This window comes from Basilea psittacipulmonis DSM 24701 (genome assembly GCF_000743945.1).
In the GTDB taxonomy this organism is placed as follows: Bacteria; Pseudomonadota; Gammaproteobacteria; order Burkholderiales; family Burkholderiaceae_B; genus Basilea; species Basilea psittacipulmonis.
Genome location: NZ_CP009238.1, coordinates 1,383,783 through 1,441,453 on the forward strand (window position 1 = coordinate 1,383,783; position 57,671 = coordinate 1,441,453).

Here is a 57,671-nt window from a genome sequence, read left to right on the forward strand (position 1 = left end):
ACATTTGGCTGTTTTTTAAAATCAGTTGCTTTAATAGATTCAGCTTTGGCACCAATTTCATCTAATAAATTAGATTTTGCACCAAATAAGTCCTCCACCACCACATTCGTCGACGCTGTATAGGCTTTTGATAACTGAATAGAATTTGCATCTGTACCATCAGCTTTCGTTGTAGTATTAAATGTAGCACCTGCATAGACATTCGTACCCATCGCTACCGAATTCTCAGCAACCGCTTTAGCATTATAACCATAGGCAACCGTACCCAAACTAGTAGCCTCAGTATAGTTACCGATTGCTACTGCATTGGCAGCAAATACACGTGCCTCATTACCAACTGCCGTACCACCTGTTGCAGATGCCTCCACAAAAGAACGCAAGCCCAAAGCCGTACCACCCTCAGCAAATGTCATTGCTAATGGACCTACTGCCGTTGATACATTCCCTAAAGCAATAGCACGTCCACCGATCGCAATCGATCCAGTACCACCAGCTACTGCAGGAGACCATCTTCGACGATCTGTACCATCACTACTTGTCCCCATATAACTCGAATCATACTTTGCTGAACTAATATAGTTACTAACCTTAGATTTCAAGGCGGTAATCAACGTGTCTTGCAAATAATCAGCATAGTCATTTGAAACCAAATCATCACTACCAATCACAATCGAAGAGTTACCCGAAGCGTAAACCTCAGCACCAACCGCGACAGATTGATCTGTTGCACCAGAGCTCATTCCCAAAACAACCGCTTGACTACCCTTACTGCTTGCTTGAGCACCAACCACAACTGCACCCTGACCACCAGCAGTACTAATGGTGGCATTTCGCCCAATAACAATACTATCTACCGTATCAGTTACCGCCTTATACCCCATTGCAATCGCACCCGTTGCAGTACCTATTGTTTCTCTATCAGGAGTACTCGTAGCTATTGCTCCATTACCAATAGCAATCCCATAAGTATCAACATTACAAGGAGCTGCTACCCAATTGGTACTTTGTGGATTCAAAAAGATAGCGCGTTTCGATACATTACTGGATACAGTCATGCAATTATTTTGCCCCGCTGCGTGTAGATTCCCTGCATATAACTCGATATCTGCAGCATAGGCATTATTAACACACAATGTTAGTAATGAAAAAGCAAAAAACACCCACTCAAAAAAGCCTTTGCCTTTCGATGTTATTTTTCCTTTACCTTTTACTAGTTCAGATACGACAACAACGCCCTTCTTTTCTTTAGAATACTTTGTTTTATAAATCTTATTCATTTCTCTTTTTAACCACAACTTTATCAGGTAAACTCACAATCAGTTCTTTTTACAACCTATAGTTCCCCTACTAAATGATTTTAACTATCATCAACGATACTAACAATTATATAAAATCCCTGACCATCTTGATTATATACAAAAACAATTTTAGAATAAACAAAATTCACACCTATCCTAGTTAGTAATCATTTAGATCTCTTGAATAAAAAGCTTCCCTGCAAATAAAAAACCTCTTTAGACAATGTCCCTAGAAAATATATAGGATTATTTATCTTGATACAGTTTTAAAAAAATTGTAGTTGGAATAGAACATCAAGCTCCTAAAAACCTTATTGCATAACAGCAACTATCATTAAATATCAAACAATGATGCTCTTATGTATCAAGAGTAGAGAACATTCTTGAACTGGAGAAAACCCCCTTTGGTCAGATAACTTTATTAATGAATAAAGTTATCTGACCAAAAAAAGGGGGAGAGAGAAATGATAATGTGATTAAAAATTACCAAATAAATCCAACACCTGCTCCAGCAGCATATTTACCTCTTGAATCACGGCTAGCATTCGCTTTTAGAATCACTTTACCGTTTTCCATCGTACTAGAAACACCGACTGCAACAGCATTTTGACCTCTGTAAGTTGCTCCTGCAATCGCAAAGACACTCTTACCAGGCGCATATACTTGAGGTAAGCTAGCCACAGCCACTGCATTAGCTACTCCCGCTTTCATATCTTTTTCAAGTCTATTTAAGTTACCACTAATGGTATTAATCGCTTGAGCATTCTGAGCCACTTGCATATTCGTTGCATGTAACTGGCTACCATTAATCGCATCGGTACTGGTGGCACTAATTTCGCCTGCTGCCACATTTTGAATACGGCGTTCAGAACCAGAAGCTCCCACACTAACCGCTCCAGTCGCTGTTGCACCTGCAAAACCAGCATAAGTAATATTACCTACTGTTGCTGAATCTACCGTACCCGTAGTACCCGCTGTTGTCGTGTTTCCAGCATTACCACTACGATCTTTTGCGACTGTTCCTACCTTAGAACCCTCTGTAATGGCAGTTTCCGCTCCCAATGCTACTGAGTTATCAGCAGTCACGGTAACATTATTACCTACTACAAAGGTATTATTAGTAGATACCGTATTGTCATTACCTAGAGCATAACTAGCATCACCTGTCACAGTATTTGGATCACCAATCGCACCTGAATGGTTACCACTGACTACATTACCCGTACCAATTGCCAAAGACTGCGTACCTTTTGCTTGAGAGCCATCACCCAATGCAATGGACTGAGCACCCGTTGCTTGTGCAGATGTACCTATCGCTACCGCATTCTGACCACTTGCTTGTGTTTGGTTACCCAAAGCCACCGAATTTTCGCCTGTCGCATTCGCTTCTGAACCCATCGCTATCGCATTTTTAGCATCGGCTACAGCTTTGTAACCAACGGCTGCCGAATAAGATCCTGATGCACTAGAGTCAATTGTATTTTTATCTGAACCTTGGGTAGATTTCGTACCATCGTTGACATGGAAGAACTTAATACCCTGTTCATTCATACGATAAATCGCAGACATCATGCTATTATCTGTCGTTTCTGTATTGCCTGAAACATCATAAGTCGTCAAGGCTTGTGAAACCGTTAATTTACTACCATCAGCGTTGGTATAAGGCGTTCCATCTGCTTTGGTAATATTACCGTCCTCATCTGTCCCCATCGATTTCTTGATGTCGTCTGCAACCAGTTTCAACTGATCTTCTGTCGCCGCTTGTCCGCTAGTTATATCATCAGCATCCCAAGTGATATTGGTCAAACCAGAAACCGTACCATTCGTACCATCAACCTTCACAGGTTTTCCATCAGTCGAACCGATCGTCACCCTATCAGACAGTTTAATATCCACTGTATTAGTACCACTATCAGAGGTACCAATCAAAAGATTATTATCAGAACTACTGAAATTCAAGGTTTCGCCTAGTTTAACCGTATCTTCGGTAGAATCATCAGTATTACCTTTAACTTTGAAACCTGTGTCTTTTAAATCAGACAGTTGATCGTTAAGTTTCGTGTACACATTTTTCAAATCGCCCACGTTAGCCACGTTGTTCAAAGCATCACCTGTTGCATCGGCAATATCCGTACCATCCAAACCACTGGCCACATTAGTAATTGCATTACCACCGTTATTCAAACCAGAGCTGGTTAGGCTTACTGTTTTTGATGGATCAACGGTACCATCGTCTTTGACTGGCGTAATAGTGATACCATCACCCGTTACCGCTGTGGTGGTGTCATTAGCATCTTTGGTTGTTAAACCATCATTATTCACCGTTGTATTGCCTGCTGTTAAGCTACCATCTTTGCTCAAATCAACGTCTTTAGCCAGTTTAACGGTCAAGGTACCGCTACTATCAGCCACGACACCGATATTATCTTCAGTCAATGCATCCGTATCCGCACCGCCTTTAATCGTTACGGTATTGCCTAAAGCGACTGTTGCATTACCAGAGTCACCTGCAAACGTTAAGCCTTTATTCGTCAAAGAATTAGCTACGTTATTAATCGCATTCACCAAATCGCTACCGGTCACAAAGCTATTATCCGCTGTACCACCATTACCATCAGTGGCTTTAACCGTACCATTGGCATCAGTGGTCAAAGTCGCCTTGTTCACCGCTACTTGAATCGTCGTGACATTATTAGCTGTTGTACTGCTCACTGTCGTGCCGGTACCATTTGCAAAGTTAACCGTTTTATCTTTCGTAATGGTTTGATCATCGCTACCGTTAGTCTGCAAGGTCCATTTACTCGCATCACTAATCGCATCATCCATCTGTTGCTTATTCACAGCATCAGTAGGATTAACCGCCTTGCCTACATTGGTAATCGTATTACCACCGTTATTCAAACCCTTATCCGTTAAGCTTACCACTTTCGAGGTACCATCTGTACCATCAGCTTTTGTCGGTGTAATCGTCATTCCATTGCCATTAATAACGGTATTGGCACCACTTCCTGTAAATGTTGCACTCGTCAAACCGCTCAATGCTTTAGCCAACGCAATGGTAATCACACCCTTAGCATCCACTTGGGTCATAATATTTTGACCCGCATCAAAATCACCCCAAATCTTATTGCTGTCTGAACCTTTGATCGTGATTTTACTGTTTAATTTTGCTGCATAATCAGTACCGTCATTGGCCGCAAAACTTAACCCATCGTCCAATGTCGCCACGGTATGCGAGGTGCCATTCGCATCTGCATACACCATACGCGTTGTGCTGTTACCATTCACATCTTTGGTACCATCCGCACCGTTAGTCGCATCACTGCCATTCGGACCGACTACGCTCAACGCCGCTTTAGCCGAACCATCCGCACCATTTTGACCATCTTTACCATTCAAGGTCACAGAATTAGCCGTTACATCATCCGAGGTACTAATCATAATCTTACCTTCAGACTGGCTCAAATTAACGTTTTTGCCAGCGATAAAGGTGACGGTATCATCAGCACCAATCTTCTCGGAACTACCTGTTGCAGTACCCTCTGTTTTATCAACCGCCAAAGTCCAAGTCGCATTATTAGCCTTGTTCACTTCCTCTTGAAGCGTGAACAACTGACCACCTGTCACCACGTCTTTACTACCCTTAGCAACCGTACCATCAGCAATATTCGTCAGTTTAGAACCGCCAAGATCTAACCCCTTGCCTGTGTTAGTGAAAGTAGTGGTATTAGCGCCATTACCCACCACTAATTTATCCGTCGCATTCACCGTACCACCGGTCAAGGTACTCGCTGTTACCGTGCCAGAAGCCGTAATGTCTTGCAATCCAGTCAAGGATTTAGCTAGTTTCACGATTAGGCTGCCTGAACCATCTGACACGACACCGATATTACCATCGCTTAGATCAGACTCAGTTGTATTACCACCCTTGATCGTCAAGGTTTCACCTAGTTTTCGGGTAGAAGCTGTACCCGTATCGCCCTCAAACGTAATACCAGCTAAAGCATTTTGCCATGCTGCTTTATTCGCATCCGTTAAGTTAGATGCATCCGCTTTGGCATATTCTGTGGCTAAATTAGTCGTACCAGCAGCCGCTTTCAACTTATCACTATCGATACTTAATGTGTAGCTATTCGCCGTTAGATCGTTACTTTCTGTTTTGTTCAAAGTTAAAATACCTGTGCTATCACTGACATCTACCTTAGTTTTTGCTCCCGTTACCGCATCATAAACCGCTTGAGCAGAAGCTACTTTATTCGTGTTGTTAGCAGTAGTATTATCAATCGCTTCTGCTACATTCACACTAATCGCAAAGTTTTTCGCTGCACCGTTTGAACCACCTGTTGTGGTCACGGTTGTGTAGTTATTGCCATTTGCGGTCACCAACCCTGTGACCACATCTTTACCAGCGTTGTTCAAGTTGCTTAGACTTTGATCTGCAGCATTGTCTAATTTATTTTTCGCAGTCGTATCTAAATCAATCGTAACTGTTTGATTGTTCACTGTGGTAGTAATATAGCCAGAACTACCATTGATCGATAAGGTTTGATTTTTCAGATCGATACTGCCCGTTGTACGGTTATCTCCAACCATATTCAATACCGAACTTAGGGAACCTGTTGCATTAGATACCGCACTATTAATCGCTGTGGCAATATCATTAGCTGTGACAAAAGAGTTGCCTGTATCGCCAGCCGTTACATTAGAACCATTCGTGGTTAATGTCGTGGTATTAATATCGTATTTCACAGTAGAGATACCTTTATTAGCACTCACACTTGCTGTCGTACCCGTACCATTGACAAAATTCACGGTATCGCCTGAAGCGACTTTAGTGCTAGTTCCGCTATTGGCTTGGATATTCCAACCTTTATCTAATTTTTGTTGAATATCGTATAACTGACCGCCTGTTACCGCATCTTTACTACCAGATGTTACTGAACCATTAGCAATATTCGTCAATTTAGAACCACCCAAGTCTAAGCCGTTGCCAGTGCTAGTCAACGTCGTGGCATTATTACCATTACCCACTACTAATTTATCCGTGGCGTTCACGGTACCGCCAGTTAGTGTATCCGCTGTTACCGTGCCTGTAGCAGTGATATCTTGCAAACCTGTTAAAGATTTAGCCAGTTTCACGGTTAGGTTGCCTGCACCATCTGATACCACGCCGATATTATTATCGCTTAAACTTGATGCTCCACCCTTGATCGTTAAGGTTTCGCCCAGTTTTCTGGTAGAAGCTGTACCTGTGTCCCCCTCGAACGTAATGCCTGCTAAAGCATTTTGCCAAGCAGTTTTATTTGCATCCGTTAAGTTAGATGCATCTGCCTTAGCGTATTCAGTGGCTAAATTAGTAGTACCCACGGCTTCTTTTAGCTTGGTGCTATCAATACCTAATGTATAGTTGTTAGCATTTAGATCCGCACTTTCTGTTTTGTTCAAAGTTAAGATACCTGTACTATCACTCACTGATACCTTAGTTTTCGCCCCAGTTACCGCATCATAAACCGCCTGTGCAGAAGCCACTTTATTTGTGTTATTAGCAACGGTATTATCAATCGCTTCCGCTACATTTACGCTAATCGCAAAGTTTTTCGCCACACCGTTTGAACCACCTGTTGTGGTCACCGTTGTGTAACTATCGCCATTTGCAGTGATCAAACCAGTGACCACGTCTTTACCCGCACTAGTTAAATTGCTCAGATTGTTATCCGCTGCATTATCCAGTTTCGTTTTTGCTGTGCTATCTAAATCAATCGTCACCGCCTGACCGCTGGCACTGGTAGTAATATAGCCAGAGGTACCGTTGATGGCGAGTTTTTCAGATTTTAAATTCACACTGCCAGAAGAACTATTATCTCCTGTGATATTCAACACCGAACTTAACGAACTTGTTGCACTATTAATCGCATTAGCAACACTTTCCGCTGTCGCAAAGTAATTACCTGCTTGACCTACTGTTACATTAGAACCATTCGTCGTTAATGTGGTAGTATTCACATCATACTTCACAGTAGAGACACCATTATTAGTACTCACGCTCGAAGTGGTACCGTTACCATTGGCAAAATTCACTTTGCTTGTCGGAGCAACATCGGCTACTTTAGTGCCATTACCCTGAATTTCCCAACCGGTAGTCGCATTATTTAATTTTGTTTGAATATCAGAACTTAATGCAACAGTATAAGTCGTTGCACCATTGTTATCTACTGATGAAGTAACGTTTAAGCCTGTACCCTCTGTTACATTTTCTTTTACCGCAGATGCCATTGTCGTTAAGGCGGTCGCTAAATCAGAAGCGGTCACAAAGGCATTACCTGACATACCAGCTGTAATACTGGTAATACCGCCATTGCTAGTATTAGGCGTAACCGTTAAGTTTGATGTATTCACATTAAAGGAAACATTGGCACCATTCGTTGCAGTCGCTACATTCGCAGTCGTGCCATTACCATCTACAAAATTAACTTGGTTATTTGCTTTAATAGTCGCCACCTCAGTGGAGCTATTATTCCCTACTTTCCAGCCATTGGATAGAGTGTTCACCGTGCTTTGCAAGGTTGAAATATTATTTGCATTCGTTGTAATATTCGCGGTGTTGTTAGCAATATTACCTGCGTTAGTTGAAATATTCGCCGTATTATTAGCGATATTTTGTTTATTGGTCTCAACTTGTTTCAAAGTAGTTTTAACCGAATCCGATAGATCTAATGTGTAATCCGTCGTTTTAACGCCATTAGCATCTGTAGTGGGCGTAGTCGTTAAAGCAAGGTTAGTGGTATTAGCACTGACCGTTGTAGCATTAGCGTGTACAGTATAAATAGCCTGACCTGTGGCTCCTGTTGTTTGTTTAACCACGGTATTTGAGCCAGCTTGAACCTCTGTTTTCGCTGCCGCAATCGCTTCATGAACAGTGGATTTACCTGTATTACCAATATTAGTCATGGTAATCGTACCATCAGCACCCACAGCAGCATTACCGCCTAAGACACCTTTAATACTGCTCACCACATTACCTAAGTTCGTTGCAACCTCATAAAGCTGGCTGCCATTAATGGCATCAGTTGAAGAACTAGAAACACGCCCAGCTGCCACATTGGTAATGGTACGTTCACTACCCGAAGCCCCCACGCTTACCGTTGAGTTAGGGTTAATGCCTGCAAAATTATCATATGTCATTCCACCTACCTCAAAATTTGAGGTACTGACTGTGGCGGCAGTGCTGGAATTTGCGCCTAAGGCAACACTATTTACATTGCTTGCCGTTGCGTTGTAACCTAACGCAAGTGCATTTTCTGCTGAAACATTTGCTACAGCCCCCAATGCCGTAGCATTTACAGCAGAAGCCATACTTCCTGCTCCTAACGCCGTAGAAGAGGTTTCAGTCGCTACTGATCCTGTACCAATCGCTACCGCCATGATACCAGAAACATTAGAATAAATGCCCAAAGCCAAAGATAAGTCTTTTGTAGCTTGAGCGCCCATACCCACAGCAATACTACCTATTGCTGTAGAATTAGTTCCAAGAAAAGAAATCGTTTTTTTAGTATAAGTAGTTAATAAAGAACGAACATCAGCAGAAAGTCCAACTGTATCATTCCTTGCATCACCTATATCATCACCACCAATGGCAATGCTACTATAACCTGTTGCATTAATATTATTTCCTAAAGCTATGGCTTGACTGGCCTTAGCATTTGTAAGACTGCCTAAAGCAAGTGCTTGATCTCCCTCAGCTATAGCATTATTACCTAGGGCCACTGCACTATTAGTAAAACTCCCTGATGCTTTACTTCCCTTTCCAATTGCAATATCCAAATTGCTTCTTGATGCACTACCACCATCTCCTGTATAAGCCAATACCAGATTGCTCGCAAAGCAACTACTCAACACCAATGAAGCTATAACTGTTTTTCTTAGCGATATTTTTTTCTGTAAACTTGTCTGTTTTTCCACGCTAGTGGCTTTTTTCTGTCCCTTCGCCAACTCTGAAGTTACCACAAATTGTCCGGTTACTTTACTCCAAATAATTTTATAAATCTTATTCATTCTTATTTTTCCTTCAAAATTGCCTAAAACAGGCAAAATAAAAACCTCTTAATTTTCTATATCTAAAAAAATGAGAATTATATATAAAAGACGATAAATCTAGCTTTTATCTACCTAATAACGAGGATAATTTATACACTTTGAAACAATTTCGTTGTAAAATAAACACAAAACTAAATATAAAAACAAAATAAACATCAATTTTTTCATTCTTTTATTTAACAATATGATTAAGTTATTTTCTTTTAACCTATCTGGCCACACCCCAAGCACAAAGTGCACCTGAAAATACAATCAGCGACATTCCTAACCAGCTTAACCAGTCAAGCGAATGATCCCAAAGAAAAAAAGCAATCACCGCTGAAAATATAATTGTCGTATATTGCAAGGTAGCTGTTAAAACCGTTGAACCATAACTAAAAGAACGTGTTAAACCAATCTGCCCCAACAAACCAAAAATACCGATTCCTAATAAATATCCTATCGTTTGTATATCTTGCTCGTATTGATCCGCCCAAATTACGCCAAATAAGCCGCTTACCGTTACAGATAATGAAAAGTAAAAGACCGTTCTAAAAACCGGCTCACCCACCTTACCTAAGTTTTTAACCGATAACATCGCCCCCGTTCCCATAACCCCTGCCATCAATCCAATCAAAATTGGGAACCATTGCTGATCTTCAACACTAGGACGTAATACAAACAACACACCACTAAAACCAATCAGAACAGCGATACATTGAATCGGATTTCTGGCCGTCACAGTCGTGATCACTAACCAAGTGGTAATAAATAAAGTCGTGCTATAGTTCAAACTCGTTGCTGTCTCTAATGGTAAATGAGCATAGGCATAAAACCCACACCACATGGACAAAACCCCACAAATACTGCGATGAAGATGCGATTTCATGTAGAGGGTTTTAAAACTTTTTTGTTGGTAAATCGCCCAAACCAAAATAAGAAAAATAGATGGCAATCCTCGAGCAAATATAATCGCACCATGGCTTGCTCCTTCTAAAGCGGAAAGTTTAATAAACGCCGCCATCACGGCAAAACTGGCACTTGCCATAATCATCCAAAGTGATTGTAAAATACCCATTATCATTTCCCCATCATCGAGGCAACATTTTACCGTTTTTAAATATTAAAGACTTCACTTTGCCACAGAAGTAATAATGAAAGAATCTTATCTCTTGTGATTTTCAAGTTTTCACATACACCATCACCTCATCAACACCCTCTACCCCAATAGCTAAGCTTTATTATGAATCTCACCGCATCGATATCATCCTCACTTCACTATCTGCCATGATTACGATTTTCTTTTTTTTAATTTCTAACCTCACCCCCATCTCTTCACTATATATTCATCCCTATTAATTTCTCTACACTCATTCACAAACGATGTGAGTTTATTGCTTCTCATCATAACTTGAACATGCTTGATTTCTTTTACACCACCCCCATCTTCCATTTAGTGACCTAAATAAGCTAAGATATAGGCACATCATAAAATTGGACTCAATTGGAATTTACTTCTCGCAGTCCCATAAATGTCAACAGAATTTAAATAGTGAGCCATAAACCATGACCAGAATTTTTCTTTTTGTAATGACCAATATTGCTGTTGTAGCATTATTAAGCCTAATCATTAATATCCTAGGGCTGAACTACTATCTCGAAGCCAATGGTATTAATTATCTGATGCTTTTAGGCTTTGCCTTAATCTTTGGGTTTGGCGGATCTTTCATCTCCCTATTGATGAGTAAAACCATGGCAAAAGCCAGTGTAGGTGCCAAGGTTATTGACCCCAACAACCCTGCTAATCAAACTGAAAGATGGTTAGTCAGTGTTGTCTATGATTTAGCCGACAAGGCAAAAATCGGACGTCCTGAAGTAGCTATTTATCAAGGAGCACCGAATGCCTTTGCAACAGGTGCTTTTAAAGACAAATCGCTAGTGGCCGTTTCCACTGGATTATTAGAAAGTATGACAAAAGAAGAAGTCACCGCCGTGCTAGGGCATGAGGTCGCTCACGTCGCAAATGGCGATATGGTAACGTCTGCTTTGTTACAAGGGGTTTTAAATACCTTTGTGATTTTCTTATCTCGCGTCATTGCCCAAATCGTTAGTGTCGCACTACAAAGCAAAAATCAACAGAGCGATGAAGAACAAAGTGGCTCATCACTTGGCATGGGAATGAGCTATTACATGGTAAGCATGGTATTAGAAATGGTATTTGGTGTGTTCGCCAGCATCATAGTAGCTTGGTTCTCTCGTTACCGTGAATATCGTGCTGATGCAGGTTCTGCTCATTTATTAGGCAGTACCACACCGATGATTCACGCATTAGAACGATTAGGTGGCATTAGCAGCTCCACTAAAAACACCTTACCTGCTAGCTTAAATGCATTCGGCATTACAGGAGGATTATTATCCAATCTCTTTGCTTCTCACCCACCGATTGCTAAACGTATCGAAGCACTTAAATCTGTTCGTTGATGTTTTAAGGGAAGTGACTGGCTACACGATCGAATTAATGATGGATTAAATTGATAATATCAAGTAACAACAAGCCTGAAGAGACGTTGATTGTGAATACAATTCGATCATCTTTAAATTGATAAACTAAAAAGAGTTGGCTAAATACCAACTCTTTTTTATCGCTCATTCTTTTTAACTTTTACATACTTTAAATGAAGTGACCTAATGTTGCAAGATAGTAAACAAACATCATGACGAGCTTTATCTAAACGTTACCTAAATCCGCCTATCCACCCACATGAACATCCGATTTTTAAAACATCCCATATATCGTTGTTTCAGGCATGTATCCCTTAATGAGCTTGTCCCCAATTATCACCGACACCGACTTCCACCTCTAATGGAACGTTAAATTTAGCAACAGAACACATCAATTCTGGCAATTTTGTTTTCACTAATTCCAACTCTTCTTGAGGCACTTCTAACAATAATTCATCATGCACTTGCAACACTAATTTAGTACGTAAGGATGACTGTTCAAGCCATTGTTGAACGGCCACCATTGCTTTTTTGATTAAATCTGCGGCAGTGCCTTGCATCGGTGCATTGATGGCCACACGTTCTGCCCTGGCACGTACAGCACCGCTAGATGCTAATTCTCTCAACCATAAACGTCGTCCAAACAACGTTTCCACGTATAAATGAGCAACGGCTTCTTGTTTGATACGTTCCATATAACTGGCCACACCAGGATAACGAGCAAAATACAGATCAATATACGTTTTTGCAGCTTCACGTGTAATGCCTAGGTTTTGAGATAAACCAAAGCTACTCATCCCATAAATCAAACCAAAATTAATCGCTTTTGCAGCACGACGTTGATCAGCCGTCACTTCGTCCAATGGCACACCAAAAATTTCAGAGGCCGTCGCTTTGTGAATATCTTGGCCACTTAAAAAAGCCGCTTGTAAATTCGCATCGCCCGAAATTTGAGCCATGATACGCAACTCAATTTGCGAATAATCAGCCGAGACAATTTTGCATCCCGATTGAGCAATAAACGCGTCTCGGACCAATTTACCCTCCGCGGTACGGATCGGAATATTTTGTAGGTTGGGATTAGAAGAAGCCAGACGGCCCGTATAAACAGCGGCTTGAGCAAAATGCGTATGAACACGACGTGTCTGTGCATTCACCATCTCAGGTAATTTATCAGTATAAGTCGATTTCAACTTATTGAGACTACGATAGGCAAGAATAACTTGAGGCAAAGGAAAATCACGAGCCAATTCCGTCAAGGTATCCTCATCTGTAGAGGGCGTTCCTGACTTCGTTTTCTTGATAATCGGCATCCCTAATTTCTCAAAGAAAATCGTCGCCATTTGTTTCGGTGAATTAAGGTTAAATGTCTCACCTGCTAACTCATAAGCTTGTTTTTCCAACTGTTCCAATTCCACACTTAAATGTTGGCTTTGTTGCTTTAACGCTTGGCTATCTAAGGCCACCCCGTTTCGTTCCATTTTAAACAACACATCAGAAACCGCCATCTCAAGCTGATAAATAGGCTCCAAGCCCTTTTGAATCATGGGGTACAAAATCTGATGAATCTGCAACGTGAAATCTGTGTCCTCGCAAGCATATTGGGTAGCGGCCTTAATATCGACCTGATCAAACGTAATTTGTTTTGCCCCTTTACCACACAGTTCTTCATAACTGATGCCTGTTTTACCCAAGTAACGTAAGGCCATTTTTTCCAGAGAAACTGAGGCAGTCGAGTCCAATACATACTCTTGGAGCATGGTATCATGAGCGATACCTCTTAATGTGATGCCTTCATTTGCCAATACATGAGCATCAAACTTCGCATGATGCAGAACTTTCAGATGATCGGCACTTTCTAACCAAGGCTTTAATCGTTCCAGCGTCTCTTGCATCGGCAACTGTTCGATCGTATCTAACAGATGATGAGCCAAAGGTAAATACCACGCTTTACCTGCTTCTGTACAAAAACTAATGCCTACCAGCCTTGAGGTCATATTGTCTAAGCCCACCGTTTCTGTATCGACCGCTGTCAAAGACGCAGATGAAATCTCTTGAATCAACTCATCTAACAATGCTTGACTATTAACCGTGCGATAAAGCTGATGTTCTGGGGCTTTCACGGCAGACGGCTTAAATTCATCAGCAGCATCCATGGCAAATAAACTGCCTTGTGCCGATTGACTCAAACGTTCTTGCGTTTCTTTATACCAAGTTCTAAATTCATATTCTTTAAAAATCTCGGACAAGGTCTTCAAATCAGCTTCTCGAGGCTCTAAACCTTTCCAATTCGTAAAACAATCCGTAAGATCACAATCTGTTTTAATCGTAATCAGCTGTTTGCTGAGATCGAACAATCCTGCTTGAATATGATCTCTTAGTTTCTCACCAATCTTGCCTTTAATCTCTGATGAATGAGCAATCAGATTATCTACCGTATCGTACTGTTCAAGCCATTTAACCGCTGTTTTTTCCCCACATCCATTCACACCAGGAATATTATCGACTGAATCCCCTTTTAACATGAGAAAATCAATGATTTGATCAGGGCGAACACCAAATTTTTTCTGTACCCCCTCAATATTCAAAATCTCATTATTCATGGTGTTGACCAAAGTGACTTGTTCATTCACTAATTGAGCTAAGTCTTTATCACCTGTTGAAATCCATGTCTGAAAACCCTCAGCCGTAGCGAGTTTTGCCATGGTGCCGATCACATCATCGGCCTCCACCCCAGATTTAATCATCAAAGGCCAACCCATTGCTTCCAATGTTTTAAAGATAATCGGAATCTGCGTACTTAAATCCTCTGGCATTGATTGGCGAGTTGCCTTGTAATCCGCGTAAATATCATCGCGAAATGTTTTACCTTTTGCATCAAACACACATGCGATATATTGGGCTGGATAATCTTGCAAAATTCTTCTCATCATATTAACCATGCCGTATATGGCACCTGTCGGCTGACCACTACCATTACGCAAATCTGGCATCGCGTGAAACGCACGATATAAGTAACTCGAACCATCTACAAGTAATAATGTTTTTTCCATCTCTTACTGAACCTATTTATTTTACGTTTGCTTCACGCAGACTATTTCATAAAATGCTTTTTGTCCTTTCTCAAAGGTTTTGTAGCAGGTGTCTGTGAGAATCAAGATTTGGCGGTGTTTAACGACTGATTCCTCTCCGCTTAGACCCGTTGAGAATCAAGATTTCGCGGTGTTTGACGACATCCCTCTTCACCTAACCCCGTTGAGAATCAGGATTTCACAGTGTTTGACGACTGATTCCTCTCATTAAAGCGAAGAAAAAAGCGACCTAAAAAGTGTCGCTTTGATTGTTTTAACAAAACGTTCCATCCACTAAATCATGTATCATGATTCGATATGACGATTTTTCGATATGCAACGTTTTTTCTATCACATCAGACAAAGCGGCCAATAAAGCCTGCTTTAACGCCAACGACCGCCCCTCTTTCAAATTAGTATTCACCAACACTAAAGGTGCCGCCATCTTTCCTGCCACAAAAGTTTGATGTGAAGACAATATATTTAACGTCACCACAATACGTTCAACAGGGGCTGACAAAGACGTTTCTGTCGCCTTTGCCAAACCCTCGATTAAAGCTTCTTGCTGAGCGACATCCAGTGCCAAATTCGTTTGAACTTGTAAAAAAGGCATTAACGTACTCCCAATTTTTCAAGCACCACGGTCAGAATACGACGTTTAGTCAACACATCATCTTCTTTATCTGCCGAAATCGTCACAGATGTTTCATTCGTGGCCAGTTCTTTGAAATTCAAGGTGTAAGGCAATGGTTTGACATTTCCATCCGATCCAAATAAACGCAATATTGCATTACCATCTTTACGTTTTTTACCATTGTCAGTATCCAAATAACGTACCACGATTGCACCTGCTTGTTCATCAGCCGAATCAATGGTAAATCCAGCATTCGTTAAAGCTTGTTTTACCGCTGCAAAACTATCTTTGACATTATGATGTAACACTAATACATCACCATTTAAAGTCGCTTCACTTGGGCTGACCGCATGATTTGTGGCAGACGTTGCAGATTGTTCAGCCGCCTGCATTTTTGCTTTGGCCGCTTCTCTGTTCTCACCCAAATACACCATCAACTGTGTCAATACCTGTGCATTTAAATTTTGGTCCTCGTCAACTGGCACCCATTTAAATTCCACATCATTTTTCAAACGTGACACATCTTTTTCTTCGCGTCTTTCGTGAGAAACATAAACTCTTGTTTTGCCCCCATCACGTTCAAAACGTGTTGTAAAGCGGTCTCGAATACCACTATCAGCCATCGCAGAACCTAGGAAACCCAAAGCTCTTTGAATGAATCCAGGATTAATGCCTGCTTTATTCTCAGCCCAATCTGTCACTAAAATACCTGCTTCTGGCTGATTTTTAGCAATCGTAAATCCCTCTGATGTCCAAAAAGACTCCACTTTAGGATAGACTGTATCGGCATCGGCATCCACCACCAATACACGTCTATCACCTTGACGTTCAATCTTCATACCTTTGATTTCAGGCAATACCGCCACTCTTGAGCCAACCTTTGCTTGTTGATTTTGTAAGGCCTGATATTCATTGTACGTCGCATTCTTAGGCATCACATACACAGGCTGGATTTGGCTAGAAGACATACCAGGTGGCAATGATAACGGATCCGCTGTTACAGTGCTTTTGTAATTAATGGCATTCTCCGCATCAAACGTCTCTTGTATCGTATCGCACGCAGTCAACGCCAAAACGGCCGATAATGTAAGGGTCAATTTTGATAATTTACCAATATACATACTGTCTTTCCTTATGAATCTTATAAAATACCTGCTACCCTCATGGCAGCACGCACGACATTTTTATTCTCTTCACGCATACCTACCAATGGTAAACGATAGCCTAACTGCGTCAAGCCCAGTTCTGCAACCGCCCATTTTACAGGAATTGGATTCGCTTCTACAAACAACGCTTTATTTAAATCGCACAAACGAGCATTTAACGTTCTAACAGTCGCCACATCGCCCTCGTACGCGGCCATACACAAAGCGTGCATTAAAGCTGGTGCTACGTTAGCCGTCACCGAAATATTCGCTGTAGCACCCAGTAAAATCAATGCTGCCGCCGTGGGATCATCCCCACTATAAACCTCAAACTCATCAGATTTATAAGCTAGCAATTCCGCACCTTTTGCCAAATCGCCTGTCGCATCTTTAATCCCAAGCACATTAGGCAATTCAGCTAATTTTAAAATCGTTTCATTAGTCAAACTGACCACCGTGCGACCTGGGACATTATAAAGAATCACAGGCAAATCACTTGATTCAGCAATCGTCTTAAAATGCTCATAAAGTCCAGCTTGCGTAGGTTTATTGTAGTAAGGCACCACGCTTAAACCCGCCGTTGCACCCGCTTTAGCCGCATGCTTATGCAAACGCACGGCTTCTTTAGTAGCATTGGCCCCCGTTCCAGCAATGACTGGCACACGTCCATCCACATATTCTACCGCTAATGCAATCAATTTCTCATGTTCGTCAAAGTCTATTGTCGGCGACTCACCTGATGTACCCACCACCACCAAACCATCTGAACCTTGTTCAATGTGCCAATCAATTAACTTCTTATAAGCCTCATAATCGATATTACCAGCATTATCCATCGGTGTCACAAGAGCGGGAATACTACCTTTAATCACAGGCGTATAGACTTCATTAGACATAAAAAATCCTTACATTACTTGATACATCTCTGCAATTTTACAATGTTTAAAATCGATTTTGGTTTCATGCCCCTATCCGTGCTATTTTCGTTTATTGACAGACAGAGTGAGTGTGAGTAGTTAGTTATCAAAATCCCAAGCCTATCAGCAATTCGGTAACAGCGTTGCGATTCCCGTGTTAAAAGCCTTGTTAAAAGAAATTGAAGCGATTCAATGAGGATAAGACGAGGATTAAAGTGATTCAATGCTGAGGCCAAGAGATTCAATGAGGATAAAGGTGGCGGGTTGAGGGGGATTCAATGAAGATAAGGTGGTTAATTATTTTGTTAAAATAGCATTGCTTTTGCTTATTCAATCACTAAAAATGCACGGAATTACACAGTATTCAACGTAAAGGTGGGACACCTGATCCAACGTCATTACAATTTAAAATAAAACCTTTATCTTTATTCACTGAATAACACACGTATGAACCTTAAAGATCTGACTTTTATTGACTTATTTGCAGGAATTGGTGGCTTTCATCAAGCACTAAGCAGTGTGGGAGCAAACTGTGTGTATGCCAGCGAGTGGGATAAGCATGCCGCAAAAACTTATTACGAAAACTATCACATCATGCCAGTAGGTGATATTACACAGATAAAAGCGGAAGATATTCCCACACACGACATTTTATGTGCAGGTTTTCCTTGCCAAGCTTTTTCTATTTCTGGCAAACAACGCGGTTTTGAAGACACAAGAGGTACTTTATTTTTTGATATCGCCAGAATTGTGGCACATCATCATCCAAAAATATTACTTCTGGAAAATGTTAAAAATTTGGTAAAACATAATAATGGCCACACATTAAGCACCATTGTTTCTACTTTAAAAGAGCTAAAATACGATGTTTACTATCAGGTGTTAAATGCCAGTCATTTTGGTGTTCCTCAAAATCGTGAACGTATTTATTTCGTAGCATTTCGACAAGATCTAAATGTAAAACGGTTTCATATGCCTAAACCTCCTCACACACCTGTGACGTTAATAGATTTTTTAGAGGCACACCCCGACATTCGCCCGATTACTCGATCTGATATTTCCATTAATAAATCATATCAAGCAGAAACAGATATGTTTGGCAATCCTATCGCACCGAATCGTCCTATTCAAATCGGTTTTTTAGGCAAAGGTGGCCAAGGCGAACGTATTTATCACCCTTTAGGACATGCGATTACATTATCTGCTTATGGAGGTGGGGTTGGAGCCAAAACTGGTTTATATCAAATCAATGGACAAATCAGAAAACTAACACCCAGAGAATGTGCTAGATTACAAGGCTTTCCAGACAACTTCAAAATCACTGCATCAAAATCCCAAGCCTATCAGCAATTCGGAAACAGCGTTGCGATTCCTGTGTTAAAAGCCTTGTTAAAAGAAATTGAAGCGATTCAATGAGGATAAGACGGGGATTAAAGTGATTCAATGCTGAGGCCAAGAGATTCAATGAGGATAAAGGTGGCGGGTTGAGGGGGATTCGAACCCCCGAAACGTTTCCGTTTACACGCTTTCCAAGCGTGCGCCTTCAGCCACTCGGCCATCGACCCAAGCCCAATATTTTAACCGTTATTAACTCGATACACAAGCCGAGTTTTTATTTGAGCATTTTCTATTTCGCCCAATAAAAAAGAGGGTTATATTCAATAACCCTCTCCTTATCGCTACAACATCAGCGATTTGCTTAGAATCGGTACGTTACACCAACACGAGTAGCAATATTGTGTTCAAGTTTGATCTTGCCACTGTAATCGTTATAAGCAGATAAACGAATGCTTCCAAACACTTTGTTATATTCAATCGAAGCATCTAAAGAGAGATTATTTGTTAGATGATATTGCGTACCTGCAATCAAGCCTAAACCAAATAAGGTTTTAGTTTTTGAATCACTGAACTTGACTGTTTTATCAGAAATTTGTGCCTTTTCTAAAAGTGCATTAACCACATCATCAAATTTTGCTGTAATATTGGCTTCAGCTTTTACACGATTTAAAGACGCACGAACGCCTACATAAGGTGTCCATTTACGATCCAAATCAAAGTCGTAAAAGAATGACACGCCTAAAGATTGAGCTTTAACTTTACCCCAACCATAAACATCAACAGGAACTTCTTTTTTAACTAATGCCAAATAACCGTCCACATCAGTTTTATATTGAACAATACTAGGTTTCAGAGCTACAAAATAATCCCATAGCTTCCATTCGTCCGCATTTAATGTCGTTCCTGTTTTATATTCTGATTTTTTTGCTTTACCCATGTCTGTATAATCAACCGCGATGCGATATTGACCAAAATCATACCCTACCGAAAGACGTGGAGAGAAGTTTGATCCAGACCCAGAACGACTTTCATTACTGAAGTTATTGCTTCCGTGACCTTTGCCTGAGATATAAGACCAGCCTAGTTCAGTAGAAACGTAAATCCCCCCCCCCGACTGTGCAACTGCAACATTGCTAGCGAAAGCGAGGCCTACTGCGGAAACTAAAATGAGTTTTTTCATAATATACTCCCATATAAAATAAAATATATTAACATTTGTTTCATTAGAAACAATACCCCGTATTTTTAACACAAAAATACAAATAAAGTGTGAAATATTATTCACTTATCTTTAAAAAAGAGATTTATTATACTTTATTTTTTTTCGCATTGTAACAACATAGCTGACCGTGGCTTTCAACATTGATTCTGGTGTCTGAAACGCATAAAATACCGCTTAACTACTGCTTTACTAAACTAAAATAGGATAAGTATGATTCAAGCTATTTCTTTAGATAAATACTACCGTTTGTTAAATATCGGCCCAACGGTATTAGTGTCATCTAAGCACGAAGAGAAAGAAAATGTCATGGCGGCCGCATGGGCTGGCATCGTGGACTTTTACCCCACCCCTAAAGTCAGTGTCATTTTAGATAAATCGAGTTACACACGCGAGTTAATCGAAAAAAGCGGATATTTTGCATTGCAAATTCCAGTAGCTCGACAAGCGGAAATGGTGTTAGCATTAGGCGAAATCAGTGGTAAAACACATCCTGATAAACTTAGGACTTGTAAAACTGAATTGTTTTACCGAGAACACGACAACATCCCTTTAGTCAAAGGCTGTGCAGGCTGGATTTTATGCGAACGTTTACCGCAAACAGACAATGAACAACAACACGATCTATTCATCGGCAAGGTGATAGCATGTTATGCGGATGATGAGATTTTTGACGGTCACTGGAAGTTTGAAACGGCCGATAAAGGTTGGCGAACCTTGCACTACGTTGCAGGTGGGCATTTTTACACGATTGGCGATCCCTTAATCGTAGAAAAAAATTAATTTTCATCATCAAAAAAAACGGATACTTATTCAAAGATCCGTTTTTTGATTACACCATCACCCACTCTACATCCTCACAAAACCTCACTCTCCACCCATCCTTTCTATCACCCACCTCTCCATCTTCTCCATATCAAGTATTTAACCTCACTCTACATCCCTCATCAACCCTCATTCTTGAGAGTCTTTTTCATCACCCCAATAAAAAACGTTCATCCCATCATTGCTGATAAGATGAACGTGTGACTCGTGTCAATCGAATCAATTATTTTTTGGAACGTTTAGATGTTCTTTTACCTGTCGATTTTTTCGTAGTCGTTTTGGTCGCAACAACACCTTCTTTGTCCATCGCGGCAGATCCTTTATCCATCTCAACACTTGCCTGAGTCGAGCTTGTCTCTGATGTCGCTGGTTTTTCTGATGAGTCGGATGCTAAGGTCACCTTATTATCTTTTGCCCATTCTTGTAATTTTGCATATAACACTTGACCCAATGGACGAGGATCGCCTGTAAATAAGGTTTTCAGGCCATTATTCTCAATAATCTGTTTACGTAATTGCAAACGTTCCTCATGGTGTTCGGCCAAATAAATCGCATTTTCAATGTATTGTTCGATTGTTTTCGCCACTAACCAATCAGGTAATTTCAAGCGTTTAAACAAGGCTTCATCAATATGCTCATGCACTTCATCGCCTGTTTTGCACACGCCTACCAACCCCAATGTCACCATATCAATGATACCGTTAGTATTGCCAAATGGGAATGGATTTAACATCATATCGCATTGTTCCAATATCTTTAAGTATTGGTCATACGGTTTATGTGGATGAGCCATCGCATCATCTCCCAAATAAGTTTTAATCAATCTTTCAACGTAAGGATGAACAATACCTGTTGACTGACCCAAAGCAAAATGAAAATGCACTTTGACTTTTGCACGATCGCGAATAATTCTCAATGTTTCTAAAAATTGCGGATTGATTTTCATGGTGGTGGCCGCAATACCAATCTGCACCACTTCTGGACGTTCTCTTAATTGGATATGAATATCTTTTGGTAAAGCACTTGACGGTACATAAGGCAAAGCATCTTTAGGCAATCGCAACAAGGTTTCACTAAAGCAATCTTCAGATCCCACGTAGTCATCTTCAACCACAACATACTCAATATAATCCGAATGCGTAGTGGCTGGATGGCCTAACGCCACGACTTGAATAGGTGCCAAACGTGTGTTACTCGCATAAATAGTATATAAGTGCATACCAATACTAGGCATATAAAGCACCGCTACACCTTTGCTTTCACACAATGCTTTTATCTCTTCAAAGTTTTGATAAAAATCATTATGCGTTAAAGGATAATATTCATCAAAGATATGTGTGGCGGCTTTATCAACGTTATAGTCGCCCATACCGATGACATGGAAATGTTCTTTTGCGGCAACGATGGAAGTTGAATGGGTTCGGTAAATCGAATGATAGGTATTAAAGTGTTCTAGCAATACCAACATCACGGGCTTGCCTTGATGATAGCCTAACGATTTGATGTTTTGACGGTCTTCCCAACCCAATGAAAGAAGATGTCGACGAATCAAATGATTTAAAGACTTTTTGACATCATGTTTATTTTTGGCGGTATCGTAGCTACAATGCATATACACATCATGAATGATACCGTTGGGCAAAAGATGTAAATCAGGAAAAGCATCGAGTTTATTTGATGACAGCCATTGCAAGATAGCGGCACGTTTTGAGAATGCACCCGGTGTGCCAATAAATCGAGGCGATTGTAAGGCAAAACACAAACTAGCACATGTCAACGGATCGATCTCCCAAGCCTTATCTAATGACAAGACAACGTTTGATTCACCCGTATATAAGATGCAAAACTTAATCAATGCTTTGACTGAATTTTCAATATGAATATCGTCTGGATCGTTCGGTTCAGGATTCACGTTAAAAACACGCAAAATATGATCCGCATTCACAAAAGGCGATGATGAAAATATATTACTCAACCAACGATGATAAGTGAAAAACGTGCGTGCACCCGCTGGCGTAATTTCTAAATTAGGATCTTGGAATAATTTTGTAATCGCTACCGCTACACGCGTACAAAAATACACCATCGTGTCAGTAGGCAACACCGATAACTGTTGTGGAACATCTATTTCGATGTTAGCAATGCTTCCGAAATTATTATCTAATTCGCCTAAAATATTAAATAATTCTTTGCATGCTTGTTCGTAATGTTTAGCATCTACTTCTTTTTCAAATCGATTAACACTTGCTTTTTTCATCTTCCTTGCCTCAACTTGTCAAATTTTAATTATGAAGTCTGTTATATGACAACGAGAACAAACCAGTCGTACTGCTTTTTTCTGATTCAATACCTCGTTTAAAATTTTTAATTAATGGATTCATTCGTTCATATGATTTCATTGGGTATTTAAACGTCTATATTCGTCACAGGCTGATTGTAAGCCTCTATCACAAGCCTGTCCATAATATTCTTTGGCTTGATTAATATCTTTTTTTACACCATTACCATATTCATAAATGAGTCCTAATGACACCAAAGCAGCATCATTACCGCTAATCGCGGCTTTTTGAAACCAATATCTTGATTGTGCAAAATCTTGTTTCACGCCTTTTCCTTGTGCAAACATAACACCCAAGTTATATTGGGCTTTTGCATGGCCTTGAGCAGCTGATTTTTTGTACCATTGGACGGCTTGTTCATCACTTTGTGTCACGCCACGACCATTCACATACATCATGCCCAGTGCGAACTCGGCCTCAGAATCACCTTGTAACGCCGCTCGTTCATACCATTGAACCGCCAACGCTAAATCTTTTTTCAGACCATTACCATTCTCATACATCGACCCCAATGCATACTGTGCAGAGGGCAAGCCTTTCATGGCCGCTTTGCGATACCAAAACGAGGCCTCATAATAATCTTGCTTCACGCCAAGACCACTATCATACAGACCCGCTAAAAAGTATTGACCATATACATCGCCTTGATCAGCTGATTTTTTCCACCATTCTTTTGCTTTTTGATAATCTTGTTTAACACTTAAACCGCCAAAATACATCGCACCTAGTCGATTTTGAGCTTTAATATCGCCTTTTTCAGCTAAGGCTAATGTCGTCTTGAAATCGGCCAATCCATTTGCCCAAGCCACTTCTATCATCACAATATTCATGAATAGCGACACAAAGATGATGCGTAATTTCTTTTTTAGATCCATTACCTTTTCCCAATCATGCGACTTTTGTCCTTTTTCTCATCACTCAAACAATACAATTTATCAACACAGCGGATATTTGTGGACTCCTATCACGCGATAATCGTGATGATTGGACTTGCTTTCATATCTCATAACGTTCAGTATTTTACTACGTTTACCTTATCCTTAATCATCTCCCAAGTTCTTAACCCCCTGAATAGACATGAAATGTAACCATTCTGTTATCATTTGCAACATATCCCTGACTTCTGTACCGCTGCGTTGTGGTTTTAAAAGTCATCCATTCCCCTTTATCCACTTATATAAACGAACACTCTATATCCACTGGCTTCTTCACAGGCTTTGCCACCCATTCAACACCCGCCTTATCCCTGACTTCTGTACCGACGCGTTGGGGTTTTAAAATCCTCCATCTGCACCCATAAAAAAGCCCTCCAAACTAAGCAGAGGGCTTTATTCTTTGCAAATTAATTTAGTTTAACTTACCGTGACAATGCTTGTATTTCTTGCCACTGCCACATGGACATAATTCATTACGTCCTGTCCCAAAATACGGATCATCACTATTTTCAATGACCTTAACAGATTGTTGAGACTGAGCTTGAACCTGTTCGGCTGCTTCTTCAACCACTTCTGGCTGTTGAATCACGACATTTAACAATACACGAACAAACTCATCGCGAATACGTTCCAACATATCTGCAAACATATTAAACGCTTCACGCTTAAATGCTTGTTTAGGATCTTGTTGAGCATAGCTACGCAATCCAATCCCTTGACGTAAATGATCAAGTAAAGACAGATGTTCACGCCATTTAGTATCGATAATATTTAACAATACCGAACGTTCAAAATCATGCCAATTATCACCTGCTAACAACAGCTTGGTTTCGTAGTTTTCTTTTCCTGCGTTCAACACACTATCAAGAATATCTTCTTCACCTTTTGACTCATCTTTCAATAATTCTGTCAAAGACACGCGAAGTCCCCATTCGTTTTCAAGCACTTGTTCTAATGCAGGAATATTCCATTGTTCTTCCATCGAATGTTCTGGCACATATTGGCGAACCACCGCTGTCAGTGCTGCATCACGCAAGCTAGCAACCATCTCTGCGTTCTGTTCATTCGTATTTTCTAATACTTCATTACGCTGTCCATAAATGACTTTACGCTGGTCGTTAGAGACATCATCATATTCCAACAACTGTTTACGAATATCAAAGTTACGTCCCTCTACCTTGCGTTGGGCTGATTCAATCGAACGAGATACCATTCTTGCTTCAATCGGTTCTCCATCATGCCCCAAACGCGTCATCAAGCCACGGATTCTATCACCTGCGAAAATACGCATTAGATTATCATCCAAAGACAAGTAAAAACGAGAAGAACCGGGATCGCCTTGTCGTCCTGCACGTCCACGCAACTGGTTATCAATACGACGCGACTCATGACGTTCCGTACCAATAATTCTCAAACCGCCTGAGGCTTTAACCTGTTCATTCAACGGTTTCCAAGTTTCACGAACATGAAGAATTTTCTTCTCTTTTTCGTCCTCAGACAAGGACTCGTCTGCACGAATCATCTGAATCTGTTTCTCAATACTACCGCCTAAAACAATATCGGTACCACGTCCTGCCATGTTCGTCGCAATCGTGATATGGCCTGGCTTGCCAGCTTCCGCAACAATCTCCGCTTCTCTAGCATGTTGTTTAGCGTTTAATACATCATGCTTCAAGCCCTCTTTTTTCAGAAGATTAGAAATTAATTCTGAGTTTTCAATACTGGTTGTTCCCACCAATACTGGCTGTCCACGGCTATGACAATCTTTAATATCACGGATGATGGCTTCGTACTTATGTTTATCATCAATGAAAATTTGGTCATTTTGGTCCTGACGAATCATAGGCAAATTCGTTGGAATAATCACGGTTTCCAAACCATAAATCTGCTGGAACTCATAAGCTTCTGTATCAGCCGTCCCCGTCATACCTGATAGTTTTTGATACATACGGAAATAGTTCTGGAACGTGATAGATGCGAGTGTTTGGTTTTCATTTTGGATAGCCACACCCTCTTTAGCCTCAATCGCTTGATGCAGACCATCTGACCAACGACGGCCCTCCATAAAACGACCTGTAAATTCATCCACAATCACGATTTCACCGTTTAACACAACGTATTGCTGATCGCGATGGAATAAATTATGTGCACGCAATGCCACGTTTAAATGATGCAATAACAAGATATTACGCGGATCATAAAGTGATTGTCCTTCTGGCAATATCCCTAATTTACTCAACACCTGTTCTGCTTTTTCGTGACCTGCATCTGAAAGATAAACCTGCTGATTCTTCTCATCAATCCAGAAATCTCCCTCTGGTTCAGGTTCTTGTGGCTTAGGTTCAGATTCCATCTTCGTCAGCATCGCTGGCACTTGGTTCATCTTACGATATAGTTCTGTGTTATCGTCTGCTTGACCTGAGATAATCAAAGGTGTACGAGCTTCATCAATTAAGATCGAGTCCACCTCATCCACAATGGCATAATTTAAACCACGCTGACGACGGCTAGCCACGCTGTATTCCATATTATCACGCAGATAATCAAAACCATATTCGTTGTTCGTACCATAGGTAATATCACAACGATATGCCTGCATTTTCTCGTCATTCGACTGTTGAGGAACAACCACACCGACGGTCAACCCTAGGAAATGATACAAACGGCCGTTATTCTGGGCATCACGACGAGCCAAATAATCGTTCACCGTCACCACGTGAACACCTTTACCTGACAAAGCATTCAAATAAACAGGTAAGGTACTCATCAACGTTTTACCCTCACCTGTACGCATTTCTGCAATTTTGCCATAGTGCAACACAATACCACCGATTAGCTGCACATCAAAGTGACGCATACCCAGTACACGCACCGCTGCTTCTCTAACCGTTGCAAACGCTTCAGGTAACAAATCATCTAACGTCTCACCTTTGGCAAGACGTTCTTTAAATTCTGTTGTTTTTGCTTTCAGCGCTTCATCACTTAATGCCTGCATACTAGGCTCAAGTGCATTAATCTGTTTAACAATCTTTCGATACTGTTTAAGTAGTCTGTCGTTTCGACTACCAAATATTTTTTTAAGGATTGAACCCATTTTCTATTACTTTTTGATTACAATAAACTTTCTGATTTTATCACAAATGAAGATTGTAGCCATGATAAAAGTGATTAAACCGACAAGGAAAAGTAGGGTTCAAAAAGCACCTGTGCCGATTGGTCAAATACTCGAACGAATGCGACAAATACCTCAGTTTGCTAACAAAACTCATGTCGTGTTCTCACAGGCTAAACAAATTTACGAATTAGAAAATATCATTAAAAGAGAACTTCACTTTCCGCATATTCAGGACATTAAAATTATGAAAATCGATCAAGGTGAAGTCTTTATCGGCTCAAAAAACTTACTCATCGCTGCCAAAATCAAAAATCGATTAAAGTCTATCAGAGAGGTACTAGAAGCTCACGGCGTGGTGGTAAAAAACATTGAAAGCCGCGTATTACCTCAAGATTAGCCTTTTCGCGTGTTTCGTGGCGGGGATTAGGGTGTTGGATATAAAAAAAAGACTTTATCCATAAATAGTAGGGATAAAGCCTTTTTTAGACAATTAAACTATCGTAAATTACTTAGTTAAGTGTTTGCTCACTAATTTAGTCATTTCAAACATACTTACTTGATCTTTACCAAAGATAGGACGTAATTTAGCATCTGCATTAATCTGACGTTTATCTTTAGCGTCTTGTAATTTATTAGCTTTAATATAGTCCCACAATTTTTTAGTTACTTCTGTACGTGGCAATGGATTAGCACCTACGATTGCCGCTAATTCTTTACTAGGCTTCAAAGGTTGCATAAATGCGGAATTTGCTTTCTTTTCTGACATATTCGTCACTCCAAATTAAAAATTTTCCATTATTAGGCTTGTGCTATATATTAGCATTGTTTATAAACAAAATAAAAGGTAAGCCCTCAATCTGACCGAAATTCAATTTTTTCCTCACACATGATCTCAAAAGAAATCACGTTTAGCCCCTATTTTAGTCGATTCAAAGTCGTCACATGTCCATATCGTTAAAAAAGAATCCAACCTCACTCACACAACATATCAAGCATCCGCTTCCTCGCGTAATTTTTCGACCACCACACGTAATGCAGGTGAAATCTGGCGATCGGGATAATACAAATAAAAACTCGATAAGCTTTTACTATATTCTTGTAACACACGAATAAGCTGTCTGTTTTCCAACTCTTTGCTCACAATATCTTCAGGTTCGTAAGCTAATCCAATTCCTAGTTTAGCCGCATTCATCAAAGTGACTGAATCATTAAACACCCAGCTATTTTGAGGGGTGTGATGAACGATACGACCTTTGTCCTCTAACTCCCAATCATAAATCCTGCCTGTTTGAAACTGATACGCCAAACATGGAAACTTCTTTAAATCCTCTGGCTTTTTAGGAAAACCGTATCGTTTGAAAAATTCAGGGGTCGCCACTGCAGCCATCTTTATTTTTGGGCTAATGCGAACGGCCACCATTCCATCACCCACCGCAGAACCTAATCTCACGCCTGCATCAAAACGTTCATCAATAATATCTACAAAACGATTATCCTCAATCAAAGCTAATTGAATATCTGGATAATCATTCATCAAAGGTGCTAATTTTGGCAGTAGAATGCGATCAATCACGTGACGACTGGCACTGATACGCACCGTGCCTTTGGGTGACTGTCTTAAATCTTCCAAGCGATTGAGACTTTTTTCTAATTGATAAAAACTTTCTAAAGCGGTTTGATAAAGGTTCTCACCCGCATGAGTCAACGATAAACGGCGTGTCGTACGTTGCAATAATTTCATCTCTAGATGATGTTCTAATTCTTTAATACTGCGACTAACTGCTGCCTGTGAAGTATTGAGTTTATCCGCCGCAGCAGTGAAGCTACCCATCTTGGCCACCCACATAAATTGGTACAAGGCACTTAAATAGTGTTTATCAAGCATAACGTTTATTTATATCAATTTGATATTTATATTATCACAAAATCAGTATTTATCCTTATTTTTGTTTTAAATACAATCTTACTTATTCATCAACAAAGGAATTTTTATGAAACTAAAAACTTTAACGCAAGCATTAGTATTAAGTTCAACATTGATGGGAGGTATCGCCATGTCACAAACATCTGCAACGGTTATTGAAATTCCTGCTCAAACCATTCAATTAACCCAAGAATGGGACAAAACATTCCCCAAAAGCGATCAGGTTAATCATCGCAAAGTCACGTTTAAAAATCGTTATGGCATCGTTTTAGCCGCGGATCTATACATCCCTAAAAACCATCCTGCTGGCAAACTACCTGCTATTGCGGTTAGTGGTCCATTTGGTGCGGTAAAAGAACAATCCTCTGGTCTATATGCACAGACTTTAGCTGAACGTGGTTTTGTAACCTTAGCTTTTGATCCCTCTTATACAGGCGAAAGTAGCGGTTTACCTCGCGATCAAGCCTCCCCTGAAATCAATACAGAAGACTTTAGTGCTGCGGTTGATTTTTTAGGAAGTTTAGATGAAGTTGATCGTGACAAAATCGGCATTTTGGGCGTTTGCGGATGGGGTGGTTTCGCGTTAAATGCGGCCGCGATTGATACTCGCATTAAAGCAGTGGCTACCAGCACCATGTACGACATGACACGTGTTATGCGTTATGGTTATAACGATAGCAACACCCCTGCTCAACAAGAAAAAATGAAACAAGATCTCAACAATGCTCGTTGGGAAGCTGCCCAAACCGCTTATAGCCAATTAGGGCCTAATCTTAATATTCAAGCTGATCAAATTACAGAAGATACGCCAGAATTTATCGCTGGTTATTCTCGATATTACACTACTAAACGAGGCTATCACCCACGTTCTATCAATTCAACCAGAGCTTGGACAACGGTCAGTGCTTTAGCATTTTTGAACATGCCTATCTTACAGCATGCCGATGAAATTAATATACCGACTTTGATTGTGGCGGGTGAAAAAGCTCATTCTCGCTATTTCTCCGAAGATGCATTCAAACAAGTGGGTAGTCATCAAAAAGAACTGGTCATTGTGCCTAATGCGGTCCACACAGATTTATACGACAATTTGCAAAAAATTCCTTTTGATAAATTTGAGGCATTCTTCAAAACGAATTTGAACTAAGCTACCCAACTATCGAGCTAAACCAACGGATGTAAGCATGAGAGGATCTTGATGACTTACATCCGACCCAATGATGAATTCACACATATTTGAACGATCAGAAAATTACTTGAGTTAAATATATTTTTTTGGACACATGATGCACACTTATCCTTTAAACCAAACCATTTTGCCAGACAGCGATTGGTTTCGCGATATTCACGACATTCAAGCTGAAAACCAAAAACGCTTAATGGCCTTAAACCAAACGCAACCCTCACCAGACGCGATTCGACTACAACTTCAAGAGATTACTGGTAGCAAAATAGAGGAAAGCGTAAACGTTTTATTGCCGTTTTACAGTGATTTTGGTCGCCATATTCGGATGGGCAAAAATATTTTTATCAATACAGGGGCGATGTTTACTGACTTAGGTGGCATCACCATTGAGGATAATGTATTGATTGGACCTCGAGTCAATCTGATTACGGTTAACCATCCGATCGATCCGAAAGAAAGACGAGGAATTATTCTTTCTCCTATTCATATCAAAAAAAATGCATGGATTGGTGCTAATGCCACGATTTTGCCAGGTGTCACGATTGGCGAAAATGCCATCGTTGCTGCAGGATCAATCGTCAATAAAGACGTGCCTGACAACACTATCGTAGGCGGTGTACCTGCAAAAGTATTGAAAAACATTGAATCTAACAGATGATCGTATATATTTTTTTATTATTAAATATTATTTTCTCACAGGCTCATGCTATGGATATTATCATTACTTTAGACCAACAATCTTTTCCTGCAAAATTAGCGGACAACCCTACCAGTCGCGATTTATATAATCATTTACCTTTAACCTTACCATTGGATGATTTTGCACATGAAAAAATCGCTTCTTTGGACAAACGATTAAGTATTGAACAAGCTCCCTCACACTATCAAGGCAAAGCCAATGATATTACCTATTATGCCCCTTGGGGAAATCTGGCGATATTCTATGGGGGTGGACCTAATGCAAAAGGATTAATTTTTTTGGGACGTTTTCAAGAAGATGTACGTGATGTATTACCCCACGCTCGCACCATTCGCATTGAAAAAGTAACTGAAAAATAAGTTTAAAAACTGCATAAAACCTGATGCTCCATGTATTTAGGGTTTGAAAATAAATGGTACCTTGATGAATGTTTTTATATTAACAACATATCCCAACATCCTTAAAAGACAGATAAACACTCAGCTTTCACGTGTTTAGGTTTAAGAATAGATGCTACTTTGATGAATGTTTTTATATCAATCACATATCCCAACATCTTTAAAAGACACATAAACACTCAGCTTTCACGTATTTAGGTTTCTACAAAAAATATACTTATAAAAAAAGCCCAATATCCATGACAGATACTAGGCTTTTTAACTTATTACAACAGCTATTAATGTTACGCCTTTTGTTCGAGTTCCGCACTTTCATAGCCTGCCCATCTTGCACGCAAGTAAGCACGAACGATCTCGATTGTCCAAATCCAAATAAAAGAACCACCGATCTCTGATACAAAGCCCAACCATTGGAAAGGTGCATAAATGCCCAAGATTGGGAATACAATGTAATGAGAACCTAAAGCGACTGCATAACCATATACAGCACCTTGCCATAGTTTTACTTTAGGAAAGCGTTCTGCCAAGACACAATACAAGACAGCAAATACAATCGAGAACAGAATATGAACGCCATTGCCACCCTAATTCACCGTCATATCTAACCATGAAAAGGTCAATTTTGAGACTTCAATACCCATCATGTTCAGCAATTCAATCGGCGCGGAATTTAGTTAGGACTGCGAGCGGGAACAATATCTTCCCCACCATTCGACTCACTTCAATAAAAAAAGCGTCATCTATTCAAAAACAGACAACGCTTTTATCATTAAAACAAACTCATCATAAACCAAAATGATGGCGATAACGAGCCGTCATTCGTTCCACATCAACTAAGATAGGAAAATCAACGGCATTAAAGTCTTTATCCCAAGCAGGATAGCCACAAACACTACCCCCCATGCTTAAATAACCTTTAATCAAAGGAGAAATTTTGATATCCGAATTCGGATCGATAAGTTTTTCTAATTCATCAATAGGATAAGGATGTAGCGGGATCATCAAGTTTTCTGCTTTCGCAACATCCCTGACTTTGTACCAAACCTGAGCTGCTTGCAAACCACCATCACTAAGACTTGTACTGGCACAACCTAGGATATAGCGACATTTATATGTTCTCAAGAAATAAGCAAGTCCCATCCATAACAAACGAATCGTCCCACCACTACGATAGTCTGGATGCGTGCACGAACGTCCGCATTCACATAGAATATCGCGGTTCGGCAACAACTTAGAAATATCAAATTCAGATTCAGTGTAATAGCCACGGATCTTTGCTTGTTCGGGCAACATCACACGATAGGTACCTACAATTTTATTTTTCTTGGCATCCACTACCATCAAATGCTGGCAATAGGGATCATAAGAGTCTTTATCGACACCATCCTCAGCCTCAGGAAAATGAACACCCATATCCTGTGTATAAACTTCATATCTTAGTCTTTGGATTTGTTCTATTTCCTGTTCAGTATCAGCAATACCCAAAATTAACTGTGTATCAGCATCATCTACTCGAAAGATTTCTTTCATGCTTTATTTCATCCTTTTCTTATAATTGTACACTAGCTAATCTTTCTGCTGCAGTTTTTGCCATTGATTTTGTTTCGGCTTCCACCATATAACGTATGATAGGTTCTGTACCCGAAGCACGAATTAACACCCTACCTTTACCCTGCAACTCTTTTTCAATAGCGGCTTTTACCGCATTTAATTCAGAATTATTTTGCCAATCGGTACCAGGAATAAGCGGTACATTGATCAAACATTGAGGATACATATGCAAATCTTTAATCCATTCAGACAAACTGGTTTGTTCATCTACAATGGCTCTAAAAACCTGTAATGCGGCAATAATACCATCGCCTGTACTATGACAATCTAAAAACAGCAAATGTCCAGAACTTTCGCCACCATATAAAAAATGATGTTTTTTCAATTCTTCCATGACATAGCGATCGCCAACTTTTGCACGAATAAAAGGGATTTCCCAACTCTGAACCGCTTTTTCAAGACCGTAATTCGTCATTAATGTACCGACCACGCCCGTAACAGATGATTTTGATCTTCTATGTTTCAATACCGCATACAACAGCTCATCGCCATTATATACACGTCCTGAGGCATCCACCAACTGAATACGATCGGCATCGCCATCTAAAGCAATACCATAGTCGGCACCATATTCTTTGACTGATTTGACTAAATTTTCTGGATGCAACGCACCGACTCCGCGATTAATATTAAATCCATCTGGCTGGCAAGCAATCACGTGAACTTTGGCACCTAATTCTCTAAACACGTGAGGAGCAATGTTATAAGCCGCACCATTAGCAGCATCCACCACCAGTGTTAAATCGCTCAAATCCAAATCGCTTGGGAAAGTGCTTTTGCAAAACTCAATATATCGACCTGCCGCATCATCAATACGATAAGCTTTGCCTAAATGCTCCGATTCTACACATTCAAAGTCCGCTTCTAGCTTAGCCTCAATCGCTTCTTCTAATTCATCTGGTAACTTTGTTCCCTCTGATGAAAAGAACTTAATCCCATTATCATAGTAAGGATTGTGTGAAGCACTAATCACAATCCCCATTCCTAACCTGAGTGCTTTCGTTAAATATGCAACGGCGGGAGTGGGAATCGGTCCAGCCAAATAAACATCCACGCCAGCACTTGATAAACCCGCCTCTAAGGCAGACTCTAACATATAACCAGAAATTCGTGTATCTTTACCAATGAGCACTGCTGGGCGTTTACCTGAAGCGACTAAAATGCGACCTGCCGCATAACCCAGTTTTAATGCAAACTCAGGATTAATCACTGAGTGTCCAACTTTTCCTCGGATACCATCTGTCCCAAAATATTTACGGCTCATTATTTTTCCTTTCTTCTATCGTTTGCCATATTTTCAAAGCCTGAACATGTGCTTTTACATCATGCACTCTTAATATATTTGCACCCTGTATTATACTAAAAAGTCCAGCTGAAATCGTACCAAACACTCTTTCTTGAGGGGGGAGGTTTAAGACTTGACCAATCATCGATTTTCTCGAAACCCCTACTAAAATAGGGCATTCCAAATATTGAAAATACGCCAAATGAGCCAATAAATCATAATTGTCTTTTAGACTTTTTCCAAAACAAAACCCTGGATCAATGCAGATTCTATTCTTATCAATACCCTGTTTAAGCAAGGCATTCACTCGTTCTTCTAAAAATTTTGCGACACTTAGAGTGACATTCGGCTGATAATCAGGTAATTTATCTTGCATAGTTTTAGGATGTCCTGCCATGTGCATTAAACCAATTCCTTTATCAGGATATTGGGCAAGCAAAGCAACGGCCCCCTCGTCTCGTAATGCAAAAACATCATTGATCATATCCGCCCCTGCTTCCAACACCTCTTTCATGACAGGCGTTTTCAAGGTATCAATCGAAACGGGAACGCCTGCATTTTTAACCGCTTCCAACACAGGCATCACTCTATCCAATTCTTCTTGAACAGAAACAGGATCGGCACCTGGTCGCGTGGACTCCCCGCCAATATCCAGAATATCCGCTCCCTCCTCAATCAAACGTAGAGCATGTTCAACACCGTGATACTGACCGCCATCAGAAAAAGAATCAGGCGTTACATTCACAATCCCCATTACTTTTGGAACACTCAAATCTAGCTCAAAACGCCCACATTTTAATTTTTTCATACATTCAACTTTTATTTAACATCATTGTTACATCCCTATTTTACTCGCCTTGCTTCACTACGTCATCTTTTTTACAACCCATTAACGTGCAAACAAAAGCAGGTAAAAAAATACCGACCTTGTATCTTCAAGTACTAAGGTCGGCGTGTTGGAACAAAAGATTTATGAATTATCTTTTACTTCTGGATCGGGAATTATTTCCAATGTTTCCACTGCATCCAACGGCTGTTCTGGTGGTTTAGGAGGACTAGGTTCTTTGCCAGCCAAAATCTCGTCAATTTGGTCAGCATCGATAGTTTCCCACTCCAACAAGGCTTTTGCCATCATATGCATCTTGTCGCTATTATCCTCGATAATCTTACGAGCCACTGCATACTGTTCATCCAAAATACGACGAATTTCTGCATCAATTCTTTGCTGAGTCGCTTCTGAAACATGCGTAGTCTTCGTCACACTGCGACCCAAGAACACCTCGTTTTCATTTTCAGCGTACACCATCGTACCCAAAGCATCGGTCATACCATAACGAGTCACCATATCTTTGGCAATATTGGTCGCACGTTCAAAATCGTTTGAAGCCCCTGTCGTCATTTGGTTCATAAACACTTCTTCTGCAATACGACCACCAAATAATACGGCAATCGTACTAAGCAAACGAACTTTATCGTAGCTATAACGGTCAGCCTCGGGCAATTGCATCGTCACACCCAAAGCACGGCCACGAGGAATAATCGTCACTTTATGAACAGGATCAGTCTTAGGTAACAACTTCGCTACAATTGCGTGGCCTGCTTCATGATAAGCTGTGTTTTTGCGTTCTTCCTCACTCATGACCATCGAACGACGTTCAGCACCCATAATAATCTTGTCGCGTGCTTTTTCAAAATCAACTGCATCCACCGCACGGCCATTGCGACGAGCTGCAAACAAAGCCGCTTCATTCACCAAGTTAGCTAAATCCGCACCAGAGAAACTTGCGGTACCTCGTGCAATAATCTTAGGATCCACGTTTTTAGCCAAAGGCACTTTACGCAAATGAACATTCAAAATCTGCTCACGACCACGTAGATCAGGAAGTGGGACCGTTACTTGACGATCAAAGCGACCTGGTCTTAACAAAGCTGGATCTAATACATCGGGACGGTTAGTCGCTGCAATCACAATCACGCTTTGACCTGTTTCAAAACCATCCATCTCAACCAACATCTGGTTTAATGTCTGCTCACGCTCATCATTACCGCCACCTACGCCTGCACCACGTTGGCGACCGACTGCATCGATCTCATCAATAAAAATAATGCACGGTGCATTTCGTTTAGCTGTCTCAAACATATCGCGAACACGAGATGCACCCACCCCGACAAACATTTCAACAAAATCAGAACCTGAAATGGTAAAAAACGGAACTTTTGCTTCACCTGCAATCGCTTTTGCTAACAAGGTTTTACCAGTACCAGGCTGACCCACCATCAAAACACCGCGAGGAATACGACCACCTAAACGTTGGAAACGGCTAGGATCTCTCAAAAACTCAACGATCTCGCCTACTTCTTCTTTCGCTTCGTCACAACCTGCCACATCAGCAAACGTCAATTTGTTGTTTTTAGGATCTAACATCTTGGCACGTGACTTACCAAAACCGAAAGCCCCGCCTTTGGAGCCACCGCCTTGCATTTGTCTCATAAAGAAAATACAAATAGCAATGAAAATAATCATCGGCATCCAAGACATTAAAACCGTTGTAAATAAAGACGGTTTTTCAATCGGTTTCGCTTTGACCTCAACATTTAGTGCCATCAATTCTTCAACCATATTCATATCACCTGGAGAAGTAATCTGGTACTCACTTCCTGATACAGGCTGAACCGTAATCTCGTCTCCTTGGATAATGACACTTTTAATCTTTCCTGCCTTTGCATCATTCATCATTTGAGTATAGCTAGGCACGTCAGAAGACAGTTCATTAGAGTCAAACCGCTTAAATACACTAAACAACATGAGGGCAATCGCTACCCAAATAATCACTTTAGAAAAATTCGATTTTTTCAAAGCTTAACGCTCCATAAAAACAACAATAAATCACCAATTTTACATTAAATGAGGGCAATGATTAGTTTTTCAAGCCCTTACCAATAATAAAGGTTTCAGCCGATTTATCTCGTGATGCCTTTGGCTTACGTTCTACCACTTTGCGAAAAACTTTTTTAAATTCTTCAACAATTTGCGAAAAACCACTACCATGAAATGCTTTCACAATTAAAGCCCCCTCAGGTGTCAAATGATGTTTAGCAAAATCCAAAGCCAATTCACAGATATGCTGAATTCTAGCAGAATCCGCACTGGCCACACCTGACAAATTAGGTGCCATATCTGAAATCACGACATTAACAGCCTGTTGACCGACTCTAGCCTCTAATTCATGTAATACGGCATCCTCTCGGAAATCTCCTTGAATAAATTCCACGCCTGCAATCGGCTCCATAGGCAATAAATCCAAAGAAATAATTCGACCATTAATCGTACCATCTTTATTGACCAAACGCTCTCTAACGACCTGTGACCAGCTTCCAGGCGAGGCACCCAGATCAACCACAATATCCCCCTTGCGTATTAATCTTTCAGACTCTATAATTTCAATTAATTTAAATGCTGCTCTAGCACGATAGCCTTTTTGCTGTGCCATTTTGACGTAGGGATCATTAATATGTTGATGAACCCATGCCTTTGAAAATTTATTTTTGGCCATTTTATTACTATGCCTATACTTGAAATTGACTCTAAAAAACGCAGTGAACTTAAAGCCACTGCCCACTCATTAAAACCCGTCGTCCTAATTGGCGATGCAGGTTTAACCCCCTCTGTCCTGAAAGAAGTAGATACCAATCTTACTGCCCATGGACTCATCAAAGTACGTGTTGCAGGCGATGAACGAGAAGCTCGCATCGAGATTTTAAATGAAATCTGCGAATCTTTATCGGCTGCAAAAGTTGCACTATTAGGAAAGATTCTTATTTTATATCGTCCTAAACCTGAAAAACAGACATCGCCATCGAAATCGAAAAAGTCTGAACAATACACGCCTAAGAAACTTGCGGCGGTTGGCAAAAAAGTCAGCGATGTCAAACGTCGTCGTCAGATCAAAGGGAATGATGATATCATCCAAAAACCCAAGAAACCGCGTGTTGTCACAGGACGAATCAGTGTTAACAAAAAAGGGGCTTCTAAACAAAATCCTTTAGGTTTCGTTGCACGCATTCAAAAACGCAAATAATCTTCTATCAGGAGTATTCGTTATTCTTTGATATTGAATACTCCCTCACCGCCTACCTATCGTTATCAAATTGATCGTCACCATGCTTCACGTAGCATTCACAGAAGTGAAGTTTTGTTTTAACCATCCCACCCATTCATCATCCGAAACACCGTAAACTAACGGTTCTCAGATCATATGAATATTAATGAATACTGGCATATCATGTGAAAAAATATTTGTATCATTCACCCATCATCTGAAACACCGTAAACTAGCGGTTATCAGGGACATATGAACATTAATAAATACTCACATATCATATGAAAAAATATTCGTATCACTCATTCATCATCCGAAACACCGTAAACTAACGGTTCTCGGGAGCATATAAATATTAATGAATACTCACATATCATATGAAAAATATTCGTATCACCCACTCATCATCTGAAACACCGTAAACTGACGGTTCTCATGATCATATGAACATTAATAAATACTCACATATCATATGAAAAAATATTTGTATCATTCACCCATCATCTGAAACACCGTAAACTAGTGATTCTCTGGAGCATATGAATATTAATGAATACTCACATATCATACGAAAAAAGGGGAAAAACTTCCCCTCTTTTGTCAAAACCATTGACTCATTACCAATAGTGTCAATACCTTTTTTTTAGATATATTGCACTTCAATGATTTCGTATTCTTTTTCACCTGATGGAACGGTTACATTCACCACATCACCCTCCATCTTGCCCACCAATGCACGGCCAACAGGGCTTGTCACACTGATTAAATTCTGGCGAATATCAGATTCTGCATCACCGACTAACTGATAGGTTAATTCATCGCCAGTGTCTAAATCTTCAATCGTCACGGTTGCACCAAAAACAACTCTACCTTCTTCTACATCAAGCGTACTCGGATCGATCACATTAGAATTAGACAAAATACTTTCTAACTCTTTAATTCTACCTTCAATAAAACCTTGACGTTCACGTGCTGCGTCGTACTCAGCATTTTCAGACAAATCACCATGTGAACGTGCTTCTGCAATCGCTTCAATCACAGCTGGACGTTCTACTGTTTTAAGATTCTTTAATTCTTCTTCCAAACGCTTGGACCCTTTTAATGTCAATGGAATCGCATTCATTATTTCTCCAAACTAAAAAAAGTGAACCCCAACAAAATGGGGTTCGCTCAATACTTCTTAATGCTCATTATTGTATATGAAAAAGTACTATATTTTCAAGTGTTATCAATCAAATCCATCACTGCATACACATCATGATATACCCAACTTTATCGTTTTCATCCAGTCGTCATTAAACTAATCACACTCACCACTTCGCGACACTCGCACCCAAGAACAAGAACACCACACACATTCACTACTATGCAGGGTTGTCACTCATCAAACAGTGCAGATGAACTCATCATTAGGCTAATCAGTTCACCACTTCGTGACGCTTGCATCCAAGAACAAGAACACCACACACATTCACTACTATGCAGGGTTGTCAGTCATCAAACAGTGCAGATGAACTCATCATTAGGCTAATCACACTCACCACTTCGCGACACTCGCACCCAAGAACAAGAACACCACACACATTCACTACTATGCAGGGGTTGTCACTCATCAAACAGTGCAGATGAACTCATCATTAGGCTAATCACATTCACCACTTCGTGACGCTTGCACCCTAGAACAAGAACACCACACACATTCACTACTATGCAGGCTGATTACCCCTCAAACAGTACCGCTCACACTATCAAGAACCACTGATTCAATCACACTAAATGATATGGTTTAGTACGATTGCCTAGTCCCAAATAGCTTTCAACAATACGTTTATCATTCGCTAACTCTTGTGCTTTACCCTCTAAGACAACTTCGCCCATTTCCAGTACATAGGCTCTATCAGCCACTTGCAAAGCCGCTCTGGCATTTTGTTCAACTAATAAGATGGAAACACCATTATCTCTAAGTCGTTCGATGATTTGAAAAATTTCTTTAATAATCAAAGGAGCCAAGCCCAAACTAGGTTCGTCCAACATCAATAATTTAGGCTTTGACATTAAGGCTCTCCCCAATGCCAACATCTGTCTTTCTCCACCTGACAAGGTACCTGCTTCTTGTTTTCTTCTCTCTTGCAAACGTGGAAAAATCTGATAAACCTCTTCCAACAAAGACTTTCTCAACGATGTATCAGCCAAGCGAAATGAACCCAACATCAAATTATCTTCTACCGTCATAGAAGTAAATAATTCTCTTTTTTCAGGAACCAAGCAAAAGCCCGCCGATACACGTTCTTGGATAGGCATCAAACGCATAATTTCTTGGCAATAATACACCTCTCCTGTGAACTTTGCTTTTGATGGCAAAGAACCCATGATTGCGTTTAATAAGGTTGATTTTCCAGCTCCATTGGCACCGATAACCGTCACCACTTCTGCCTCTTTCATATGGATAGAGACATCCTGCAAAGCCTGTACCTGACCGTAAAACACATTTAAGGATTTCGTTTCTAAAATATTCATCATCACCCCAAATACGCTTCTAATACCACAGGATTGGTCTGAATCTCTTTAGGAGTACCTTGAGCAATAACAGTACCAAATTCAACCACCACGATATGATCGGTCAGCTGCATCACAAAATCCATATCATGTTCGACCAACAGAATACTTAACCCCTCACGTCTGAGGTTCACTAATACTTGTGCCAAAGCTTCTTTTTCTTTAAATCGCAACCCTGCTGCAGGCTCATCCAACAACAGTAATTTAGGATCCAAAGCCAATGCTCGTGCAATCTCAACAATCCGTTGTTTACCTAATGGCAAGCTTCCCGCCAAAGCATCTAAACAATCACCTAGCCCAACACGTTCACACTGCATTTTGGCTTCTTGCAAAAGTTGAGCTTCACTTTTACGTTCAAGATGAAACAATGCTTGCAAGATCGAACTATTCGCACGAAGATGGGCCCCCAAAGCGACATTTTCTAAAACAGTCATATCGGACATCAGCTGAACATGTTGAAATGTCCTAGCCATGCCTAATTCAGCGATTTGTCTTGCATCCAGATGCGTAATATCTTGTCCCATAAAAGAAACGCGACCACTGCTTAATGGCAAAACACCTGTCAATAAATTAAACGTGGTACTTTTTCCCGCACCATTTGGACCAATTAAACCTACAATTTGTCCAGCTTTTAAATTAAAACTGACATCATTGACCGCCACTAAACCACCAAACGCTTTTCTTGCCTTATCGACCTCTAAAATACATTCGCCATGCGTAGGTTTTTCTTTCTTTGGCAAAGGTGACACTTTTTTGGAAAGCATCCCACCAAAATGATGCTCGTCTTTTTTAAAGAAACGACAGAACATCGGCCAGATACCCTCTCTAGCATAGTGCAAAATCAAAATCACCAAAACACCAAAAACAATCACCTCTGTGTTGCCGTTGATATGAAACAATCTTGGCATAATATCTTGGATTTGGTCACGTAATACTGTCACTAAGACAGTGCCTAACACCGCTCCCCAAATATAACCAGCACCGCCAATCACCGCCATGAACAAATATTCAATACCATAATGCAAACTAAAGCTACTAGGACTCACCGCTCTTTGTTCATGTGCATACAACCAGCCTGCAATCCCTGCCAACACCGCAGAGAACACAAACGCGACTAATTTATAATGAAATAAGTTCACCCCGAACGATGATGCCATTCCCGATTTATTAGGCAAAGAACGAATGGCCCTACCATTGCGAGAATTCAGTAAATTTCTGCTTACCCAGATAGCCAACAATACAAATAAGCAAATCAATACATAGTTGTAACGAGCGGATAACAAGGATATTCCAAAGAACTCAATCGGAGGCAGTCCACTTAATCCATCATGTCCGCCTAAAAAAGACATATTGCCGTACAAGTAATAAAACACCAGACACACCGCGATCGTGCCTAATGCCAAATAATGACCTGATAATCTTAACGTGATTTGTCCCAATAACCAAGCGATTAAAAAACTAATGATCACGGCGGCCAACAAGCCTATCCAAGGTGAAAGCCCATAGGCAGTCGTTAAATAAGCACTTGCATACGCCCCCAAACCTACAAACGTCGCCTGTCCAAAAGAGGTCAACCCTGCTACCCCCGTCAAAATCACTAAACCGATGACGACTAAACTTGAGATACCGATGCTGTTTAATAAATTAATCCAAAACTCTGGAATCTGCGGAAACAAAGGCAATACTAAAATCAGAAGAACAAATGTTATCGTTAAAATTCGTTTCATTTATTCATCCTCGCTATGTTTTTTGTTTGTTATCGATAAAATCAATAACACAGGAATAATCACTCCAAAGACAATGACTTCTTTATAATCACTGGCCCAGAATGTACTAAAAGCCTCTACTATTCCTACTAAAATCGCACTCGTGGCAGCCACAACATAGCTTGCTAATCCACCAATAATGGCCCCCACAAAGCCTTTCAGACCAATCATAAAACCAGTCTGATAATCAATCGTCACAAAAGACACTAACATAATGCCCGATATCACACCGATTAAAGAGGCCAAAAAGAAACTTAATCGTCCAGACATCGAGGTACTAATGCCTACCAATCTTGCCCCCGTTCTATTTACCGCAGTGGCTCGCAATGCCTTACCATATAATGTTTTGCGGAAAAATAAAGACAAAGAAAGGATGATCAACACGGTCATGCCGATCACGAATAATGATTGATACGTCCAAGTTAAACCAAACACCTCTACTTCACCTGAGAAAAAAGGTGTAGAAACCAAGGTTCCCTCTGGACCAAACATAATCAACCCTGTACCTACAAAAGCAAAGTGAACCGCAATACTCACGATTAACAGTGTTAATAGGGATTGATCCGCGACGGGTTCATAAACCAAACGATAAATCATCGGCCCCATAGGAACGACAATTAAAATCGTTAATAATGCTTTGATCCAAATAGAGGGATCCATGGCTAATATCCAAGGCGTGCAAAAAATTAAACATAATGGATAGACGATATTCCCCAACAAAGGCCATAACATTAGTTTTAAAGGCTTACCTTTAAAATAAATAGGCAAGCCTTTTAAAAATAAAATGACCCCCAGAAATAAAGGAATATATCGAATCACGGGCACTTGGGCCTGCATCATCGAAGCAAAGGTCAATGCACCAAAACTTAGGAATTCTCCTTGGGCGATAAAAACGACTCGAGTAACGGTAAACACAAGCACCAATGCTAGTGCCATTAATGCGTAAATAACGCCCGTCGTCAGACCATCTTGTAATAAAATTTTTGCGATTGACCAATCCATTCTTGCACACTATTGGGAGATAAACAAAAATTATAAAAGATTAATTTAAGTCGGGATCTAAAAACCACTGACCGTCTTTAATCTTAACAACCACACGCGAACGTTTGTCTAAACCATTATGATCGCTTGCACTAATGTTAAAGACACCGTCCACGCCTACGACGTTTTGAGTGTTCTCAAGTGCTTGTCTAAGTGCTTCACGAAACTCATCTGTACCAGGTTTGGCACCCGTTTCCAGTGCTTTAGGAATCGCATTATTCAACAATAACGCCGCATCCCATGTATGAGCCCCGAAGAAACTCGCTGTACCTGCACCAAATTTATCTTCATATTGGTGTTTATAATTTAAAGAACTTTCTTTTAATACATGATCGTCAGGCAACTGATCCACCACACCTAATGGACCCATTGGCAAAATCACGCCTTCACAGGCATTGCCACATACCTTTAAAAATTCTGTGTTTGCTGATCCGTGTGTGTGGAAAATCGTACCTTTGAACCCTCTTTGACGAATTTCACGCGTGGGCAAAGCACCTGGCGTTCCTGCGGTGGCCACTAAAATCGCATCAGGTTTTTTCATCAATAGTTTCAATACTTGTCCAGTGACACTCGTATCGTTTCGTGCAAACTTCTGCACATCCACTAATTCAATCCCAGAGTTAGGCAATACTTTATGAATTTCAGCTAACCAACCCTCACCATAAGCATCTGCAAAGCCGATAAATCCAAGTTTTTTGATCCCTAATTTTTGGGCCGTTTCAATCACCGCTTTTGCCATTTCTAAATCATTTGGACTCGTCTTAAACACCCAGTATCTGGCCTCATCCAAAGGTTCAACCACCATACTATTTCCTGCAACCGAAACGAGAGGAATTTTTTTCTCAGCAGCAACATCAATCATCGCTAAGGTGGCTGGTGTGGTCGTGCTACCAATCATCGCACTCACATTATTCTCACTGATTAACTTACGCATATTGCGAACCGCTTTAGTGGGATCACTTCCATCATCTAAAACGACGTAATTCACGTTCACTGGGCCGATTTTTGTATCCACTACTTGAAAAGTATTGGCTTCTGGAATCCCTAAAGAGGCGGCTGGACCTGTTTGGGCAAGACTCACGCCGATATTTACCGTATTCGCTTCATTCGCCAACACCGTCTGAGAAAGCCCTAAACATGCGACTGTCCCCATCACAGAAAATATTTTTTTTAATGCGACCATAAACACTCTCCTATAAAACTCTAGTATGATAACACTTTAAATCCAACTCTTACGTTTCTACTTATGCAAAAAATAATTTTCGATTTCATCCCTTTATTATTATTTTTTATCGCCTACAAATTTTATGATATTTATGTTGCCACTGGGGTTGCAATCGTTGCCAGTGTTGCTCAAATCCTTTATTTGATCATCAAAAAACGTGAGATCAAAGCCATCAACTATATCAATCTCTTTGTTATTGTGGTGTTCGGTGGACTAACGATTGCCTTACATGACGATACATTTATCAAGCTCAAACCTAGTATTCTCTATGGTTTATTTGCCATCATCTTATTGGCATCAAAATGGTTTTGGAATAAAAATTTAATCACTTATCTTTTAAAAGCAGAAATTAGCTTGCCCGATCAAGTATGGAACAAACTCTTATACATGTGGGCAGGTTTTCTTGTCTTTATGAGTGTCTTAAATATATACGTTGCTTTTTCAGGTCACTTTACAGAAGAACAGTGGGTATCATTTAAAGCATTTGGTAGCACCGTATTATTAATCATCTTTGCGATTATTCAATCTGTGTTTTTAGCCAAATATATTAAAGATCAAGATCACGCGAAATAACTATTACCTAAAGACGAACCTTACCCACGCATATAAAAAAAGACGGTAGCTCATTCTACCGTCTTTTGTGTTTATAAAAACATCAGAATTATTTGATGCGGATTTTCAAAACATGATCCAAGGAAATAGGACCTGAACCAGCAAGGAAAATATAGAAGAAAATCAAGCAAAACAACATCGCTGCTTCACCGCCATTGGCCACAGGCAGTAGCCAATTTTTTGCTGATGCATGCACAAAGAAATAAGCATACGCCATTTGACCTGATAATAAAAATGCCCAAGGGCGAGAGAACAAGCCTAAAATTAGGAATGCACCCCCTACAATCTCCAATACACCTGCAAACCAGAAAATACTTAAAAATTCAGGTGTGCCACCCATCGAAGTAGGCCATCCAAAGAATTTAGAGGTACCATGTAATAAAAATGCCCATGCGACTAAAATTCGTAGGACAGATAAAAAAACAGGTCGGAAAGAATTAAACATATCAACTCCAAAAGTTTTTAATCAATAAAATGAACTTCTTTCTTATTAGACTGCATGAATTAAAAAAGTTTCTTTAGAAAAACTAAAGAAACTTTTTGGTTTTATTAAAGAAACTTAGAAATATTTGGTATAAATTTCAGATTTACCTTTGTGTTTAACCAAAACCTCATTATGTCCCTCTTCGCAAGGCTCGATGAACCCAATCACCTGTGCTTTGATATTAAATGAGGTAGCTATATCAATAATCGTTTGGGCATGTTGAGATGCCACATATAACTCTAATCTTTGGCCACAATTAAAGATTGTCCATAATTCTCTGTCTGAAATATCCTTTCCTTGACGGATAAGATCAAAGATAAACGGCAATTCAAATATATTATCTTTTACATAACGCACGCCACGACCAAAATTGACGGATTTGCTCAAACCACCGCCTGTATTATGAATGATGGCACGGATTTCTGGACGCAACTCATCAAACACTTTTTTCATAACAGGTAAAAACGTGCGTGTTGGCGATAATAATAATTCTGAAATCGTGCGTCCTACTTGTGGCATAAACTGATCAAGCTTGTATTGACCGTTATATACCGTCGCCTTATCCAAAGAATCAGAAAAACTTTCTGGATATTTGTCGGCATAATATTTAGAAAGAATTTCATGACGAGCAACGGTAAACCCATTAGAACCCAAACCCGAGTTATAAGCTGATTCATAGCTGGCTTGTCCATCCGAAGCCAATGCCACAATCACCGTTTCTTTCTTAGGATCAATTCGTCCTGCTTCAATAAAATCTGATTTTTTTATTTTACTGTAGGCCGTCGAGTCAACGATCACCGTGTTGACTAAATCTCCTACATCTGCTGTTTCGCCACCACATAGCTGAATATTCACGCCATACTGGCTCATCTCATCGCAAAACTGCTGATAGCCTCTCATGATGGCCGTTAGTACTTCTTGTGGGATACGCTTTGCGTTACGACCGATGGTATTACTCACGACAAACTGATCGACCAATCCAACACACAACATATCATCGGTGTTCATGACGATAGAATCCACTGCAATCCCCTCAAATACTTTGGGATTACCTGTTTCTTTATAATCCAAATAAGCAATAATCGCTTTAGTACCCGCTCCATCTGCATGTAGTAGATGAAAGTATTCATCCCCCATATCAACCGCCTGACAAAACGCATTGCCCGCCGCAGAGGGTTTCATTACCTTAATCGCAGCATGCACTTCTTCTTTAGCGGCCGATACGCCGTAACTTTTATAAATATCAGACATGTTCAATCCCTAAAAAAATTTAGCACCATTATAAACGATTCATGGTGATTCCGAATAGCTGGAAAGTAGCTCCCACAAAACTAAAAACAAGGCGGCAATCAATGGACCAAGCACCAAACCATCAATCCCAAATAAAGCCAGTCCCCCCAATGTTGAAATCAACACTAAATAATCAGGCAACCTTGTGCTTTTGCCCACCAAAATAGGACGTAAAAAATTATCGGCCAATCCCATCACCACTACTCCCCATAGCAGTAAGACCACGCCACTTATATAGTCACCCACCGCTAATAAATACACCGAAGTTGGCAACCAAACAATCGCACTTCCAATAGCAGGTAACAAGGATAAAAACGCCATAACGACTGTCCACAACAAAGGGTTATTAATCCCCAACATCCAAAATATCGCACCACCCAATATCCCTTGAATCAAAGCGATCAGAAAATTACCTTTCACGGTTGCTTTTGATACGGCTGTGAACTTTTTAAATAATCTTAATTTTTCTTCATTGCCCAAAGGAACGGCTGTAGCAATGTTTTGGAATATCTTGCGTCCATCGCGTAAAAAGAAAAAAAGCAAATACAACATAATTCCTAAAGACACGACGACACTAAAGGTATCGCTACCGATGGAAACCGCTTGGCTGGCCATATACCCGCTCGTTTTCGTGGCTAATTGGCGTAACTTATCTTGGATATGCGAGACATCTTCCCATCCATTATCATGTAACCAATGCTGCACACTATCAGGTAAGGCCTGAAAAATCGCGCTTAAATAAGCACCAATATTAATTTGTCCAGATAAAATATTTTGATAAAAAGAAACGACTTCTTTTGTCAACGCGGCCATCAATAAAGACAAGGGAATCAAGGCGATCAATATAATCAATAACTCTGTCAATAAGGCACTGATCGTCGGTTTTTTAATTCGTCTTTCTATGTAAATATAAGCTGGTCTAAAAATTAACGCCAAAATCACTGCCCATAAAATCGCACTAAAATAAGGCTTAATAAGCATGAAAAAAGCAAGACTGACCGCTGCTAATAAAAACAAAAACACATAATATTGAAAAGATGTTGACGACTTCATCTCTTTGACCCCTAGCATTCGCAAACGTTTTATATTCTACCTTATTTACCCTTTTCTCATCATGACACCATAAGGCATAAATCAAGAAAAAAATCACGACAAAGATAGAAAATATCACATGATTCGCTTATACTAAAATCAACGAGACAAAAAGGTGATGAACATGACTCGACGATTTAAATATATTAGTGCCATCAGTTTACTCACTAGCGTACTGGTGGGATGTGCAGGCACACCCAAAGGCCCACCTAAAAATCCTGAAAATCTCTGCGATATTTTTAAAGAATTCCCCTCTTGGTATCAAGCCGCCAAACTTTCACAGGATCGTTGGGGAACCCCTATGCACGTTAGCATGTCGATCATGTATCAAGAATCGAGTTACCGACACAATGCCAAACCACCTATGAAATATTTTTTGTGGGTTATTCCAGTTGGACGCGGATCTTCTGCATATGGCTATTCCCAAGCTCAAGACGATTCTTGGCGCGAGTATGAAAACGCCATGAATAAATCTCGCGATCGTGAAGAATTTACACACGCGATTGATTTTATTGCTTGGTATGTCAATCGAAACTACGCTCGAAATAAAGTCTCAAAATGGGATGCTTACAAACAGTATCTTGCCTATCATGAGGGAATGGGAGGTTATGCAAGAGGCACCTATCGCCAAAAACAATGGCTGTTGAATATTGCCAAACGCGTTGATCAGCGTGCTAAACAATACGGTGCCCAACTCAGACAATGTAACCATATTAAGTAACATCTATTAATGAGGACTCACTGTTTAAGCCATTTAACAGTCGTCCTCATTCATCCATTTTCATCCACTGACCTATCTACATTTCCTAAAGTTTTCAACCCTTTGATTCAATCAACGGTCTGAAAACAAGTTTCTTTAAAGAACCTCTTTCATCAGCATTTTGTTGGCCCCATCCTACTATTCAGCACCATCGGTAAGTACGTTATAATAGGCAGATTTAAAGATAAAAAGGATAGCTGAATATGTCGATGGCTTTGCAACAAACAATTGAACAAGCATGGGAAGATCGTGCCCAAATTTCTCCTGATAACTGTCCTGCCGATATTCGTGAGGCGATTGAAACCGTATTAAGTGATTTAGATAAAGGCGTTGTTCGTGTCGCTGAGAAACTAAACGGTGAATGGCATACTCATCAGTGGGTCAAAAAAGCGGTATTACTGTCTTTCCGCATTAATCATAATCGTGTCATGAACCATGCACCTATGCAGTTTTTTGACAAAGTACCTTTAAAATTCCAAGACTATCAAGAACAAGATTTCCAAAATGCAGGCTTTAGAGTCGTGCCACACGCTATTGCTCGTCGTGGTTCATACATTGGCAAAAACGTTGTTTTAATGCCTTCATACGTGAACATTGGTGCTTATGTCGATGACGGCACAATGGTGGATACTTGGGCAACAGTCGGTTCATGTGCTCAGATTGGTAAAAACGTGCATTTATCAGGCGGTGTCGGTATCGGCGGTGTATTAGAACCTTTACAAGCCAACCCCACTATCATTGAAGATAACTGTTTTATCGGGGCTCGTTCTGAAATCGTAGAAGGTGTCATCGTAGAAGAAAACTCGGTGCTTTCAATGGGTGTTTATCTCTCTCAAAGCACAAAAATTCTAAATCGCGAAACTGGCGAGATTAGCTATGGTCGCATTCCATCTGGTTCAGTTGTCGTCCCCGGTTCGCTACCCTCTAAAGACGGCTCACATAGCTTATATTGTGCGGTTATCGTAAAAAGAGTAGATGCACAAACCCGTTCAAAAACTAGTATTAACGATTTACTTCGCGATTAACTATGGAAAATCAAGCCACCCTAACCCTAGCCAAAGAGCTAATTTCACGCCCCTCTATCACACCAGATGACAAAGGGTGCCAAGAACTTATTGCACAATACCTAGAGCCATTAGGGTTCAAGGCTGAATCCATGAAATTTGAAGAAGTTGATAATCTTTGGATAAGTCATGGCAGTAGTGAACATGGTCCTTGTTTAGTTTTTGCTGGACATACCGATGTCGTACCAACAGGACCTGCCGAGAAATGGTCACACCCACCTTTTCAACCCACTCTTTCAGAGGGTAAGTTATTTGGGCGTGGGGCCGCTGATATGAAAACATCTATTGCTGCCATGACTCAAGCCGCTCATGAATTTGTGGCCCAATTTCCTCATCACAAAGGTAAATTGGCTTTGCTCATTACATCTGATGAAGAAGGTCCCTCCATCCATGGCACGGTCAAAGTTTGCGAAGTACTAAAAGACAGACAGGAGAGACTAGATTATTGTGTCGTGGGCGAACCCTCTTGCAGTCAACATCTTGGAGATACCATTAAAAATGGTCGTCGAGGATCGTTGAGTGGCAAATTAACCATCATTGGCAAACAAGGACATGTTGCCTATCCTCACTTAGCCAAAAATCCTATTCATCTCGCTGCACCCGCTATTGCAGAACTTGTACAAGAAGAATGGGATCAGGGTAATGATTTTTTCCCACCCACGTCCATGCAAATCTCAAACTATCACGCTGGCACGGGAGCAACCAATGTCATTCCCGATCAAGCCGTGTTGGATTTTAATTTTCGTTTCTCCACAGAAAGCACACCTGATAGTCTGAAAAAACGTGTATTAGCCATTCTTGACAAACATCATTTGAACTATGATATTCAATGGACGTTAAGTGGTGAACCTTTTTTAACAGCACCTGCTGAATTAAGTCAAGCGGCTATTCATGCTATCAAAAGTATCACAGGCATCACGCCTACTTTATCGACAACAGGTGGCACATCAGATGGTCGTTTTATCGCTAAGATATGCCCGCAAGTCATCGAATTTGGACCTTGTAATGCGACGATTCATCAGATTGACGAGCATATTGCTTTGACAGATATTGAGCCTTTAAAAAATATTTATCTTAGCATCATGAAACAATTATTGTTATAAGAGACGCACTATGTATGATTCACTTACTACCGTCAGAGACCTTATTCGTTACGCAATCACTGAATTTAACAAAGCACGTTTGTTTTTTGGTCATGGTTCTGATAATGTTTACGATGAAGCGGTTTATTTGGTTTTACACAGTCTGCATCTACCGCTAGATAGACTAGAACCTTTTATGGATGCACATGTTACCTCTCAAGAAAAAGCACAATGTCTGGCATTGATTGAACAACGCGTCTCTACACGAAAACCGTTAGCATACTTGACTGGCGAGGCTTGGTTGCAAGGTGAACGTTTTATTAGTCGCGAAGGTGTTATTGTGCCTCGTTCGCCCATTGCCGAGTTATTAGCTGAACGACTCGAACCTTGGATTGAAGATCCCGATGCACCATTGCATATCTTGGATATGTGCACAGGTTCAGGATGTTTGGCGATCTTAGCAACAAAAGCATTTCCTCAAGCAGCCGTCGATGCAGTGGATATTTGCGATCAAGCCTTAGACCTAGCTGAAGAAAATATTGAGTTACATGCAGCACCTGTTACTTTGATCAAAAGTAATATTTTTTCAGAGGTTCCAAACGACGATCCTTATGATTTGATGATTTGCAATCCGCCTTATGTCAACCAACAGTCGATGAAAAATCTTCCTGCAGAATACTTGCATGAACCCAGACTGGCTTTAGCAGGCGGTCAAGACGGTATGGACTTTATTCGTGAATTTTTAAAACAAGCACCTGATTACTTAACCGATCATGGTCTTATTGTTTTAGAAATTGGTCATGAAGCGGTCCATTTTGAACAAGCATTTCCTGAATTAAATTTCACTTATCTCTCTACCATGACTCAAGAACAATCGATTGTCTTGATTCAAGCCAGAGATTTATAAATTTCACTCATGATTAAAGGCGAAAATATCACGCTAAGAAGAGGAACCAAGATTCTTCTTCACGAAGCAAACATGGTCATTCATCCAGGTGAACGAGTCGGTATTGTCGGCAAAAATGGGGCTGGCAAAACCTCTCTATTTGCTCTTTTGGAGGGATCCATCGATATTGATGAGGGAACGCTATTTATCCCTCCAAACTGGAAAATTGCTTCTGTTGAACAAGAAATCCATGATACCCATTCATCAGCCGTGGCCTTTGTGATGGATGGAGATAAAGAACTGAAACAATTAAATCATGAAAAAGATCGTTTAATCCAAGCAGAAAAATCGCCCGAAACCATCCAAGCCTTAGCTCAGATTGAAACGCGTCTTGATGAAATTCAAGCGTGGAATGCTCAAGCACGGGCCAAGCAATTATTATCTGGATTAGGGTTTCATTCATCCGAATGGGACAAGCCTGTATCGGCGTTTTCAGGCGGTTGGCAGATGCGATTAAATCTAGCCCGAGCATTAATGACTCCCTCTGATTTGTTGCTATTGGACGAACCGACTAACCATTTAGATTTAGATGCCATTTTGTGGTTAGAAAAATGGTTATCACAGTATCCTGGCACAGTCTTAATGATTTCTCATGACAGTGAATTTTTAAATAGTGTATCCAAAGTTATTCTGAGTTTTGAACAACAAAAATTGCATCGTTACAAAGGCAATTTTGATAGTTATTTAACACAAAAAGCCGAAAAACTAAAACAAGAAAATCTTGCCATTGAAAAGCAAGAAAAACAAACCGCTAAACTTGAAGCATTTATCAGTCGATTCAAAGCCAAAGCCAGCAAAGCAAAACAAGCCCAAAGTCGCGTCAAGGCTTTAGAAAAAATGCAAAAGCTTGCACCTGTTTATCAAGAAAGTGGGATTCATATCCAATTAAGCTCCCCTAAAAACATGCCTGATCCGCTGATTGTTTTAGACAAAGCGTGCATGGGTTATGCCGATCATCCCGTATTGAATCACATTGATTTAATGGTTCGAGCAAAATCTCGTGTCGGGATACTAGGCGTTAATGGTGCTGGAAAATCAACGTTTATCAAAAGCCTTATCGGCGAGATTCCTCTCTTAGGCGGTCATATCACCGTATCCAAAGGTACCAAAATCGGCTATTTTGCTCAACATCAGCTGGACCTATTAGATTTAGATAGCACGCCGTTACAGCATCTGCAACGCATTGCCCCAGATGCAAATGAACAGACATTACGTAATTATTTAGGTCGATTTGCGTTTCATGGCAACCAAGTTTTAGAACCTGTACGCCCTTTATCAGGTGGTGAAAAAGCACGTTTAGCTTTGGCGATGATAGTTTGGGAAGAGCCTAATCTCTTGCTTTTAGACGAACCGAGCAACCACTTGGATATGGATACACGTGAAGCCTTAGCCAATGCTTTAACCGAGTTTGAAGGATCGGTGTTATTAGTATCCCATGATCGACATTTATTACGTACCACTGTTGATGAATTTTGGGTCGTATTCAATGGCAAGATTGAGGCATTTAACGGGGATTTGGAAGACTATCGCCAATGGTTAAATGATCAATTAACGCCGACACAAAACACAGCAGAAAAAACTCATATTGATCGAAAAGAACAAAAACGTATTGAAGCACAGGAACGTCAAAGACTGGCCCAATTACGCAAACCTATTTTGCAAAAAATTGAGGCTTTGGAAAAGGAACTTGATGCGATACAAAAACGTCTTTCTGAATTAAATGAGCAAATTGCTGATCCGCATTTATATGAAGATCAAAATAAAGAAACCTGTATAAAGGTTATGTTTGAGCATGGTGAATTAAATACCAAAAATACAACATTAGAAGCAGAATGGTTGTCGCTACAAGAGAAATTAGAAACAATTTTGTAACACAGCAACAATTTCAAAAAAAAGTATTATATACTTTATCTTAGATTGCAAACTCCCCCCCCCCCCCCCGAAAATTATGTCTCCTGAACGTATTTCTGTGACGATTTTGGTTTCAAACTCAAGTCGAACATTACATGAGTGTTTATCTCGTTTAAAAGCTTTTGATGAGGTCGTTATTTATTTAAATAACTCGACTGATCAATCTTCGCAGATCGCTCGTTCATTTCCGAATACGACTATTGTTGAGGGACCTTTTTTGGGTTTTGGTGAATCGAAAAATCTAGCCGCAAAATATGCTCGCCATGATTGGATTTTGAATATTGATGCCGATGAGTTGGTTCATGAAGATACCATCAAAAGCATAAAAGAACTGCCTGATGAACTGAATCCAAACACGGTTTATTACATCAAACGATGTAATTATTATCTCGGTCAAGCGGTCAATCATTCACCTTGGGGTTCGGATGATGTCATTCGTCTTTATCATCGACAAACCACACAGTTCAACACCAAGAAAGTTCATGAATCCATTATGTTGTCTGATGAGATTAAAACCGCGTATCTCGATGGTGAACTGGAACACTACTCATATGGCAGTAGTTTAGAGATGTTAAAGAAAAACATTCAATACAGCGAACTCTACGCCCAACAATACCAGTACAAAAAACGTTCTAATATCATCACCTCCTCCTTGCATGCTTTGATGAGCTTTTTCAAATCAATGGTTCTCAAAGGCGGATTCTTAGATGGATTGCCTGGATGGGTGATTAATTGGGCTGGCGTGAACGGCACTTTTTTCAAATATGTTCGTTTGGCTGAAAAAATCGTCAAGCCAAAATTGATGTATTCATCAACGACGATTTATCAGACAAACTGGATCAAATCAAACAAAATTTTGAGACCCTATCTCCGAATCTTAACGTTCAAGATTATTCGTTGATTCATGACGACAATCAACTCGTCAAAAGCTGTGAACAATCTTCTGCTGATTTAGTCGTCATCATAGAAAAATATGATCAGCCTTTGAGCGAAACAAGGCTTAAAAAGGCGTTTGAGCGTGAATTACTCAATCATTATTTTTGGAAGAATGAGGAATTAGGTATCTATGCCTTTTTGAAAAATAGTGTGGTTTGGAAAAATATTCAGAACAAAACACATCTTGAACAAGCGTTAAAAAACAAACAGACGATGAGTATCTAAGTCTCAAAGAGATGAAACCACGAGCTTTTACAAGCCCTTTGTGCGTTTCATTTTCGCATCTGTAATTTGAATGATATACTATTAAGAGTTTGAAAAAATTTTGATGATTATGACTAGCCCAGATACTCAAGAAACTCAGTCATCTACTTCTGAGAAAACCGAATTACCGACCATTCCTAGTAAACGTTATTTCACCATTAGTGAAGTAGCGAATCTTTGTAATGTTTCACCTAGCATTCTAAGATATTGGGAACAAGAATTTGCTGAAAAATTATCCGTTACCCGTCGCAATAACCGCCGTTACTACCAAAGACATGAGGTATTAATCGTTCGCGATATTCGTCGTCTCTTGTATGATGAGGGATACACGATTAGTGGTGCACGTAACAAACTCGGCGGAGGTAAGGAGTTTGACAGTCAAATCGTACGTTTTAGTCACTCTGATATTCAGAAAATACGTGCCGATCTGAAAGGCATTATCGATATTTTTGACGACATCATTAAATAATCTCTGAAATGGCACAGCAACTTGTGCCATTTTTCTTATCACACTTCTATTACGTCACTATTCTTATCCACACTTCTTTTACCACATCATTCTTTTTGCGACTTACAAGCGACTACATCACCCTATTAGCGTATGTAAAAGACACTATCTAGGAGTGAGTTAGGTGTGGGTTTTTCACAAAATTTTATCTTTATTGATAAAAATCATTATTTTTATTAACTCCTTGCAATTTTATGACGGCACTGTAATAAAATAATATGTTGGATTTATTTAAAGCAGATGTCACGATGGATAACGTCTGTTTTAAATAACAAAACATTCAAATATTTTTGATGAGGTAATCAAATAATGTTATTTAGCAAAAATCCTGACCTTAGCAAGATTACTTGCATAAAAGATTTAGAAAAGATCGGTCGTATTAAAGTGCCTCGTATGTTCTATGACTATTGCAACACTGGTTCATGGACACAATCCACTTATCATCACAATGTTGACGATCTCCAAAAATTAAAATTCAAACAACGCGTGGCGATTGATATGGAAGGACGCAACACGCGAAGTCAGCTATTAGGTCAAGATGTCAGTATGCCGTTAGCATTATCGCCAGTAGGTTTAACTGGTATGCAACGTGCCGATGGAGAAATTTTAGCAGCCAAGGCGGCAGAGCGATTTGGCGTGCCTTTCACACTTTCAACAATGAGTATCTGCTCAATTGAAGATGTCGCAGAACACACAACAAAACCTTTCTGGTTCCAACTTTACTTCATGAGAGATCGTTCTTTTATGGCCGATCTGATCAAACGTGCTCATGATGCAGGTTGTTCAACTTTAGTTGTGACTCTTGATTTGCAAGTTTTGGGCCAACGTCACCGCGATATTAAAAATGGATTATCAACACCACCAAAACCTACCATTCGTAACTTGCTTGATTTAGCTTTGCGTCCAGAATGGTGCTGGCACATGCTTCAAACCAAACGTCGCCAATTTGGTAATATCGTTGGTCACGTAAAAGGTGTTAGTGATATGTCTTCCTTGTCTTCTTGGACAGCTGACCAATTTGACCCAAGATTAAGTTGGGATGACATCGAGTGGATCAAAGAACGTTGGGATAGAAAACTTATCATCAAAGGTATTATGGAACCTGAAGATGCTCAGTTGGCACATGAACATGGTGCCGATGCGATTGTCGTTTCTAACCATGGCGGTCGTCAGTTAGACGGGGCCCCTTCTACCATCGATGCCCTACCTAGAATTGTGGACCTTTATCAGAAACTTAATAGCAAAACTGAAATCTATATGGATAGCGGTATTCGCACAGGTCAAGACATTTTGCGTGCATTAGCATTAGGTGCAAAAGGCGTGATGATCGGACGTGCGTTCATTTATGGTTTACAAGCCTATGGTGAAGCAGGTGTTTACAAAGCATTGTCTATCTTGCAAAAAGAACTTGAAACATCTATGGCATTTTGTGGTTGCACAGAAATCAGTCAGCTTTCTACTGAAATTTTGCACAACTACAAAACATGGATTAAGGATAAATTAGATTAATCCTTTTCTA

General features: G+C 40.2%; 45 protein-coding genes, 1 tRNA gene and 1 pseudogene (1 of these 47 only partly in view). 19 read left to right on the plus strand and 28 right to left on the minus strand.

The genetic code is table 11. The features are described from left to right. The 3 genes from IX83_RS05845 to IX83_RS05855 form a co-directional block, all read right to left on the minus strand. Window positions 1-1,277, minus strand: the 5' end (the start) of a protein-coding gene (locus IX83_RS05845; protein WP_038500219.1) for a YadA-like family protein. The gene continues 11,698 nt to the left of window position 1, outside the view; the window shows 1,277 of its 12,975 coding nt (coding positions 1-1,277); its start codon is at window positions 1,275-1,277; its stop codon lies off the left edge, out of view. Window positions 1,278-1,781: 504 nt separating this feature from the next. Then, window positions 1,782-9,350: a YadA-like family protein gene (locus tag IX83_RS05850; RefSeq protein WP_038500222.1), complete on the minus strand. Its 7,569-nt coding sequence runs from the start codon at window positions 9,348-9,350 to the stop codon at window positions 1,782-1,784. A 250-nt stretch (window positions 9,351-9,600) separates the two neighbouring features. After that, a complete protein-coding gene (locus IX83_RS05855; protein WP_051919396.1) occupies window positions 9,601-10,449 on the minus strand; it encodes a DMT family transporter in 849 nt (282 codons plus the stop codon). A 488-nt stretch (window positions 10,450-10,937) separates the two neighbouring features. Here IX83_RS05855 and htpX point away from each other — a divergent pair, with 488 nt between their 5' ends. Next, on the plus strand, window positions 10,938-11,852 hold the full coding sequence (gene htpX, locus IX83_RS05860; protein WP_038500225.1) for a protease HtpX: 915 nt from the start codon (window positions 10,938-10,940) through the stop codon (window positions 11,850-11,852). A gap of 335 nt (window positions 11,853-12,187) precedes the next feature. Here htpX and polA read toward each other — a convergent pair whose 3' ends face one another. The 4 genes from polA to dapA form a co-directional block, all read right to left on the minus strand. Next, window positions 12,188-14,926 carry a DNA polymerase I gene (gene polA, locus IX83_RS05865; RefSeq protein ID WP_038500228.1) on the minus strand — a complete coding sequence of 913 codons (2,739 nt, stop codon included), beginning with the start codon at window positions 14,924-14,926 and terminating at the stop codon, window positions 12,188-12,190. Window positions 14,927-15,218: 292 nt separating this feature from the next. After that, entirely contained in the window at window positions 15,219-15,557 is a 339-nt protein-coding gene (locus tag IX83_RS05870) for a tautomerase family protein (protein ID WP_038500230.1), read from the minus strand. Then, window positions 15,557-16,699 carry an outer membrane protein assembly factor BamC gene (gene bamC, locus IX83_RS05875; RefSeq protein WP_051919398.1) on the minus strand — a complete coding sequence of 381 codons (1,143 nt, stop codon included), beginning with the start codon at window positions 16,697-16,699 and terminating at the stop codon, window positions 15,557-15,559. The genes IX83_RS05870 and bamC overlap by 1 nt, the downstream gene beginning before the upstream one ends. 20 nt (window positions 16,700-16,719) lie before the next feature. Beyond that, window positions 16,720-17,619: a 4-hydroxy-tetrahydrodipicolinate synthase gene (gene dapA / locus IX83_RS05880; protein WP_038500233.1), complete on the minus strand. Its 900-nt coding sequence runs from the start codon at window positions 17,617-17,619 to the stop codon at window positions 16,720-16,722. Between the two features lie 139 nt (window positions 17,620-17,758). On the opposite strand from dapA, the pseudogene IX83_RS09185 reads away from it, so the two are divergent. After that, window positions 17,759-17,836, plus strand: a pseudogene (locus tag IX83_RS09185) (hypothetical protein); the annotation flags it as partial. A gap of 251 nt (window positions 17,837-18,087) precedes the next feature. Continuing rightward, window positions 18,088-19,056 (plus strand): DNA cytosine methyltransferase, encoded by a 969-nt coding sequence (locus IX83_RS05885; protein WP_038500236.1) that lies wholly within the window; start codon window positions 18,088-18,090, stop codon window positions 19,054-19,056. Window positions 19,057-19,117: 61 nt separating this feature from the next. On the opposite strand, the gene IX83_RS05890 is transcribed toward IX83_RS05885, so the two are convergent. Both IX83_RS05890 and IX83_RS08615 read right to left on the minus strand, forming a co-directional pair. Continuing rightward, window positions 19,118-19,205 (minus strand) — tRNA-Ser (locus tag IX83_RS05890). A 134-nt stretch (window positions 19,206-19,339) separates the two neighbouring features. Then, window positions 19,340-20,158 (minus strand): opacity family porin, encoded by an 819-nt coding sequence (locus tag IX83_RS08615; RefSeq protein WP_051919401.1) that lies wholly within the window; start codon window positions 20,156-20,158, stop codon window positions 19,340-19,342. 252 nt (window positions 20,159-20,410) lie between these two features. On the opposite strand from IX83_RS08615, the gene IX83_RS05900 reads away from it, so the two are divergent. Further along, a complete protein-coding gene (locus IX83_RS05900) occupies window positions 20,411-20,980 on the plus strand; it encodes a flavin reductase family protein (protein ID WP_038500239.1) in 570 nt (189 codons plus the stop codon). A gap of 265 nt (window positions 20,981-21,245) precedes the next feature. Here the strand turns inward: IX83_RS05900 and IX83_RS05905 are convergent, their stop codons facing one another. The 3 genes from IX83_RS05905 to secA form a co-directional block, all read right to left on the minus strand. Continuing rightward, the gene (locus IX83_RS05905; protein ID WP_038500242.1) at window positions 21,246-23,279 is read right to left on the minus strand and encodes a UDP-glucose:protein N-beta-glucosyltransferase; all 2,034 of its coding nucleotides are present in this window, start codon (window positions 23,277-23,279) and stop codon (window positions 21,246-21,248) included. Window positions 23,280-23,417: 138 nt separating this feature from the next. Beyond that, window positions 23,418-24,236: a tetratricopeptide repeat protein gene (locus IX83_RS05910; protein ID WP_038500245.1), complete on the minus strand. Its 819-nt coding sequence runs from the start codon at window positions 24,234-24,236 to the stop codon at window positions 23,418-23,420. A gap of 472 nt (window positions 24,237-24,708) precedes the next feature. Then, entirely contained in the window at window positions 24,709-27,390 is a 2,682-nt protein-coding gene (gene secA / locus IX83_RS05915) for a preprotein translocase subunit SecA (protein WP_038500248.1), read from the minus strand. A 61-nt stretch (window positions 27,391-27,451) separates the two neighbouring features. Here secA and IX83_RS05920 point away from each other — a divergent pair, with 61 nt between their 5' ends. After that, on the plus strand, window positions 27,452-27,808 hold the full coding sequence (locus IX83_RS05920; RefSeq protein WP_038500250.1) for a hypothetical protein: 357 nt from the start codon (window positions 27,452-27,454) through the stop codon (window positions 27,806-27,808). A 108-nt stretch (window positions 27,809-27,916) separates the two neighbouring features. Here the strand turns inward: IX83_RS05920 and IX83_RS05925 are convergent, their stop codons facing one another. Together IX83_RS05925 and IX83_RS05930 are read right to left on the minus strand one after the other, a co-directional pair. Further along, the gene (locus tag IX83_RS05925; protein WP_038500253.1) at window positions 27,917-28,177 is read right to left on the minus strand and encodes an SWIB/MDM2 domain-containing protein; all 261 of its coding nucleotides are present in this window, start codon (window positions 28,175-28,177) and stop codon (window positions 27,917-27,919) included. Window positions 28,178-28,399: 222 nt separating this feature from the next. Next, window positions 28,400-29,296, minus strand: a complete 897-nt coding sequence (locus IX83_RS05930; protein ID WP_038500256.1) for a LysR family transcriptional regulator — start codon at window positions 29,294-29,296, stop codon at window positions 28,400-28,402. 106 nt (window positions 29,297-29,402) lie between these two features. On the opposite strand from IX83_RS05930, the gene IX83_RS05935 reads away from it, so the two are divergent. The 3 genes from IX83_RS05935 to IX83_RS05945 all read left to right on the plus strand — a co-directional run bounded on the left by IX83_RS05935 (window position 29,403) and on the right by IX83_RS05945 (window position 31,580). Then, window positions 29,403-30,482, plus strand: a complete 1,080-nt coding sequence (locus tag IX83_RS05935) for an alpha/beta hydrolase (protein WP_038500259.1) — start codon at window positions 29,403-29,405, stop codon at window positions 30,480-30,482. Between the two features lie 136 nt (window positions 30,483-30,618). Beyond that, window positions 30,619-31,179, plus strand: coding sequence for a sugar O-acetyltransferase (locus tag IX83_RS09115; protein ID WP_038500262.1), 561 nt, complete (start codon window positions 30,619-30,621; stop codon window positions 31,177-31,179). Further along, the gene (locus IX83_RS05945) at window positions 31,176-31,580 is read left to right on the plus strand and encodes a cyclophilin-like fold protein (RefSeq protein WP_051919403.1); all 405 of its coding nucleotides are present in this window, start codon (window positions 31,176-31,178) and stop codon (window positions 31,578-31,580) included. Before IX83_RS09115 ends, IX83_RS05945 begins: the two co-directional genes overlap by 4 nt. 323 nt (window positions 31,581-31,903) lie before the next feature. Here the strand turns inward: IX83_RS05945 and IX83_RS08620 are convergent, their stop codons facing one another. From IX83_RS08620 to IX83_RS05975, 6 genes are all read right to left on the minus strand, one after another. Beyond that, window positions 31,904-32,185: a DUF1440 domain-containing protein gene (locus IX83_RS08620; RefSeq protein ID WP_077315923.1), complete on the minus strand. Its 282-nt coding sequence runs from the start codon at window positions 32,183-32,185 to the stop codon at window positions 31,904-31,906. A 217-nt stretch (window positions 32,186-32,402) separates the two neighbouring features. Then, window positions 32,403-33,149, minus strand: coding sequence for a GNAT family N-acetyltransferase (locus IX83_RS05955; RefSeq protein ID WP_038500265.1), 747 nt, complete (start codon window positions 33,147-33,149; stop codon window positions 32,403-32,405). A gap of 19 nt (window positions 33,150-33,168) precedes the next feature. Then, a complete protein-coding gene (glmM, locus tag IX83_RS05960) occupies window positions 33,169-34,497 on the minus strand; it encodes a phosphoglucosamine mutase (RefSeq protein WP_143244826.1) in 1,329 nt (442 codons plus the stop codon). Beyond that, entirely contained in the window at window positions 34,484-35,323 is an 840-nt protein-coding gene (folP, locus tag IX83_RS05965) for a dihydropteroate synthase (protein WP_038500270.1), read from the minus strand. Before folP ends, glmM begins: the two co-directional genes overlap by 14 nt. A 162-nt stretch (window positions 35,324-35,485) precedes the next feature. Continuing rightward, window positions 35,486-37,372, minus strand: coding sequence for an ATP-dependent zinc metalloprotease FtsH (gene ftsH, locus IX83_RS05970; protein ID WP_269077388.1), 1,887 nt, complete (start codon window positions 37,370-37,372; stop codon window positions 35,486-35,488). Window positions 37,373-37,433: 61 nt separating this feature from the next. Then, window positions 37,434-38,069, minus strand: a complete 636-nt coding sequence (locus IX83_RS05975; RefSeq protein ID WP_038500273.1) for an RlmE family RNA methyltransferase — start codon at window positions 38,067-38,069, stop codon at window positions 37,434-37,436. A 9-nt stretch (window positions 38,070-38,078) separates the two neighbouring features. Between IX83_RS05975 and yhbY the strand changes: the two genes are divergently transcribed. Then, window positions 38,079-38,594 (plus strand): ribosome assembly RNA-binding protein YhbY, encoded by a 516-nt coding sequence (gene yhbY / locus IX83_RS05980; RefSeq protein ID WP_051919407.1) that lies wholly within the window; start codon window positions 38,079-38,081, stop codon window positions 38,592-38,594. A gap of 664 nt (window positions 38,595-39,258) precedes the next feature. Here yhbY and greA read toward each other — a convergent pair. From greA to IX83_RS06005, 5 genes are all read right to left on the minus strand, one after another. Further along, window positions 39,259-39,738, minus strand: a complete 480-nt coding sequence (gene greA, locus IX83_RS05985) for a transcription elongation factor GreA (RefSeq protein WP_038500276.1) — start codon at window positions 39,736-39,738, stop codon at window positions 39,259-39,261. 644 nt (window positions 39,739-40,382) lie between these two features. Continuing rightward, complete coding sequence (locus IX83_RS05990) at window positions 40,383-41,135, minus strand: ABC transporter ATP-binding protein (protein WP_038500279.1); 753 nt, start codon at window positions 41,133-41,135, stop codon at window positions 40,383-40,385. Continuing rightward, window positions 41,135-42,898 carry a branched-chain amino acid ABC transporter ATP-binding protein/permease gene (locus IX83_RS05995; protein ID WP_038500283.1) on the minus strand — a complete coding sequence of 588 codons (1,764 nt, stop codon included), beginning with the start codon at window positions 42,896-42,898 and terminating at the stop codon, window positions 41,135-41,137. The genes IX83_RS05990 and IX83_RS05995 overlap by 1 nt, the downstream gene beginning before the upstream one ends. After that, window positions 42,899-43,939 carry a branched-chain amino acid ABC transporter permease gene (locus IX83_RS06000; RefSeq protein ID WP_038500284.1) on the minus strand — a complete coding sequence of 347 codons (1,041 nt, stop codon included), beginning with the start codon at window positions 43,937-43,939 and terminating at the stop codon, window positions 42,899-42,901. A 40-nt stretch (window positions 43,940-43,979) separates the two neighbouring features. Continuing rightward, window positions 43,980-45,161 (minus strand): ABC transporter substrate-binding protein, encoded by a 1,182-nt coding sequence (locus tag IX83_RS06005; protein WP_038500287.1) that lies wholly within the window; start codon window positions 45,159-45,161, stop codon window positions 43,980-43,982. A gap of 63 nt (window positions 45,162-45,224) precedes the next feature. Between IX83_RS06005 and IX83_RS06010 the strand changes: the two genes are divergently transcribed. Then, window positions 45,225-45,776, plus strand: coding sequence for a septation protein A (locus tag IX83_RS06010; RefSeq protein WP_038500290.1), 552 nt, complete (start codon window positions 45,225-45,227; stop codon window positions 45,774-45,776). Between the two features lie 88 nt (window positions 45,777-45,864). Here IX83_RS06010 and IX83_RS06015 read toward each other — a convergent pair whose 3' ends face one another. The 3 genes from IX83_RS06015 to IX83_RS06025 all read right to left on the minus strand — a co-directional run bounded on the left by IX83_RS06015 (window position 45,865) and on the right by IX83_RS06025 (window position 48,642). Next, on the minus strand, window positions 45,865-46,260 hold the full coding sequence (locus tag IX83_RS06015; RefSeq protein ID WP_038500293.1) for a DoxX family protein: 396 nt from the start codon (window positions 46,258-46,260) through the stop codon (window positions 45,865-45,867). A gap of 114 nt (window positions 46,261-46,374) precedes the next feature. After that, a complete protein-coding gene (locus IX83_RS06020; RefSeq protein ID WP_038500296.1) occupies window positions 46,375-47,550 on the minus strand; it encodes an AIR synthase related protein in 1,176 nt (391 codons plus the stop codon). 39 nt (window positions 47,551-47,589) lie between these two features. After that, window positions 47,590-48,642 carry an AI-2E family transporter gene (locus IX83_RS06025; protein WP_038501684.1) on the minus strand — a complete coding sequence of 351 codons (1,053 nt, stop codon included), beginning with the start codon at window positions 48,640-48,642 and terminating at the stop codon, window positions 47,590-47,592. A 163-nt stretch (window positions 48,643-48,805) separates the two neighbouring features. Here IX83_RS06025 and IX83_RS06030 point away from each other — a divergent pair, with 163 nt between their 5' ends. From IX83_RS06030 to IX83_RS06070, 9 genes are all read left to right on the plus strand, one after another. After that, window positions 48,806-49,402: a transglycosylase SLT domain-containing protein gene (locus tag IX83_RS06030; RefSeq protein WP_038500299.1), complete on the plus strand. Its 597-nt coding sequence runs from the start codon at window positions 48,806-48,808 to the stop codon at window positions 49,400-49,402. Between the two features lie 242 nt (window positions 49,403-49,644). After that, window positions 49,645-50,466 (plus strand): 2,3,4,5-tetrahydropyridine-2,6-dicarboxylate N-succinyltransferase, encoded by an 822-nt coding sequence (dapD, locus tag IX83_RS06035; RefSeq protein WP_038500301.1) that lies wholly within the window; start codon window positions 49,645-49,647, stop codon window positions 50,464-50,466. 2 nt (window positions 50,467-50,468) lie between these two features. Continuing rightward, window positions 50,469-51,608, plus strand: coding sequence for a succinyl-diaminopimelate desuccinylase (dapE, locus tag IX83_RS06040; protein WP_038500304.1), 1,140 nt, complete (start codon window positions 50,469-50,471; stop codon window positions 51,606-51,608). A gap of 10 nt (window positions 51,609-51,618) precedes the next feature. Then, window positions 51,619-52,494 carry a 50S ribosomal protein L3 N(5)-glutamine methyltransferase gene (gene prmB, locus IX83_RS06045; RefSeq protein ID WP_038500307.1) on the plus strand — a complete coding sequence of 292 codons (876 nt, stop codon included), beginning with the start codon at window positions 51,619-51,621 and terminating at the stop codon, window positions 52,492-52,494. A 9-nt stretch (window positions 52,495-52,503) separates the two neighbouring features. Further along, window positions 52,504-54,405: an ABC-F family ATP-binding cassette domain-containing protein gene (locus IX83_RS06050; protein WP_038500310.1), complete on the plus strand. Its 1,902-nt coding sequence runs from the start codon at window positions 52,504-52,506 to the stop codon at window positions 54,403-54,405. A gap of 76 nt (window positions 54,406-54,481) precedes the next feature. Continuing rightward, window positions 54,482-55,345, plus strand: a complete 864-nt coding sequence (locus IX83_RS06055; RefSeq protein ID WP_051919408.1) for a glycosyltransferase family 2 protein — start codon at window positions 54,482-54,484, stop codon at window positions 55,343-55,345. After that, window positions 55,342-55,605, plus strand: a complete 264-nt coding sequence (locus IX83_RS06060; protein ID WP_038500312.1) for a hypothetical protein — start codon at window positions 55,342-55,344, stop codon at window positions 55,603-55,605. Before IX83_RS06055 ends, IX83_RS06060 begins: the two co-directional genes overlap by 4 nt. A 109-nt stretch (window positions 55,606-55,714) precedes the next feature. Then, entirely contained in the window at window positions 55,715-56,113 is a 399-nt protein-coding gene (locus tag IX83_RS06065; protein ID WP_038501688.1) for a MerR family transcriptional regulator, read from the plus strand. Window positions 56,114-56,461: 348 nt separating this feature from the next. After that, the gene (locus tag IX83_RS06070) at window positions 56,462-57,661 is read left to right on the plus strand and encodes an alpha-hydroxy acid oxidase (protein WP_038500314.1); all 1,200 of its coding nucleotides are present in this window, start codon (window positions 56,462-56,464) and stop codon (window positions 57,659-57,661) included. Window positions 57,662-57,671: the final 10 nt, after the last annotated feature.

Coding starts and splice junctions, on each gene's coding strand:
- IX83_RS09115 (WP_038500262.1), top strand. CDS start 30,619: ATGATGCACACTTATCCTTTAAACCAAACCATTTTGCCAGACAGCGAT.
- IX83_RS05910 (WP_038500245.1), bottom strand. CDS start 24,236: ATGGATCTAAAAAAGAAATTACGCATCATCTTTGTGTCGCTATTCATG.
- IX83_RS05990 (WP_038500279.1), bottom strand. CDS start 41,135: ATGATGAATATTTTAGAAACGAAATCCTTAAATGTGTTTTACGGTCAG.
- dapD (WP_038500301.1), top strand. CDS start 49,645: ATGTCGATGGCTTTGCAACAAACAATTGAACAAGCATGGGAAGATCGT.
- htpX (WP_038500225.1), top strand. CDS start 10,938: ATGACCAGAATTTTTCTTTTTGTAATGACCAATATTGCTGTTGTAGCA.
- IX83_RS06030 (WP_038500299.1), top strand. CDS start 48,806: ATGACTCGACGATTTAAATATATTAGTGCCATCAGTTTACTCACTAGC.
- IX83_RS05870 (WP_038500230.1), bottom strand. CDS start 15,557: ATGCCTTTTTTACAAGTTCAAACGAATTTGGCACTGGATGTCGCTCAG.
- IX83_RS05995 (WP_038500283.1), bottom strand. CDS start 42,898: ATGAAACGAATTTTAACGATAACATTTGTTCTTCTGATTTTAGTATTG.
- IX83_RS05905 (WP_038500242.1), bottom strand. CDS start 23,279: ATGAAAAAAGCAAGTGTTAATCGATTTGAAAAAGAAGTAGATGCTAAA.
- prmB (WP_038500307.1), top strand. CDS start 51,619: ATGTATGATTCACTTACTACCGTCAGAGACCTTATTCGTTACGCAATC.
- dapA (WP_038500233.1), bottom strand. CDS start 17,619: ATGTCTAATGAAGTCTATACGCCTGTGATTAAAGGTAGTATTCCCGCT.
- IX83_RS06015 (WP_038500293.1), bottom strand. CDS start 46,260: ATGTTTAATTCTTTCCGACCTGTTTTTTTATCTGTCCTACGAATTTTA.
- IX83_RS06005 (WP_038500287.1), bottom strand. CDS start 45,161: ATGGTCGCATTAAAAAAAATATTTTCTGTGATGGGGACAGTCGCATGT.
- IX83_RS06010 (WP_038500290.1), top strand. CDS start 45,225: ATGCAAAAAATAATTTTCGATTTCATCCCTTTATTATTATTTTTTATC.
- IX83_RS05935 (WP_038500259.1), top strand. CDS start 29,403: ATGAAACTAAAAACTTTAACGCAAGCATTAGTATTAAGTTCAACATTG.
- IX83_RS05955 (WP_038500265.1), bottom strand. CDS start 33,149: ATGAAAGAAATCTTTCGAGTAGATGATGCTGATACACAGTTAATTTTG.
- IX83_RS06020 (WP_038500296.1), bottom strand. CDS start 47,550: ATGTCTGATATTTATAAAAGTTACGGCGTATCGGCCGCTAAAGAAGAA.
- folP (WP_038500270.1), bottom strand. CDS start 35,323: ATGAAAAAATTAAAATGTGGGCGTTTTGAGCTAGATTTGAGTGTTCCA.
- IX83_RS05945 (WP_051919403.1), top strand. CDS start 31,176: ATGATCGTATATATTTTTTTATTATTAAATATTATTTTCTCACAGGCT.
- IX83_RS06000 (WP_038500284.1), bottom strand. CDS start 43,939: ATGGATTGGTCAATCGCAAAAATTTTATTACAAGATGGTCTGACGACG.
- secA (WP_038500248.1), bottom strand. CDS start 27,390: ATGGGTTCAATCCTTAAAAAAATATTTGGTAGTCGAAACGACAGACTA.
- yhbY (WP_051919407.1), top strand. CDS start 38,079: ATGCCTATACTTGAAATTGACTCTAAAAAACGCAGTGAACTTAAAGCC.
- polA (WP_038500228.1), bottom strand. CDS start 14,926: ATGGAAAAAACATTATTACTTGTAGATGGTTCGAGTTACTTATATCGT.
- greA (WP_038500276.1), bottom strand. CDS start 39,738: ATGAATGCGATTCCATTGACATTAAAAGGGTCCAAGCGTTTGGAAGAA.
- IX83_RS05920 (WP_038500250.1), top strand. CDS start 27,452: ATGATAAAAGTGATTAAACCGACAAGGAAAAGTAGGGTTCAAAAAGCA.
- IX83_RS06065 (WP_038501688.1), top strand. CDS start 55,715: ATGACTAGCCCAGATACTCAAGAAACTCAGTCATCTACTTCTGAGAAA.
- IX83_RS06025 (WP_038501684.1), bottom strand. CDS start 48,642: ATGAAGTCGTCAACATCTTTTCAATATTATGTGTTTTTGTTTTTATTA.
- IX83_RS05855 (WP_051919396.1), bottom strand. CDS start 10,449: ATGGGTATTTTACAATCACTTTGGATGATTATGGCAAGTGCCAGTTTT.
- IX83_RS05900 (WP_038500239.1), top strand. CDS start 20,411: ATGATTCAAGCTATTTCTTTAGATAAATACTACCGTTTGTTAAATATC.
- IX83_RS06050 (WP_038500310.1), top strand. CDS start 52,504: ATGATTAAAGGCGAAAATATCACGCTAAGAAGAGGAACCAAGATTCTT.
- IX83_RS08615 (WP_051919401.1), bottom strand. CDS start 20,158: ATGAAAAAACTCATTTTAGTTTCCGCAGTAGGCCTCGCTTTCGCTAGC.
- bamC (WP_051919398.1), bottom strand. CDS start 16,699: ATGTATATTGGTAAATTATCAAAATTGACCCTTACATTATCGGCCGTT.
- IX83_RS06070 (WP_038500314.1), top strand. CDS start 56,462: ATGTTATTTAGCAAAAATCCTGACCTTAGCAAGATTACTTGCATAAAA.
- IX83_RS05885 (WP_038500236.1), top strand. CDS start 18,088: ATGAACCTTAAAGATCTGACTTTTATTGACTTATTTGCAGGAATTGGT.
- IX83_RS05925 (WP_038500253.1), bottom strand. CDS start 28,177: ATGTCAGAAAAGAAAGCAAATTCCGCATTTATGCAACCTTTGAAGCCT.
- IX83_RS05930 (WP_038500256.1), bottom strand. CDS start 29,296: ATGCTTGATAAACACTATTTAAGTGCCTTGTACCAATTTATGTGGGTG.
- IX83_RS05975 (WP_038500273.1), bottom strand. CDS start 38,069: ATGGCCAAAAATAAATTTTCAAAGGCATGGGTTCATCAACATATTAAT.
- IX83_RS06055 (WP_051919408.1), top strand. CDS start 54,482: ATGTCTCCTGAACGTATTTCTGTGACGATTTTGGTTTCAAACTCAAGT.
- dapE (WP_038500304.1), top strand. CDS start 50,469: ATGGAAAATCAAGCCACCCTAACCCTAGCCAAAGAGCTAATTTCACGC.
- IX83_RS05850 (WP_038500222.1), bottom strand. CDS start 9,350: ATGAATAAGATTTATAAAATTATTTGGAGTAAAGTAACCGGACAATTT.